This is a genomic window from Clostridium intestinale (genome assembly GCF_035905475.1).
Taxonomy (GTDB): Bacteria; Bacillota; Clostridia; order Clostridiales; family Clostridiaceae; genus Clostridium_T; species Clostridium_T intestinale.
On record NZ_CP121166.1, the window covers coordinates 634,387 to 689,748 of the forward strand.

At 30.2% G+C, this 55,362-nt stretch carries 73 protein-coding genes and 1 pseudogene (2 of these 74 cut by a window edge); 64 read left to right on the top strand and 10 right to left on the bottom strand.

What is annotated here, in order from left to right; translation table 11 throughout:
- Positions 1–373 carry the beginning of an acyltransferase family protein gene (locus tag P8F83_RS03110; RefSeq protein ID WP_326513411.1) on the bottom strand. 1,610 nt of this gene lie to the left of the window's left edge, so only the first 373 of its 1,983 coding nucleotides appear in the window; the start codon lies at positions 371–373; its stop codon lies beyond the left edge, outside the window.
- 183 nt (positions 374–556) lie between these two features.
- Between P8F83_RS03110 and P8F83_RS03115 the strand changes: the two genes are divergently transcribed.
- The 8 genes from P8F83_RS03115 (at position 557) to fmt (ending at position 6,847) form a co-directional block, all read left to right on the top strand.
- Positions 557–1,273: an ABC transporter ATP-binding protein gene (locus P8F83_RS03115; protein ID WP_326513412.1), complete on the top strand. Its 717-nt coding sequence runs from the start codon at positions 557–559 to the stop codon at positions 1,271–1,273.
- Positions 1,274–1,282: 9 nt separating this feature from the next.
- Positions 1,283–2,065: a hypothetical protein gene (locus tag P8F83_RS03120; RefSeq protein ID WP_326513413.1), complete on the top strand. Its 783-nt coding sequence runs from the start codon at positions 1,283–1,285 to the stop codon at positions 2,063–2,065.
- 62 nt (positions 2,066–2,127) lie between these two features.
- The gene (locus P8F83_RS03125; protein ID WP_326513414.1) at positions 2,128–2,808 is read left to right on the top strand and encodes a response regulator transcription factor; all 681 of its coding nucleotides are present in this window, start codon (positions 2,128–2,130) and stop codon (positions 2,806–2,808) included.
- Between the two features lie 2 nt (positions 2,809–2,810).
- The gene (locus P8F83_RS03130) at positions 2,811–4,259 is read left to right on the top strand and encodes a HAMP domain-containing sensor histidine kinase (protein WP_326513415.1); all 1,449 of its coding nucleotides are present in this window, start codon (positions 2,811–2,813) and stop codon (positions 4,257–4,259) included.
- A 38-nt stretch (positions 4,260–4,297) separates the two neighbouring features.
- Entirely contained in the window at positions 4,298–4,666 is a 369-nt protein-coding gene (gene lpdD / locus P8F83_RS03135; protein WP_326513416.1) for a prenylated flavin chaperone LpdD, read from the top strand.
- Between the two features lie 11 nt (positions 4,667–4,677).
- Entirely contained in the window at positions 4,678–5,253 is a 576-nt protein-coding gene (locus P8F83_RS03140; protein ID WP_326513417.1) for a UbiX family flavin prenyltransferase, read from the top strand.
- On the top strand, positions 5,238–5,666 hold the full coding sequence (locus tag P8F83_RS03145; protein ID WP_326513418.1) for a pyridoxamine 5'-phosphate oxidase family protein: 429 nt from the start codon (positions 5,238–5,240) through the stop codon (positions 5,664–5,666). The genes P8F83_RS03140 and P8F83_RS03145 overlap by 16 nt, the downstream gene beginning before the upstream one ends.
- Before the next feature lie 227 nt (positions 5,667–5,893).
- Positions 5,894–6,847 carry a methionyl-tRNA formyltransferase gene (gene fmt, locus P8F83_RS03150; protein WP_326513419.1) on the top strand — a complete coding sequence of 318 codons (954 nt, stop codon included), beginning with the start codon at positions 5,894–5,896 and terminating at the stop codon, positions 6,845–6,847.
- A gap of 177 nt (positions 6,848–7,024) precedes the next feature.
- Here the strand turns inward: fmt and P8F83_RS03155 are convergent, their stop codons facing one another.
- Positions 7,025–7,891 carry a LysR family transcriptional regulator gene (locus tag P8F83_RS03155; protein WP_326513420.1) on the bottom strand — a complete coding sequence of 289 codons (867 nt, stop codon included), beginning with the start codon at positions 7,889–7,891 and terminating at the stop codon, positions 7,025–7,027.
- Positions 7,892–8,093: 202 nt separating this feature from the next.
- Between P8F83_RS03155 and P8F83_RS03160 the strand changes: the two genes are divergently transcribed.
- From P8F83_RS03160 to P8F83_RS03170, 3 genes are read left to right on the top strand one after another with little or no spacing between them, the layout of a single operon-like run.
- On the top strand, positions 8,094–9,839 hold the full coding sequence (locus P8F83_RS03160; RefSeq protein WP_326513421.1) for an ABC transporter ATP-binding protein: 1,746 nt from the start codon (positions 8,094–8,096) through the stop codon (positions 9,837–9,839).
- Between the two features lie 4 nt (positions 9,840–9,843).
- Complete coding sequence (locus tag P8F83_RS03165) at positions 9,844–11,607, top strand: ABC transporter ATP-binding protein (protein WP_326513422.1); 1,764 nt, start codon at positions 9,844–9,846, stop codon at positions 11,605–11,607.
- Positions 11,608–11,633: 26 nt separating this feature from the next.
- On the top strand, positions 11,634–12,443 hold the full coding sequence (locus tag P8F83_RS03170) for an undecaprenyl-diphosphate phosphatase (protein WP_326513423.1): 810 nt from the start codon (positions 11,634–11,636) through the stop codon (positions 12,441–12,443).
- 65 nt (positions 12,444–12,508) lie between these two features.
- Here P8F83_RS03170 and P8F83_RS03175 read toward each other — a convergent pair whose 3' ends face one another.
- Together P8F83_RS03175 and P8F83_RS03180 are read right to left on the bottom strand one after the other, a co-directional pair.
- Positions 12,509–12,997, bottom strand: coding sequence for a NisI/SpaI family lantibiotic immunity lipoprotein (locus tag P8F83_RS03175; protein WP_326513424.1), 489 nt, complete (start codon positions 12,995–12,997; stop codon positions 12,509–12,511).
- A gap of 116 nt (positions 12,998–13,113) precedes the next feature.
- Entirely contained in the window at positions 13,114–13,842 is a 729-nt protein-coding gene (locus P8F83_RS03180; RefSeq protein ID WP_326513425.1) for a hypothetical protein, read from the bottom strand.
- 185 nt (positions 13,843–14,027) lie between these two features.
- On the opposite strand from P8F83_RS03180, the gene P8F83_RS03185 reads away from it, so the two are divergent.
- From P8F83_RS03185 to P8F83_RS03295, 23 genes are all read left to right on the top strand, one after another.
- Positions 14,028–14,801 (top strand): alpha/beta fold hydrolase, encoded by a 774-nt coding sequence (locus tag P8F83_RS03185; protein WP_326513426.1) that lies wholly within the window; start codon positions 14,028–14,030, stop codon positions 14,799–14,801.
- A 1-nt stretch (position 14,802) separates the two neighbouring features.
- Complete coding sequence (locus tag P8F83_RS03190; RefSeq protein WP_326513427.1) at positions 14,803–15,270, top strand: pyridoxamine 5'-phosphate oxidase family protein; 468 nt, start codon at positions 14,803–14,805, stop codon at positions 15,268–15,270.
- Between the two features lie 17 nt (positions 15,271–15,287).
- Complete coding sequence (locus tag P8F83_RS03195) at positions 15,288–15,764, top strand: GNAT family N-acetyltransferase (RefSeq protein ID WP_326513428.1); 477 nt, start codon at positions 15,288–15,290, stop codon at positions 15,762–15,764.
- A 67-nt stretch (positions 15,765–15,831) separates the two neighbouring features.
- Positions 15,832–16,302, top strand: a complete 471-nt coding sequence (locus tag P8F83_RS03200) for a DUF2691 family protein (protein ID WP_326513429.1) — start codon at positions 15,832–15,834, stop codon at positions 16,300–16,302.
- 42 nt (positions 16,303–16,344) lie between these two features.
- Complete coding sequence (locus P8F83_RS03205; protein ID WP_326513430.1) at positions 16,345–16,932, top strand: GNAT family N-acetyltransferase; 588 nt, start codon at positions 16,345–16,347, stop codon at positions 16,930–16,932.
- Positions 16,933–17,003: 71 nt separating this feature from the next.
- Positions 17,004–17,264 (top strand): hypothetical protein, encoded by a 261-nt coding sequence (locus P8F83_RS03210; protein WP_326513431.1) that lies wholly within the window; start codon positions 17,004–17,006, stop codon positions 17,262–17,264.
- A gap of 19 nt (positions 17,265–17,283) precedes the next feature.
- On the top strand, positions 17,284–17,538 hold the full coding sequence (locus P8F83_RS03215) for a hypothetical protein (RefSeq protein ID WP_326513432.1): 255 nt from the start codon (positions 17,284–17,286) through the stop codon (positions 17,536–17,538).
- Positions 17,539–17,558: 20 nt separating this feature from the next.
- Positions 17,559–18,362 carry a hypothetical protein gene (locus P8F83_RS03220; RefSeq protein ID WP_326513433.1) on the top strand — a complete coding sequence of 268 codons (804 nt, stop codon included), beginning with the start codon at positions 17,559–17,561 and terminating at the stop codon, positions 18,360–18,362.
- Between the two features lie 57 nt (positions 18,363–18,419).
- On the top strand, positions 18,420–18,818 hold the full coding sequence (locus P8F83_RS03225) for a cytidine/deoxycytidylate deaminase family protein (protein WP_326513434.1): 399 nt from the start codon (positions 18,420–18,422) through the stop codon (positions 18,816–18,818).
- Positions 18,819–18,823: 5 nt separating this feature from the next.
- On the top strand, positions 18,824–19,390 hold the full coding sequence (locus P8F83_RS03230; protein ID WP_326513435.1) for a GrpB family protein: 567 nt from the start codon (positions 18,824–18,826) through the stop codon (positions 19,388–19,390).
- 20 nt (positions 19,391–19,410) lie between these two features.
- Positions 19,411–20,019 (top strand): histidine phosphatase family protein, encoded by a 609-nt coding sequence (locus P8F83_RS03235; protein ID WP_326513436.1) that lies wholly within the window; start codon positions 19,411–19,413, stop codon positions 20,017–20,019.
- Between the two features lie 238 nt (positions 20,020–20,257).
- Positions 20,258–20,740, top strand: a complete 483-nt coding sequence (locus P8F83_RS03240; RefSeq protein WP_326513437.1) for a GNAT family N-acetyltransferase — start codon at positions 20,258–20,260, stop codon at positions 20,738–20,740.
- A 229-nt stretch (positions 20,741–20,969) separates the two neighbouring features.
- Positions 20,970–21,329, top strand: coding sequence for a helix-turn-helix domain-containing protein (locus tag P8F83_RS03245; RefSeq protein WP_326513438.1), 360 nt, complete (start codon positions 20,970–20,972; stop codon positions 21,327–21,329).
- 46 nt (positions 21,330–21,375) lie between these two features.
- Complete coding sequence (locus P8F83_RS03250; RefSeq protein ID WP_326513439.1) at positions 21,376–22,629, top strand: erythromycin esterase family protein; 1,254 nt, start codon at positions 21,376–21,378, stop codon at positions 22,627–22,629.
- 84 nt (positions 22,630–22,713) lie between these two features.
- Positions 22,714–23,676: a helix-turn-helix transcriptional regulator gene (locus P8F83_RS03255; protein WP_326513440.1), complete on the top strand. Its 963-nt coding sequence runs from the start codon at positions 22,714–22,716 to the stop codon at positions 23,674–23,676.
- A gap of 100 nt (positions 23,677–23,776) precedes the next feature.
- Positions 23,777–24,403 (top strand): type 1 glutamine amidotransferase family protein, encoded by a 627-nt coding sequence (locus P8F83_RS03260; RefSeq protein WP_326513441.1) that lies wholly within the window; start codon positions 23,777–23,779, stop codon positions 24,401–24,403.
- 168 nt (positions 24,404–24,571) lie between these two features.
- Entirely contained in the window at positions 24,572–25,192 is a 621-nt protein-coding gene (locus tag P8F83_RS03265) for a hypothetical protein (protein WP_326513442.1), read from the top strand.
- A gap of 172 nt (positions 25,193–25,364) precedes the next feature.
- Positions 25,365–25,868 carry a GNAT family N-acetyltransferase gene (locus P8F83_RS03270; protein ID WP_326513443.1) on the top strand — a complete coding sequence of 168 codons (504 nt, stop codon included), beginning with the start codon at positions 25,365–25,367 and terminating at the stop codon, positions 25,866–25,868.
- 235 nt (positions 25,869–26,103) lie between these two features.
- Positions 26,104–26,448 carry an ArsR/SmtB family transcription factor gene (locus P8F83_RS03275; protein WP_315107958.1) on the top strand — a complete coding sequence of 115 codons (345 nt, stop codon included), beginning with the start codon at positions 26,104–26,106 and terminating at the stop codon, positions 26,446–26,448.
- A 63-nt stretch (positions 26,449–26,511) separates the two neighbouring features.
- Positions 26,512–27,375 carry an aldo/keto reductase gene (locus tag P8F83_RS03280; protein WP_326513444.1) on the top strand — a complete coding sequence of 288 codons (864 nt, stop codon included), beginning with the start codon at positions 26,512–26,514 and terminating at the stop codon, positions 27,373–27,375.
- 110 nt (positions 27,376–27,485) lie between these two features.
- Entirely contained in the window at positions 27,486–28,349 is an 864-nt protein-coding gene (locus tag P8F83_RS03285; RefSeq protein ID WP_326513445.1) for a MerR family transcriptional regulator, read from the top strand.
- 160 nt (positions 28,350–28,509) lie between these two features.
- Complete coding sequence (locus P8F83_RS03290) at positions 28,510–28,851, top strand: PadR family transcriptional regulator (protein WP_326513446.1); 342 nt, start codon at positions 28,510–28,512, stop codon at positions 28,849–28,851.
- Position 28,852: 1 nt separating this feature from the next.
- Entirely contained in the window at positions 28,853–29,866 is a 1,014-nt protein-coding gene (locus tag P8F83_RS03295) for a hypothetical protein (RefSeq protein ID WP_326513447.1), read from the top strand.
- A 54-nt stretch (positions 29,867–29,920) separates the two neighbouring features.
- Here the strand turns inward: P8F83_RS03295 and P8F83_RS03300 are convergent, their stop codons facing one another.
- Entirely contained in the window at positions 29,921–30,487 is a 567-nt protein-coding gene (locus tag P8F83_RS03300; protein WP_326513448.1) for a TetR/AcrR family transcriptional regulator, read from the bottom strand.
- Positions 30,488–30,628: 141 nt separating this feature from the next.
- Here P8F83_RS03300 and P8F83_RS03305 point away from each other — a divergent pair, with 141 nt between their 5' ends.
- The 5 genes and pseudogenes from P8F83_RS03305 to P8F83_RS03325 all read left to right on the top strand — a co-directional run bounded on the left by P8F83_RS03305 (position 30,629) and on the right by P8F83_RS03325 (position 34,379).
- Positions 30,629–32,029, top strand: coding sequence for an aldehyde dehydrogenase (locus P8F83_RS03305; RefSeq protein WP_326513449.1), 1,401 nt, complete (start codon positions 30,629–30,631; stop codon positions 32,027–32,029).
- 69 nt (positions 32,030–32,098) lie between these two features.
- A complete protein-coding gene (locus tag P8F83_RS03310; protein WP_326513450.1) occupies positions 32,099–32,668 on the top strand; it encodes a GNAT family N-acetyltransferase in 570 nt (189 codons plus the stop codon).
- A gap of 80 nt (positions 32,669–32,748) precedes the next feature.
- Positions 32,749–33,210: a spore coat protein gene (locus tag P8F83_RS03315; protein WP_073017179.1), complete on the top strand. Its 462-nt coding sequence runs from the start codon at positions 32,749–32,751 to the stop codon at positions 33,208–33,210.
- A gap of 155 nt (positions 33,211–33,365) precedes the next feature.
- Positions 33,366–33,917: pseudogene (locus P8F83_RS03320) on the top strand (GNAT family N-acetyltransferase); the annotation flags it as partial.
- Positions 33,918–33,974: 57 nt separating this feature from the next.
- Positions 33,975–34,379, top strand: a complete 405-nt coding sequence (locus P8F83_RS03325; RefSeq protein ID WP_326514815.1) for a GNAT family N-acetyltransferase — start codon at positions 33,975–33,977, stop codon at positions 34,377–34,379.
- A gap of 295 nt (positions 34,380–34,674) precedes the next feature.
- Here P8F83_RS03325 and P8F83_RS03330 read toward each other — a convergent pair whose 3' ends face one another.
- The gene (locus tag P8F83_RS03330; RefSeq protein WP_326513451.1) at positions 34,675–35,901 is read right to left on the bottom strand and encodes an MFS transporter; all 1,227 of its coding nucleotides are present in this window, start codon (positions 35,899–35,901) and stop codon (positions 34,675–34,677) included.
- A gap of 88 nt (positions 35,902–35,989) precedes the next feature.
- Positions 35,990–36,136 (bottom strand): hypothetical protein, encoded by a 147-nt coding sequence (locus P8F83_RS03335; protein WP_315107976.1) that lies wholly within the window; start codon positions 36,134–36,136, stop codon positions 35,990–35,992.
- A gap of 126 nt (positions 36,137–36,262) precedes the next feature.
- Between P8F83_RS03335 and P8F83_RS03340 the strand changes: the two genes are divergently transcribed.
- From P8F83_RS03340 to P8F83_RS03425, 18 genes are all read left to right on the top strand, one after another.
- On the top strand, positions 36,263–36,502 hold the full coding sequence (locus P8F83_RS03340; RefSeq protein ID WP_326513452.1) for a PF20097 family protein: 240 nt from the start codon (positions 36,263–36,265) through the stop codon (positions 36,500–36,502).
- A 15-nt stretch (positions 36,503–36,517) separates the two neighbouring features.
- Positions 36,518–36,865, top strand: coding sequence for a VOC family protein (locus tag P8F83_RS03345; protein WP_326513453.1), 348 nt, complete (start codon positions 36,518–36,520; stop codon positions 36,863–36,865).
- Between the two features lie 6 nt (positions 36,866–36,871).
- On the top strand, positions 36,872–37,534 hold the full coding sequence (locus P8F83_RS03350; RefSeq protein WP_326513454.1) for a 4Fe-4S double cluster binding domain-containing protein: 663 nt from the start codon (positions 36,872–36,874) through the stop codon (positions 37,532–37,534).
- Between the two features lie 16 nt (positions 37,535–37,550).
- Positions 37,551–38,036, top strand: a complete 486-nt coding sequence (locus P8F83_RS03355) for a GNAT family N-acetyltransferase (RefSeq protein WP_326513455.1) — start codon at positions 37,551–37,553, stop codon at positions 38,034–38,036.
- A 71-nt stretch (positions 38,037–38,107) separates the two neighbouring features.
- Positions 38,108–38,638 (top strand): NUDIX hydrolase, encoded by a 531-nt coding sequence (locus tag P8F83_RS03360; protein ID WP_326513456.1) that lies wholly within the window; start codon positions 38,108–38,110, stop codon positions 38,636–38,638.
- Positions 38,639–38,650: 12 nt separating this feature from the next.
- On the top strand, positions 38,651–39,040 hold the full coding sequence (locus P8F83_RS03365; protein WP_326513457.1) for a hypothetical protein: 390 nt from the start codon (positions 38,651–38,653) through the stop codon (positions 39,038–39,040).
- A gap of 20 nt (positions 39,041–39,060) precedes the next feature.
- On the top strand, positions 39,061–39,228 hold the full coding sequence (locus P8F83_RS03370; RefSeq protein ID WP_326513458.1) for a hypothetical protein: 168 nt from the start codon (positions 39,061–39,063) through the stop codon (positions 39,226–39,228).
- A gap of 46 nt (positions 39,229–39,274) precedes the next feature.
- Entirely contained in the window at positions 39,275–39,838 is a 564-nt protein-coding gene (locus P8F83_RS03375) for a GNAT family N-acetyltransferase (RefSeq protein WP_326513459.1), read from the top strand.
- Between the two features lie 30 nt (positions 39,839–39,868).
- Positions 39,869–40,321, top strand: a complete 453-nt coding sequence (locus P8F83_RS03380; protein ID WP_326513460.1) for an HIT family protein — start codon at positions 39,869–39,871, stop codon at positions 40,319–40,321.
- Positions 40,322–40,370: 49 nt separating this feature from the next.
- Positions 40,371–40,928 (top strand): NUDIX hydrolase, encoded by a 558-nt coding sequence (locus P8F83_RS03385; RefSeq protein WP_326513461.1) that lies wholly within the window; start codon positions 40,371–40,373, stop codon positions 40,926–40,928.
- A 79-nt stretch (positions 40,929–41,007) separates the two neighbouring features.
- A complete protein-coding gene (dapF, locus tag P8F83_RS03390; RefSeq protein WP_326513462.1) occupies positions 41,008–41,868 on the top strand; it encodes a diaminopimelate epimerase in 861 nt (286 codons plus the stop codon).
- 140 nt (positions 41,869–42,008) lie between these two features.
- Positions 42,009–42,581 carry a Uma2 family endonuclease gene (locus P8F83_RS03395; RefSeq protein WP_326513463.1) on the top strand — a complete coding sequence of 191 codons (573 nt, stop codon included), beginning with the start codon at positions 42,009–42,011 and terminating at the stop codon, positions 42,579–42,581.
- Between the two features lie 177 nt (positions 42,582–42,758).
- On the top strand, positions 42,759–44,186 hold the full coding sequence (locus tag P8F83_RS03400) for an HAD-IB family phosphatase (protein ID WP_326513464.1): 1,428 nt from the start codon (positions 42,759–42,761) through the stop codon (positions 44,184–44,186).
- 184 nt (positions 44,187–44,370) lie between these two features.
- On the top strand, positions 44,371–44,994 hold the full coding sequence (locus P8F83_RS03405; RefSeq protein ID WP_326513465.1) for a class I SAM-dependent methyltransferase: 624 nt from the start codon (positions 44,371–44,373) through the stop codon (positions 44,992–44,994).
- Between the two features lie 71 nt (positions 44,995–45,065).
- Complete coding sequence (locus tag P8F83_RS03410) at positions 45,066–45,629, top strand: ribonuclease FAU-1 family protein (RefSeq protein ID WP_326513466.1); 564 nt, start codon at positions 45,066–45,068, stop codon at positions 45,627–45,629.
- A complete protein-coding gene (locus P8F83_RS03415) occupies positions 45,616–45,939 on the top strand; it encodes a hypothetical protein (protein ID WP_326513467.1) in 324 nt (107 codons plus the stop codon). The genes P8F83_RS03410 and P8F83_RS03415 overlap by 14 nt, the downstream gene beginning before the upstream one ends.
- A 193-nt stretch (positions 45,940–46,132) precedes the next feature.
- Positions 46,133–46,621 carry an RNA polymerase sigma factor gene (locus tag P8F83_RS03420; RefSeq protein WP_326513468.1) on the top strand — a complete coding sequence of 163 codons (489 nt, stop codon included), beginning with the start codon at positions 46,133–46,135 and terminating at the stop codon, positions 46,619–46,621.
- The gene (locus P8F83_RS03425; protein ID WP_326513469.1) at positions 46,618–46,968 is read left to right on the top strand and encodes a zf-HC2 domain-containing protein; all 351 of its coding nucleotides are present in this window, start codon (positions 46,618–46,620) and stop codon (positions 46,966–46,968) included. The genes P8F83_RS03420 and P8F83_RS03425 overlap by 4 nt, the downstream gene beginning before the upstream one ends.
- 141 nt (positions 46,969–47,109) lie before the next feature.
- Here P8F83_RS03425 and P8F83_RS03430 read toward each other — a convergent pair whose 3' ends face one another.
- Positions 47,110–48,132, bottom strand: a complete 1,023-nt coding sequence (locus P8F83_RS03430; protein WP_326511720.1) for an IS6 family transposase — start codon at positions 48,130–48,132, stop codon at positions 47,110–47,112.
- A gap of 253 nt (positions 48,133–48,385) precedes the next feature.
- On the opposite strand from P8F83_RS03430, the gene P8F83_RS03435 reads away from it, so the two are divergent.
- The 4 genes from P8F83_RS03435 (at position 48,386) to P8F83_RS03450 (ending at position 51,281) form a co-directional block, all read left to right on the top strand.
- Positions 48,386–48,880 carry a GNAT family N-acetyltransferase gene (locus P8F83_RS03435; protein WP_326513470.1) on the top strand — a complete coding sequence of 165 codons (495 nt, stop codon included), beginning with the start codon at positions 48,386–48,388 and terminating at the stop codon, positions 48,878–48,880.
- Between the two features lie 16 nt (positions 48,881–48,896).
- Positions 48,897–49,334 carry a GNAT family N-acetyltransferase gene (locus P8F83_RS03440; RefSeq protein WP_326513471.1) on the top strand — a complete coding sequence of 146 codons (438 nt, stop codon included), beginning with the start codon at positions 48,897–48,899 and terminating at the stop codon, positions 49,332–49,334.
- A gap of 93 nt (positions 49,335–49,427) precedes the next feature.
- Positions 49,428–49,910: a MarR family transcriptional regulator gene (locus P8F83_RS03445; protein ID WP_326513472.1), complete on the top strand. Its 483-nt coding sequence runs from the start codon at positions 49,428–49,430 to the stop codon at positions 49,908–49,910.
- Between the two features lie 135 nt (positions 49,911–50,045).
- Positions 50,046–51,281: an MFS transporter gene (locus P8F83_RS03450; RefSeq protein WP_326513473.1), complete on the top strand. Its 1,236-nt coding sequence runs from the start codon at positions 50,046–50,048 to the stop codon at positions 51,279–51,281.
- Between the two features lie 55 nt (positions 51,282–51,336).
- Here the strand turns inward: P8F83_RS03450 and P8F83_RS03455 are convergent, their stop codons facing one another.
- Entirely contained in the window at positions 51,337–51,504 is a 168-nt protein-coding gene (locus tag P8F83_RS03455) for a hypothetical protein (RefSeq protein ID WP_326513474.1), read from the bottom strand.
- 74 nt (positions 51,505–51,578) lie between these two features.
- Entirely contained in the window at positions 51,579–52,319 is a 741-nt protein-coding gene (locus P8F83_RS03460; protein WP_326513475.1) for an alpha/beta fold hydrolase, read from the bottom strand.
- 226 nt (positions 52,320–52,545) lie between these two features.
- On the opposite strand from P8F83_RS03460, the gene P8F83_RS03465 reads away from it, so the two are divergent.
- The 3 genes from P8F83_RS03465 to P8F83_RS03475 form a co-directional block, all read left to right on the top strand.
- Complete coding sequence (locus P8F83_RS03465; RefSeq protein WP_326513476.1) at positions 52,546–52,890, top strand: winged helix-turn-helix transcriptional regulator; 345 nt, start codon at positions 52,546–52,548, stop codon at positions 52,888–52,890.
- A 1-nt stretch (position 52,891) separates the two neighbouring features.
- Positions 52,892–53,371 (top strand): AAA family ATPase, encoded by a 480-nt coding sequence (locus tag P8F83_RS03470; RefSeq protein ID WP_326513477.1) that lies wholly within the window; start codon positions 52,892–52,894, stop codon positions 53,369–53,371.
- A gap of 68 nt (positions 53,372–53,439) precedes the next feature.
- A protein-coding gene (locus tag P8F83_RS03475; protein WP_326513478.1) for an HPr family phosphocarrier protein crosses the window boundary here: on the top strand, positions 53,440–55,362 show its 5' portion. Its footprint extends 126 nt past the window's final position; the window shows 1,923 of its 2,049 coding nt (coding positions 1–1,923); its start codon is at positions 53,440–53,442; its stop codon lies off the right edge, out of view.

Genomic DNA, 55,362 nt, shown 5'->3' on the forward strand with positions numbered 1-55,362 from the left:
CAGGAAAAAACCAAAGACTTGGAGACACCCCATTAAATAAAAGATTTTTAACTAACTCCAAAATGTTTGAGTTTCTGCTTTTTATAAAACTAAATAAAATCACTGTATAAACAACTGTAGAAATTAAATAATACTTTAATATTCTTATAATGTACGCTTTTAAATATCCTTCATTATTAAACCTCTCATAAAAGAAGTAACCAGAAGCTATGAAGAAAAATGGAACAGCTATTCTTGCAATTCCTAAACTTAAAACCTTTCCTGGAACATCTCCAAAGGAATATAAGGCTGAGGTGTGAATTGATATAACTAAAATTGCACAAACAAACCTCAGTACATCTACTTGATAATATCTTTCTTTAACATTTTCCATAAAATTAACTCCCCCTTCTACTATATATACTGTTACAAATAGAAAAATCTATCAATTTTAAACCTCTAAATAATACATTTTTTAAATTGAAATGTCATTTTAAGGTTAGGTTAAGGTTATTCATGTTTCTGAGAAAGATTTAGAAATTATTATAAGAGTATGAAATGAGAAAGGTGGATGACCATGAAAAATGAAGATGTTATTTTAGAAGTTAAACATTTAAAAAAAGGGTACAAGGAAACAGAAGTATTAAAAGACATCAGTTTTGAGATGAAAAAAGGAAGTATAATGGGCCTTCTTGGAAGAAATGGAGCAGGTAAAACAACATTACTCAAATGCATCTTGGGACTAAATGCTCTATATGAGGGTGAGATATTATTTATGAACCATCAAATTAACCATGAAGATGAGGCAGTAAAAAAGAAAATAGGTTCTTTAGTTGATGTAACATTTTTTGGAGACTTAACTGCCTATGATAATTTAAAACTTTCCATGATGATAACTAAGGATTTTTCTATGAAAAACATCAAAAGTAAGATAGAAGAACTTTTAGCTCTTGTTGATTTATCTAAAGATAAAAACAAGAAGGTTAAGAACTTTTCCTTTGGAATGAAGCAAAGACTTGCATTAGCTCAGGCTTTTATAGCTGAACCAGAACTTTTGATTTTAGATGAACCTTTTGTTGGACTAGATCCTGCTGGAATATGTGATATGAAGGATTTTCTGAAAAACATCATAAAAGAAAAGAAAACATCGATTATCTTTTCAAGTCATCAGTTAGATGAGGTTGAAGATTTAGCAGAGGATATCATAGTTTTAAAAGATGGATATATAAACTATGATGACAGCTATGAAAACATCAAAAACAACAATATATCATTATTAGATTTAATAAGGTAGGTGGAAGTTATGAGAATATTTGAAGTATATAAAATGGAAATGTATAAGATGTTTAAGAGAAAAAACAGTTTGATTTTAGTTATTCCTTCTTTGTTAGCTCTTCTTATAACACTTGGCTATAAAAATGGGGCAGTTAAGATAACAAGTGAAGAAGCTTTAGTAACTGCATATTCATGTTTAGACTTTTTTGGAGTGATTTGGAGTTTCTTATCTGGCCTTGGTATTATAGGAATCCTTATTATCTTGTTATCATCATTTCAGTTTTCAGGAGAGGTTCATGAAGGACAGATTAAGATGATGGCTTTAAGAGTTGGAAAAAGAGAAAAAATCATTTTTGGAAAACTACTTTCAATGATTACTATGATAGTTATATCAATAGGTTTGCTTTTCATAGTTTCAACAGCTGGTTATTATATGTTTATATCAAGTTCTGACTTAGGCACAGGAACTTTTCTTGGGACAATGTCAGAAAAAGCTTTGATATTTTCTCTTTTAAGCACAGTTATAACATCTATATTTTTAGTTACTATAACCTATGTAATAGGAGTGAATATGAGCATGTTTATGACTTTTATCATTACCTTAGTAGTTATGTATGTAGGTAAATATCTTTCTGGATTAGAAAATTTAAAGTTCATGAAATACACTTCATTTTTCAGTGAAAGGCTTGATTTCTTGTTTAATGACTTTACTAATACCTTATTTATTAAAGGATTTTTAGGTTCATTTTTGCTGATAGCTTGTGTAGTCTTTTTAGGAATAATGAGATTTAAAAAAGTTGATATAAGATGATTTAATAGCTGTACAATGATATCATATTAATAGGTTAGATTTGACAAGAGGTGATAAATTTGATGTACAGTGTATTACTTGCAGATGATGAAAAAGAGATAATGGACTTCTTAAGTTTATATCTAGAAAAGGATGGCTTTAAGGTTTATACATCTAAAGATGGACATGAGGCATGGGAAACTCTTGAAAAAGAAAAGATAGATTTAGCAATCATTGATATAATGATGCCTCGCATAAATGGATATGAGTTAATCAAGAAAATAAGAAATAAAAGCAATATGCCTATAATGATATTATCAGCTAAAGGAGAAAGTTCAGATAAAGTGTTGGGCCTTGGAATAGGTGCAGATGATTATATAACTAAGCCTTTTGACCCTCTAGAAGTAGTAGCTAGAGTGCAAGCTAATATAAGAAGATATTATAATTTAGGCTCTGGAGAAACTAATAGAAATTTAAATGTCAGAGATTTAACTCTTGATACTTCACAGTGTCTTTTATTAAAAAAAGGTAGGAAGATTGAACTAACTTCTATAGAGTTTAAAATACTAAAACTATTTATGGAAAGCCCAGGCAGAGTTTTCACTAAAAAGCAGATATATGAAGCTGCTTGGGAGGATTCCTACATTGTAGATGATAACAACATCATGGTTTATATAAGCAAAATAAGAGAAAAACTTGGAGAAAGAGAGGGAGAAGCATATATTAAAACTATAAGAGGTTTGGGGTATAAGATGCTTCCTTAAGTATGAAAAAGAAAACCATAAGTCAGTTTGTAATTAAAAAATACTTTATATTCTCCTTTAGGCTCTTATTAGGAGTTTTGATATTATATGCTCTTATAAGTCTAATTAGTAAAAACTCTATAGATAATCTTTTAAATGGAATTAGTGCAGAAAAGTTAGTGAAAGTAGACTATGAAAATATTGATACCAGTTCATTAGAAAACTTAGATGGATGGATAGAAATATTAGATGATAATAATGATGTGATATACAGAAAAGGAAAGGTGCAAGAAGAGGTACATCACTACGCTCAAGGAGAGTTATTAAAATTATCATCCATAAACAGGATAACAGAAAATCAGCCCTACAAAATAGCTGGGGTAATTGAAATAGGTATTAAAAAAGATAAACAGGAATATTATGCTTCTGCAGCTGTATTTGAAAAGGTTGGAAAAGATTATACTTGTCTTGTTAAAATTCCAGTTGAAAAGCTAAGAATAAAGTATACAATCATGAACCCAGGAGGGGAAACAAAATATGATATACTAAAATTAACTTTGCTATTTCTCTTTGGGGTAGCTGTTGTGTTTTTGATGGGCCTAATTAGTTACAGCAAAAGCATACAAAAACATGTAGCAAAACCTAACAAGGACCTAGTTGATGGGCTTGAGAAAATAACATCAGGAGACTATTCAAATAGATTAACCCTTAATGGTGAATATGAGTATAAAGAAATTGAAGAAGCCTTTAATTTCATGGTTTATGAATTAGAAAAAGTAAAGAAAGAAAGAGAAAACCTTGAAAAAGAAAGACAACAACTATTTAGCAGCATAGCTCATGATCTAAGAACCCCTATAACAACAATTAAAGGTTATACTAGGGCTCTTCTTGATAATTTGATAGACAGTCATGAAAAACAAGAGGAATATCTAAACACTATTTTTAGAAAAGCTGATAACATGAGTGAACTTATAGATTTACTTATGGTTTATACTAAGATGTCCAATGAAGAATATAAGTTAAACTTAGAAAAAGTAGACTTTAAAGAATTTATATTGGAAATAGCTGCTGAATATTTTAATGAGTTTGAGAAAAGTAAAATGTACCTTGATATAATAACAGATGAAAATGATATAACATGTGTAATTGATAAGCTTGAAATGAGAAGAGTTTTAGTAAACTTATTAATAAATGTTATAAAGCATAACAAGGAAGGTACATCAGTTAAGATAGTTATAAAACAAGAAAATAAGAAAACTATTTTTGAGGTTCATGATAATGGTGGGCCCATCAAACATGAAATAATTGATAAGATATTTGATCCCTTTGTATCTGGTGATGAATCAAGAACAAGTAAAAATGGAAATGGGCTTGGACTTAGTATATGTAAGAAGATAGTAGAGAAACATGGAGGGGCCATCAAGTTAATTATGATAGATGATAATTGGAAGTGTTTTAAGGTTGAGATTTAAATGTAACAAAGTGAACTAGGAAAGGATGAACTTATTATATGAAAGAATTAAACATTGAAAAAGGAAGGGTAAAACTAAATCTAAAAGCCGTAGAAATAGGAGAAGATTTATGTATAATCATATCAGGTGGTGATAGACCCCACATTGGTTGTGTAACCTTAAGTGTACCAAGAAAAAGTTTAGAAGATGAAAATGTAATAAGTTCAACAACTTCAGTGCTTAATATGACAGGTCATAAGGATGATGAAGCTGCAAGATATGTGGCTCATGAACTTTGTTCAAAACTTAATAAAAACATAGTTATAACCTGTGGAATTCACATTGATAACATTACAAAAGAAGAGATACATGTTACTATAGATTTATTGAAAGAACTAACAAAACAATTGATAAAAATGATTCAGTAAGGATGAAAAGTATGGATAAAAAAAAGAAAAGATTAGTAGTAGGAATGAGTGGAGCAAGTGGCGCAATACTTGGCATAGAACTTTTAAAGATTTTAAAAGAAAATCCAGAATGGGAAACCCATCTTGTTATATCAAGAGGAGCAGAAGAAACCATATTACAAGAAACTACATATAAGTTAGAAGAAGTAGGGGTACTTGCAGACAAGGTATATTCAAATAAAGATATTGGAGCAAGCATAGCAAGCGGGACTTTTAAAACAGAAGGAATGATAGTTATTCCATGCAGTATGAAAACTGTTGCTGGAATTGCATCGGGCTATTCAGATAACCTTTTACTTAGAGCTGCTGATGTAGTTATTAAAGAAAAGAGAAAACTTATATTAGCAGCTAGAGAAACTCCACTTAGCACAATACATCTAAGAAACATGCTCACATTGTCAGAACTTGGTGCCCACATAATACCACCAATGGTTAGTTATTATAATAAACCAGCTAACATAGAAGATCTGAACAAACATATTGTGTCTAAGATTTTAGATAAATTTGATATTGAGGTTGAGGGGTTTAGGAGATGGGGAGAAGAATAGTGGTAGAAAGAGAAATGTATGAAAAAGCAGTTAACTTGTTAAACAAAAGTAATACACTTGCATTATCAATGGTAGACGAAGATGGTTATCCTAAAATTTACCCAATGGAGAAGGTAGTTTCAGTAAACTTAGATAAGGTTATTTTTATTACTAAGAAAGACTCCAATAAAGTAAAACTACTAAATATAAGTAATAAATGTTGTATAGAAGTTCATACAGAAGATGATATGGTTTTACTTAAGGGAAATATGGAGATTCATGAAAGTGAGTATATAAAGAAAAAAAGTCTACCTAATGATTATATAAAAAGATTGGAACGTAGTGGAAGTGAAAGGTATTGTGTGTTAATTTTTAAAACTTTTCAGGTTGATTTATATATAGACGGGGATAGGTGTACTTCTGTTATAGAATAGACACAAAACGTTAGTAATGAGAAGTCTGATGAAATCAAGAGTAAATAGCTATACTCAAGGTATTAAAGAGAATATGTACTGGATACCTATCAATAATTTAAGTGATTATAGTGAATACCCTACGTTTTTAAAGAGAAATTAAATAATCTTAAAAATGAGATAGAACATATAGTTACATACGAATAACTACATAATATATTTTGTAGTATCAAAGGGAGGTATCAATAATGAAAATAGTTTTTATGGGAACTCCTGATTTTGCAGTTCCTTCATTGAAGAAGATGATAGAAAAATATAATGTAAGTGCAATTGTAACACAACCTGATAAACCAAGTGGAAGAGGAAAAAAGGTAGCAATTTCACCAATTAAAGAGGTGGGACTATCGAATGGAATTCCAATTTTTCAGCCAGAAAAAATAAGAACAGACTCTGTAATCATTGATAAATTAAAAGAAATAAAACCTGATTTTATTATTGTTGTAGCATATGGTCAAATCATAACTCAGCAGATACTTGATATACCAAGACTTGGATGTATTAACCTACATGCATCTCTCCTCCCAATGTATAGGGGGTCATCACCAATAAATTGGAGTTTGATAAATGGGGAAATAAGAACTGGAAATACAACTATACTAATGGATACCGGTATAGATACGGGAGATATGCTTGTGAGAAGTGAGGTTGACATATCTGAATCTATGACAGCAGGAGAATTGTACGAATTATTGAAAATAAATGGTGCTGAACTGTTAGGGGAAACAATTAATGGAATCATCACAGGTAAAATTTGTGGGATAAAACAACAGCGTGATGGAGGCTCTTATGTACAGATGTTAAACAAGCAAATGGCAAAGATTAATTGGAATGACAGTAGTATTAACATACATAATTTAATAAGGGGATTGAGTTCTTGGCCATATAAAAATATAAACTCATGGCCAACTGCCTATACTTATTATAAAGATATTCCAATTAAAATATTTAAATCTAAATCAGTAGAGTCAAGTATTACTAAACCACCTGGTTATATCATAGATGCAAATAATGAAGGAATTACAGTCTCCACCAATAACGGTATTCTGATTATAGAAATATTACAGCTTCCAGGAGGGAAACCTCTTGAGGTAAAAGAATTTTTAAAAGGAAATAAAATAGAAAAAGGAATTGTATTATCATAATCATAATTAATTATGATTATTGATTCGTAATTTTCTCATATTAAGAATTATAGGTGGGTAATCCCACCTATTTTTTTGCTATATTTAATCCTACATTAAAACTTTCACCAAGAATATAAACTTCATATATACAATTTATATGAAAATACAATTAGAAATACAATTATCATATATCAATCACTCCTGAAATAATTCAATAAACCTTTCTGCAAGTGGAGATAAGGAGGAGTTTTTTAGCCAAGTAACTGCAATTCTTGTATGCATTTTATCGTGAAGTATATCTTTAACTATAAGTTCTGAACAATCCATAGTTAAAAGAGCTGATCTTGGAACTATTCCTATGCCAAACCCTTCTTTAGCCCAATTTAGTGTAGTTCTTGCGTCATCATTTTTGCAGCAGATAAAGGGTTTTATTTCAAAATCTTTAAAAACATCATAAATAAGTTCCTCAAATCTCCTATAGATTATTAGAGGCTTGTCTTTAAGTTCTTCAATAGTTATAACATTTTGAGCTTCTCCACATATAAATTTCTCCTTCATAACAGCAACCATAGGCTCCAATGAAGCATAACGGCACTCTAGCATGTTATGTTTAAAGGGAGTTCTTATTATTCCAAGCTCAATGATACGCTTTTCTAGCATTTCTATAACAGAAAAAGTATTTCCCTCATAAATTTCAAAGCGGACATCGGGATAATGTTCAGTAAATTCAAGCATATTAAAATTAGGGATTATACCTCCAGAGGAAGATATAGCACCTATAGATAATACACCAGATAACCCTTTTCCACAGTTTTCAACCTCACGTTTAGTTATGGCAGCAATATCAAGTAACTGTTCTGCACGTTTGTAAAGAAGTCTACCAGCATCAGTTAATTCTATGTTTCTAGGACCACGTTTTACTAAAGTTACACCTAGTTCTTGCTCTAAAAGATTTAACTGATAACTTAGTGGAGGCTGAGCTATATGTAGTTTTTTTGCAGCGGCTGTAATCTGTCTTTCTTCAGCAATAGTTAAAAAATATTTTAGTTGTTTTAAATCCATATAATCACCCTAAATTAAGTATACCATATTATTTTTGTATGGTTCATAGCTAAAATAAGTATTTTTTATATATATGAAAAAACTGTATACTATATTTTAGTAGATAAAAATTAAATTTGATTATCCTTAAAAATTAGAATAGAACACTAGCTTTTTTGTAAAAATCTATTTATACATGTTTAATATTATTAGGAGTGGTGAGATGAGGAAATTATTAATTCATTTAAAAGATTATAAAAAAGAATCTATATTAGCACCTTTATTTAAGATGTTAGAAGCTGCTTTTGAATTGTTTATTCCGATTGTAATGAAATCAATCATAGATGTTGGGATTAAAAATGGAGATAAGATGTATATCTTTAAGATGTGCACTATTATGATAGCTCTTGGAATAATAGGTTTGGTTTGTTCAATTACAGCACAATATTATTCAGCCAAAGCTGCAGTTGGTTTTTCAACAATTTTAAGACAAAGATTGTTTGATCATATTCAAGATTTAGGTTTTTCAGAGATGGATAAGTTAGGTACATCAACAATGATTACTAGAATGACAAGTGATATAAACCAGATTCAAGCTGGGGTAAATATGGTACTAAGGTTATTTATGCGTTCACCATTTATAGTTATAGGTGCAATGATAATGGCCTTTACAATTGATGTTCAATCAGCACTAATATTTCTTATATCAATACCTGTTCTTTCAATAATTGTTTTTGGAGTGATGTTTGTAAGTATACCTCTTTATAAAAAGGTTCAGATAGCTCTTGATACTGTATTAAAAAATACAAGAGAAAATCTTATTGGAGCTCGTGTAATACGTGCTTTTCATAAAGAAGAGGAAGAAATAGAAACTTTTAAGAAAAATAATGAGATTTTAAAGAAGTTACAGCTTTTTGTAGGTAGAATTCTTGCCTTCATGAATCCAGTAACCTACATCATTGTAAATGCAGCTATTGTAGGGATTTTATATATAGGAGCGATAAGAGTTAACAGCGGTGCATTAACAACAGGAGCAGTTATAGCACTTGTAAGTTATATGTCTCAAATATTGATTGAGCTTATAAAATTAGCAAATTTAATCATTTCAGTAACTAAAGCCTTTGCATGTGGAAACCGCGTACAGTCAATTTTTGAAATTCATCCTCTGATTAATAAGGAAGATAACAAGGTAATTAATGTAGAAGAAAAAAATACTAAGAGTGCATTTATTGAGTTTAGAAATGTTGCATTAAAATATCATAATGAAGGAGAAAATGCCTTATCTGAAGTTAACCTTAAAGTTGAAAAGGGAGAAACCATTGGAATTATAGGTGGAACTGGTTCAGGTAAATCTTCTTTCGTAAGCTTACTTCCAAGATTTTATGATGCTACTGAAGGGGAACTTCTTATAGATGGAGTAGATGTCAAAGACTATAACATAGAAGACTTAAGAAGAAAAATAGGAATAGTAATGCAAAGAGCTATACTATTTAAAGGTACTATAAAAGAGAATCTTTATTGGGGGAAGAAGAATGCCTCTAGTGAAGATATAGAAGAAGCTTTAGAAATTTCGCAATCAAAAGAGTTTGTATTGAAAAAAGATAAGGGAATAGATAGCTTTATTGAACAAGGTGGAAAAAACTTATCTGGTGGACAAAAGCAAAGACTTACAATAGCTAGAGCATTAGTTAGAAAACCAGAGATTTTAATATTAGATGATAGTGCATCTGCTTTAGATTTTGCAACAGATGCAAAGTTAAGAGCTGCTATAAGAAAGATGAAAAGTAAACCTACAGTGTTTATTGTATCTCAAAGAACTTCTGCCATTGAACATGCAAACAAGATAGTTGTGTTAGATGAAGGAAAAGTTGCAGGAATTGGAACACATCAAGAATTACTAGAAACTTGCCAAGTATATCAAGAAATATATTATTCACAGTATTCTAAAGCAGAAAGTGGAAGAGGGTGAAAAAATGAGTAAGGTAAAACAACTGAAACATCAAAAAGAAACAATGGCGAAGGTATTAATCTATGTTAAGAAATACTGGACATATATAACTTTATCAATAATACTTGCAGCAGCATCAGTAGCCTCAACACTTTATATATTAACCTTAATTGGTGATGGGATTGATTGTATAGTCGGTGTAAATAAAGTTGATACTTACGGACTTATAAAAGTACTTAAAAGCATAGGCTTATATACTGCAATAACGGCTTCATCACAATGGGGTATGAATATATGTAACAATAAAGTTGTTTATAATGTTATAAATGACATAAGAAAAGATGCCTTTGAAAAGATTGAGAGATTGCCTTTAAAGTATATAGACAGCAAGTCTTATGGGGAAATTGTAAGCAGAGTTATAGCTGATGTTGATCAATTTGCTGATGGGCTTTTGATGGGCTTCACTCAGCTTTTTACAGGGGTAATCACTATTTTAGGAACTCTTTTCTTTATGTTTAGAGAAAATGTATCAATAGCCTTTATAGTTGTATGTTTAACTCCAGTCTCTATATTTGTTGCTAGTTATATTGCTAAAAAGACCTATAGCATGTTTAAACTTCAATCAGAAATAAGAGGAGAACAGACTGCTTTTGTTGATGAAATGATAGGAAATCAAAAGGTAGTTCAAGCTTTTAGTTATGAAGAAGAAGCTGCGAAAAACTTTGGAGAAATAAACTCTAGATTAGAAAAGGCATCTTTACATGCTATATTTTACTCATCAATAACCAACCCAGCTACAAGATTTGTAAATGGGTTGGTATATACTGGAGTTGGAATATTTGGAGCAATTTCTGTTATAAATGGGAACTTAACAGTTGGGGTTTTAACTAGCTTTTTAAATTATGCAAATCAATATACAAAACCTTTTAATGAGATATCAGGAGTTGTAACTGAACTTCAAAATGCATTAGCTTGTGCTAAACGTGTATTTGAACTTATAGAAGAAAAAGCAGAAGTTCCTGATGCACCTAATGCAATAGAATTAGGAGAAGTAAAGGGTAATGTTATTTTAAATGATGTTGATTTTTCATATACACAAGATAAAAAATTCATTGAAGATTTAAACATCAAAGTAAAGTCAGGACAAAGAATTGCGATAGTAGGCCCAACAGGATGTGGAAAAACAACTATAATAAATTTGCTAATGCGCTTTTATGAAATAGATAAAGGAAGTATAATGGTAGATGGGTATGATATTCGTGAAATAAGTAGAAAGAGTTTAAGATCTAATTATGGAATGGTTCTTCAAGAAACTTGGCTCAAGTCTGGAAAAATAAGAGAAAACTTAACTATGGGAAAACCAGATGCAACTGAGGAAGAAATAATAAATGCTGCAAAACTTGCTCATGTTCATGGTGTTATCAAAAGAATGCCTCATGGATATGATACTGTAATATCAGATGATGGCGAAAGTTTATCTCAAGGAGAAAAGCAACTACTGTGTATAGCAAGAGTAATGCTTTGTCTACCACCAATATTGATTTTAGATGAAGCCACATCTTCAATAGATACAAGAACAGAAGTCAAGATTCAAAAAGCCTTTGCAACAATGATGAAAGATAGAACTAGTTTCGTAATAGCTCATAGATTGTCTACTATAAAAGATGCGGATATAATACTTGTTATGAAGGATGGAAAACTAATAGAACAAGGAAGTCATGAAAAACTACTTGAAGAAAAAGGATTTTACTACAACCTTTATAACAGCCAGTTTGTTAAACAGGCATAAAATATATTATTATACGGAGGAGTTTCATGGAATTTTTAAAAGCACTGATATTAGGGATAATACAGGGGATTACAGAATGGCTGCCTATTAGCAGTACTGGACACATGATTTTGGTAGATGAAATATTAAAATTAAACGTAAGTTCAAACTTTATGGATTTATTTTTAGTAATAATTCAGTTTGGATCAATATTAGCGGTTATAGTTATTTATTTTAAAGATCTAGTTCCTTTTGAAGTAAAGGGTGGCTTTAAATTAGATATGGAAAAAATAAATATGTGGGTTAAAATCGTCATAGCATCAATCCCAGCAGGAATAGTTGGTGTACTATGGTCAGATGAATTAAATTCTCTTTTCTTTAACAGTAAAGTTGTAGCAATAATGCTTATATTAGTGGGAGTTGCATTTTTAGTAATAGAAAAATGGAACAAGAACAAAAGGCCTAAAGTTAATTCAATTGCAGATATAACATATAAATCTGCTTTTATAATAGGAGTTTTTCAACTGGTAGCAGCAGTTTTCCCAGGAACCTCAAGATCAGGTTCAACTATAATAGGGGCTCTTTTACTTGGAATTGCAAGACCAGTTGCAGCACAATTTACTTTCTTTTTAGCAGTTCCAATAATGGCTGGAGCAAGCCTTTTAAAACTAATCAAGTTTGAAGGAAGTTTTACTAGCACAGAACTTGGAATACTAATAGTAGGAATGGTAAGTGCATTTGTAGTTTCTATAGTATGTATTAAATTCTTAATGAGCTACATTAGAAAACATAACTTCAATGTATTTGGATGGTATAGAATTGCCTTAGGAATATTAGTTTTACTATTATTAAGATAAAATTTGTTAAACAAATGAATTGATTTAATTAACATAAAGAAGGTAGTCTATAATGACTACCTTCTTTATGTTTGCATACTTAAACATCCATAAAAGAAATTTTTAAAGGATTTTATAGAATGGTACTTATTTACTTCAGTTAGTGGTATTGCTTTATGAAAACCATCGTTTACTTTAACAATAAGTTCTTGATTATCAGAATTGCTTTCATAAATATTGAAATACTGAATGACATATGCTGTTTCATCAGGTGAATTATCAATAAAGTTGTTTGTGGATTTAAGTTCTCTTAACTCTAATAGGGAATATTGATCATTTAACAAGGCAACTTTTTGAATATAACCAACCCAATTTCCAAGCATGTCTTTACTAATAAGATCTTCTAAAATTATATAATCTTTAGATTTATAGGAGAATATTCGAGCATCTTTTTCATTAATAATGCAATATTCACGGTTGCTTCTTCTAAAGAACATCTGATTTTCTAAAAAAGAACATTCTGATATGCTTAAAGATATAATTAATAATAAAAATATAGAAAAAAATCTTTTCATTTTAAATTCTCCTATTCACAAAATAGTTAACAACTATAATGCTAACATTCAAATTTAAAGAAATCATAAGGAAAATACAATAGTATACCAAAATTTTAGTATGTAAATTAAGTATATTATTTTTGGTTAAATGTATCTATCAATCTTAGAGAACGCTGTGCTTCAGCTTTAATTATATGATTTTCATTGCTAGCTATAATTTGGTTTAATACATCAATACTAGCCTTTGTTCTAAAAGAAGAGAGACAACATACACACTTCCAAACTATCAAGTTATTATCTGAATACTTGTCTAAGGTGTCAGTGATTGATTTGAAAAAATCATCATTAACGTGGTCAGGGTTATAGAATAATAAAAAGCCAATAGCATCAATAACTTCTGAAATTCTAACCTCATCATTACTATCTAACACATCAAATAATACAGGTGAAATTCCAAAGTTCATTTTTCCTAAACTTCTTGCAATAATATCCCTTGGTAAGGGGTAACTCTTTTTTTGAGAGACCTTTTCTGGTAAACATAGGTGCTGATTTTTTCCTATACAGCCTAAATAAGCAACCATCTGCTCTGCAGTTTTAATATCGCCTTTTTCAAGAGCATTACAAATTTCAATTTTTGTATAAAGAGACTTTTCGATACAAAGTCTATCTAATAACATTTTAACAAAATCTAAATCCTCAGTATGAGGTCTACTCGATAACAAGCTTATAGCAATTGATCTTTCAACAGAAACTTGAGAGTTTATTAGTAGAAGTAGCTCACTATTAGTTAAGTGCTGAAATTTAAGAATATCTTCTTTTAAAATAAAACCTCTTTTACGTAAATCTTCATTACTGCTTTTCATAATCAATCTCCCTCGAATAACGTCAATAACTATTAATAAATTAAATACATTATATACCAAATAGTTTATAAAACAAAATTTAAGAAGTTTAAGTATTGAAAGAATAAATCAAAAACTACATAAAATTGGAAGGTGATGATATAATATACATATGTGTATCAGTAAAGATTTAAGGGGATGTAATAATGAAAGAATTTATTTTAAAAGATAAAAAAACACGTATGAGATATCATGATTTCCCAGGAAAAGAAATGCCTATACTATTTATACATGGACTAGGATGCGCAGGTTCTTTTGATTATCCGGAGGTTGCAGCTCAAGAGGAATTAGCAGGACATAGAAAAATAATCGTTGATTTACTTGGATCAGGATTTAGTGATAAACCAGATGATTTTGAATATAGTGTAAAAGCCCATGCAGAATACCTAAGTGATTTTGTTGAGTTTTTAGGTTTAGAAAGGCTTATTATATTTGCTCATAGTCTTGGAGGTGCTGTTGGAATCACATTAGCTAACTTGTGTAAAGACAAGGTACATAGATTAATTTTATCTGAAGCGAATTTAGATAAAGGTGGCGGATTTACAAGTAAAGCTATAGCTGAGTATGAGATGAATGACTTTATTAAGGAAGGATTTCAAGAAATTATAGCTAGAAGTAAAAAACATTCAAGTGAAATATGGACAGGAAGTTTTTCAGTATGTTTACCTAAAGCTATGTACTTAATATCTAAATCTGCTATCGAGGGAGATACACCTTCATGGAGAGCGCTATTATACTCATTAAATTGTCCAAGAACTTTTATATTTGGTGAAGAGTCTTTACCAGATCCAGATATGCAGGTTTTAGCTGAAGAAGGAATACATATAGAAGTTGTTAAAAATGCTGGACATTCAATGGCTTGGGAGAATCCTAAAGGCTTGGCTGAAGCTATAAGAAATGGAATCTATAGGAGAGAATAAAATGGATAATTATTTTAATGAAGCCATCTCTGTTATGAAGGAGCTGTATGGAAAAGATGTAGCTATGTCTCTTGCTACAGTAAATGGAGATAAGGCAAATGTCAGGGTTATAAATGCTTATTATAAAGATAAAGTTTTTTATATTACAAGCTATGGGTTAAGCAACAAAATGAAAGAGATATCTAAAAATAAAAATGTTGCTTTAAACCATAATTTGTTTGTAGCTCATGGTACAGGAGAAAATATAGGGAATCCATTAGATAAAGGAAATGAGAAACTAAGAGAGGAACTAAAAAAGGTCTTTTTTGTTTTCTATGATAAACATGTAAATGAGAAGGATAAAAACACATGTATCTTAAAGGTTACTTTAAGTGATGCTCTTGTCTTTGCTAATGATTATAAGTACTTCATTGATTTTGAAAATGAGACATCAACAAGAGAGAAGTGTGTAGTTGATATAATATTTTGATGTATGGGGAGAGTATTATGGAATATGATGTAAGAAGATTAGAGTCTTGTGAACTAGAGGATGCTTTTAAATTGGCTTTAAGGACCTTTATGGAATTTGAAGCGCCTGATTATGGATTGGAAGGTGTAAATGCATTTAAAAAAGATGTAATTGAAAATGAAGAGTTTAAAAACGCTTGTAGAAACGGTAATAATCGTATGTGGGGAGCTTTTGATAATGATAAGCTTATTGGAATTTTTATTATGAGAGGAGTTTCGCATATATCTATGGTTTTTACGGATAAAGAGTACCATAGGAAGGGTGTAGCAGCTAGTATATTTAAGCAGCTAGTTAAAGATGTAAAAAAGCAAAACCCAGAGGTTAAAGAGTTAACTGTTAATTCATCACCATATGGCAAGCCATTCTATTATAATATGGGATTTACAGCAACAGATGATGAGCAAACAATAAATGGAATTCGTTTTACTCCTATGGTGTTTAATTTATCAAAATAGATTTTAAATATAATGGGAAGTCAAAAATAAAGATTATAAAAGTTTATTTGAGAAATGAGGAAATCAAATGAAAGATGTTGGAGTAATATTTGAAATTCCAAATGAGTACGGAAAATATTTATCAGAGATATTAGAACCGTTACCAGTAAGTTTGTATGATTGGGTAATAGATAATGATGAAATACACCTAGTAGACAATGATGAATTTTCAAATAAATTTCTATTTAATGAAAATGGTATGATATCAGGAGAAAAACTATATGAAACATCTAAAACTAATACTTACTATATGGTGTTTGTAACCTTAAAAGGATTTTTTAAAGATGGACACATTAAGGATATATCAAATTATGAAGAGTTTTTAAAAAGTGATTGTCAAATCATACTTGGAGTATATGATTGTTCTCAGGTTATGTTTTGGTGTAAAGATTCAAATTTAATATCTAATATGTATGTTTATGCGCAGTCAAAAGGATATGAAAATGTTGGATATATAAATGAAAAAGAGGTGAATGAAGGGAAATATAGTATTGAGTAGTAATTGTTGGAGCAAGAATTAATATAGAATGGAGAAAAAGAGATGATAAATTATATAGAACAAATATCTGATAACAATCTTTCGGATTTTTTTAGTTTATTTAGTAATGACAAATGCGAGAATTGTCAATGTACTTTCTATTTTTCAGCAGATAATATAGATAAGTGGATGAATATGAATGTTGAAGAAGCTAAAGAGTTAAGAAGAAATATTACTAGCAAATGTAATGATGGTTATATTTACTACATTGATAATAAACCAGTTGCATGGTGCCAATGTTTATCACCAAAGGATTCTCCTTATTTGAAAAAGCTGATAGATATTAAAAATGATAAAGACACAAGAGTTATATCATGCTTTTTTATTAAAAAGGAGAATAGAGGAAAAGGAATGATAAAGGACTTATTAAAAAAAGTCATAATACAATGCAAAAAAGAAGGCGTTAAGCTGATATATGGTATACCTGTTTACGATGGATTTCTTAAGAGTATTGATGAAAATTTGATAAATGAAAAGCTGCATACAGGATATAAAAAACTGTTTGATCAATTTAAATTTCATTGTATAGGAAACAATAGTAGATATTATTTCATGGAACTTAATTTAGATAAATCCATTGATATTAATTAAGAAAAAGTAGATATTATTTTTAAATACAATTTCTAAGCATACACATAAGAAATAATAGATGAGGTGTTAAGATGATTGGACAAATTATACGAGTGGTTTCTTATATAATATTAATAATCATTAATATTAGGTTATTTAGAGAGAAGAAAAAAATACATAACGTTATATTTGCCATTTTCTTCATGATTGAAGGGGCAAGAAGAGTTTTTCTGAACCAATATTTATCTGAAACCCTACAAGCAGGTGCAGAAGCTTTTCAACTAACATTGTTGATGGTAGCTTCATTTCTGTTTTTAAGAGATAGAAAGTTAGAAGATAAAGTTAAAGGGTGATTAATAAAGGGGAGTAGTTATGAGAAAAGTATGGAATAACAGAGTAGTTCAAGCTGTAGTGTTTGTGTTAATAGCAGCAACTATTGGAATAATTTATAGCAAAATTAGTTCACTACAATTTGTACTTGAAAATGCAGGTATAATCGAGAGTTCAGTAGCTGAAAGTTTAATTAGTGATGCAAAACTTATAAAGGTTCTAGTCTTGATAATTGGTGGAATAGCAATAGGGTTATATTGCAATTTCACTTATTCAATAAATAGGAACAAACTATAAATTTAACTTGGAGAGTATTTATGAAAAGAAATATTGGATTAATAAAAATTTGGTCATTATTCATAGGGTTTGTTGCACTATTTTTAGTTAATTTCGGTTTAAAAACAAATATTGGATATACATCAATGATGTGGTTAATATTAGATTTTTGTGTACTTATACTATCTATCATAATTTTAATTAAAAATAAATTCCCTAGGAAAAATCAAGTATTAATTTCATTAGTATTTGGATTTTTAATGTTTGTAGCTTATCAAGGTATATCATTTTCATCCATTAAAGGGTTTTTGATTACTTTTTTAACATCTTTAGCTTTGTTCAGTATATTTAACTTATATGAAAAAAACTCTTTAAAACTGCTAAAGGCTAATGATATAAAATCTATATTGATAACTATTGTGATTGGAATTATAGTCGGTGTTGTATTGGGAGGTATTAATCTTTTTATTAGTGGTAAAACTCTTAATTTTAATATTAAGCTTTCGTATTTCTTAGTAGCATTAAGTCCAGGTGTATATGAAGAAATTGCTTTAAGGGCATTTATATATTCATTATGCCTATATATGCTTAAAGGTGAAATCAACACAAGGTTTCAATGGTTTACTTGTTATTTTATGATGACAATTCCTCATGTGATGATTCATACACCCGAGCAGTTTGTTAATCAAGGTGTAATTTCAGGAATCATGGCAATGATTATCTTAACAATTTTGTTTGGATTGCCATTTGCTTTTTTACAAAGAAAAAGAGATATAAGTTCAGCAATGATTGGACATGGGCTTGTTGATGTCATAAGATTTTGCTTTTTAGGATTGCCTTATTAGAATGATTTTATAAACGATTATTTAGCTAGAAATATTTTGACTAAGGAGGAAAAGAAAGTGGGAAATTTAGAAGAAAAAGATTTAGAACTTATTAAAAGAGCCTCAGAGGCAATAAAAAAGAATTATGATAATATAAAGTTTAATCATACAGTAGGTGCAGCTGTTAGATGTAAAAATGGGAATATATACACAGGAGTAAATATCTATTCAATGCATGGGGCCTGTGCAGAGCTAATAGCTATAGGAGCAGCTATAACTAATGGAGAAAGAGAATTTGAATCTATAGTTGCCCTTAGAGGAGAAAATGGTGATGAGATTTTACCTCCATGTGGTAATTGCAGACAAGTTCTTATAGATTATATGCTAAGTTGCAAGGTTATTGTTAGTGATAAAAGTGGACTTAGAAAAGTAGCTGTAACTGAGTTGGTACCATTTGCTTATAATGTGCCAGAGTAGCAAATATGAGTAAAAAATTGTCAGAAATGAGTCTTGAAGAATTGTGGCAGCTATTCCCCATATTTTTAGTAGAACATCAAAACTCTTGGGCGGAGTTTTATGAGGAAGAATTAACTTTTCTTCAAAGTATAATACCCAATAATCTAGTTGAAAAGATTAATCATATTGGAAGTACATCTATAAAAACAATATGGGCGAAACCAATTATTGATATTCTTGTTGAGGTATCACAAGATTGCAATATAAGAGATCTAAAAGAAATACTTATTAATAATGGTTATCTATGTATGTCTGAGGAAGAAAAAAGAATCTCCTTAAATAAAGGTTATACTGATAAGGGATTTCAAGAAAAAGTGTACCATCTACATTTAAGATATTTAGGAGATAATGATGAATTGTATTTTAGAGATTATCTTAATGAAAATCCTGATATAGCAAAGAAATATGAGAAATTGAAGCTTGAGTTATGGAAAAAATTTAAGCATACCCGTGATGATTATACAAATAGTAAAACAGAATTTATTAAGCTTTATACAAATAAGGCTAAAGAAAAGTATAAAAACAGATATTGATAGGGGTGGGGTTATATAAAGTGAAGGTATTTATATCAAGACATGGGGATAAAGAGTTAGGGGAATATTACAATGAAATTTTAAAACATCAGGATGAGCCATTGACTGAAAAGGGAAAGAAAATGGCAAAAAGATTGATAGATTTTTTTGAGCATTTAGAAATAAAAAGAATTATAGTAAGCGAATATATTAGAACAAGCCAAACAGCAAAATATTTAGCAGAGCATAAAGGGATAGCTATTGAAAAAGATAAACGGCTTAATGAAATTGATAATGGTCTAATAGAGTCAATGGATAAAAAAGAAATAATAGAGAGATATCCTGAATTCTGGAGAGATTTCAGTTCTCATAATATGGATGTTAGATTTCCAGATGGTGAAACTGGTGAAGAGGTTATGATAAGGCAGAAAAGTTTATTAGATGAAATTATAAAAAGAGGTGAAGATATTTTTCTTGTATCTCATGAAGGTTACATCAGACTTTTAATATGCCATTTACTCAACGTTCCAGTTTATAAAAGACATGTATTTCAGGTAGATATGTGTGGAATAATGGAAATAGAGTATAATGAAGTCTCTAAGGAATGGAAAATAATCCGTTTTAACTACACTTTAGACATGCCATATTAATAAATAATAAGGAAAATAAGTGAAATTAAGTGATTTTATTAGGTTCATCAAAGGTACATCAGGTTTATAAAGAAATATAATAGGCCCATCAAAAGGTATATCAAAATAAAGAGGTTCATGAAGTATAAGTATAGGACTATGAGTAAATAAGAGAGGCCTATGATGTAACATGATAAAAAAAGAGGTTCATGAAAACTAAGAAAAGAACAAGATACATAAGGTGAAAGGAAGTTTGGGGATGTCAATAGAAATTAAGTTGGGTTATGATAATAGTAAAGAAATTGCGGAGTTATTTTTAGAATATACAGAAATGGTTGTATTTAATGATCCAAGTTTTGAAAAATACTTACAAGTTCAAAATTTTGATTATGAACTTAAACATCTATCTAGCAAATATGGATTACCAGAAGGAAGGTTGTATATAGCCATATTTGAGAATGAAGTAGCTGGATGTATTGCTTTAAAAAAGATAGATAATGAAAAATGTGAGATGAAGAGATTATATGTTAAACCTAAATTTCGTGGTAAAAAGATTGCAAATAAGTTAGTAGAGAAGATTATTGAAGATTCTAAAGAAATAGGATATAAGATTATGCTCTTAGATACTTTTCCTTTTTTAGAAGGTGCAATAAAGTTATATAAGAAATTTGGGTTTTATGAGATAGAATCATATAATAACAGTCCGATGGATGATTGTATTTATATGAGATTAGATTTGTGATTTTAAAATATGTTTAATGGGATACCGTATTATTCAAAAGAATTTACGGTGTTTTTCTTATTCTACATTCCAGATAAATTTAATGATTAAGTAAATAGGCCCATAAAATGTATATAAAAAAAGTGCTATTTTTATGTGTGCAACCGAAGCGCAACCGAAAATATCGTAATGGGTGATGGTGGCAACCACAGGATATTGATAAAATAAACCCAAGAAAGGAGTGGTTAGTATGAAACTTGATTTTTTAGGAGGAGCCATTTTGGGTGGCATACTTCTTATTGGGCTGGCAGTATTAATAACTTTTATCAGTGTAGGTATATTTATTATAAAAGCATTAATTAAATATATCAAAGCAGGAGATGTTAGAAAAGAAAAGTCAAGCATCAAAAAATCTCTTGGTCAAGTTTTAAAACAGCATCGAGAGGAATGTAATATGACCCAAGAGTTTGTTGCAGAGGCAATCGGTGTAAGTAGACAAGCGGTATCTAAATGGGAGAATGGAACATCTGATCCAAGTACATCTAATTTAATTACACTTGCAAAATTATTCAAAATCTCTGCTGAAGAACTATTACACGAGGTGCAATAAACAGGATATAGAAAAATTAATATTAAACATGAAAGGAAATATAGTTATGAAAAAAAGAACAAAACGCTCTAAGATAAGGTCTATAATATTTGGACTACTAGGAGTAATTGTTTTGGTAGCACTTATATTTATGCGTTTCGGTGGCTTTAGTACAGGAAAAAATATAAATCCAGAAGAATTTGCAAAATATGCACAATCAGTTGATAATATCAAAATACCAGAAAATTCAAAAATAATAGCCTTAGGAGAGGCTACACACGGGAATGTAGAATTTCAACAGCTTAAGCTTGATGTATTCAGAAAAATGGTAGAAGATTATGGCGTAAGAGCATTTGCGATTGAGGGAGACTATGGTGGTAGTGAGAAAGTAAATAGCTATATACATGGAGGTGAAGGTACAGCTCAAGAAGCAGTATCAGCTATTGGTTTTGCTATATATCGCACTGAGGAGATGGCTGAACTTATTTCGTATATGCGACAATATAATGACAATGCTGCAGAAGGTGAGGATTTGCGTTTTTACGGTTTTGATATGCAAAGATATGCACACAGCTTTCAATTTTTAATGGAAGCTTGCAAGGAATTTAGTGTAGACACAAAGAACATGGAAAAACTTATGGAGGGTGAAGAATGGAGTAGTGAGTATGACTACCCTGCACGAATGGAAATAATAACTCAGGTTAAATCAGAACTTGAAGGCAAAAAAAATTCTTCAGAGGCAGTACACTTTGCAGATATGTTATTACAATACTGTGAGTTCCAATTGGAATCCAACACAGATGCTGGAACATTAAGAGATAAATTTATGGCTGACAATGTTAAGTGGATATTACAACAAGAGCAACAAATTGGATGCCAGCGTATCTTTATTTCAGGTCATAACGGTCATGTGGCTAAATGGGGTAGCTTTAATTCAATGGGCAAGCTGCTCTCAAATGAAACAGACAATGGTTACTATGTAATAGGTACAGATTTTTATAGAACTCGTTGTAATATGCCAACACGTTCTCCTAAAAAGCGTACTAATCAAGTGTTTTATTCTCATGATCCATTAGCTAAAACAGCAAAGATGGCTGGTCTTGATGTTTGTTGGTTGGACTTTTCACATGTTCCTGAAAATTCCGAGCTATCTCAGTTAATTTCACAATACACCTATATGGGTACTCTTGGAGAAAGCTATTCTTGGTTTATGCGTATTCTTCCTCCAAGTTACAGAATGTTTCAACCTCCTGCTGAACTTTATGATAGTATGATATTTGTAGCAGATGCAAAACCAACTAAAATAATCACAGGAAAATGAGTCACAGTTGATTTGATAATAAGAAATGTTATAAGTTTTTAAAAACAATAAAATTTAATGGTTAAACAGATTAGGGGGAACATTATGCCTAAAAATGATAATATGCTAGCAATTTTATGGATGCTTAATTCAGGTACAAAAATAACTGCAAAGCAAATATCTGAAAGGTTAGAAATAAACATACGATCAGTTTATCGTTATATTGATGCACTATGTGTTAGTGGAGTGCCAATAATATCGGAACCTGGTCATAACGGCGGATATAGTTTGCTTAATGATTTTATCCAAGCACCTCTGTTTTTTGATATTGAAGAGAAAAAATCACTTTTGCATGCTGCTGTTTTTGCAATGGAATCAGGATATCCTTTTACAGAATCACTTAATAATGCAACATCAAAGTTAAAGATGTTTTCGAATCAAAAACAAGAAAAAGTTCTAAGTCGTCATTTAGTTGGGTTTGAAGTAGTAAGTCGTATTTGTGATCCAGCTGTAAAACCTATATTAATGGAACTTGAGAAAGCTGTTGCTAATGAATGCTCTATGGAAATTGAATACCATACAGGATATGAAGGGCATCTTAAAAATAGGGTTATTGACCCCTATGGGTTACTTTACTGGAACAATAAATGGTACGTTGTTGCATTTTGTCATCTTAGAAATGAAATTCGTAACTTTAGAGTAGATAGAATAATGAATATTTTAAACACTAAAAATACATTTAAGCGACCTGAAGCTTTTTCTGCGCGTGAGTTTTTTACAGAAAGCTTATTATCGGATATAGAAATTAAAGCAGGTCTTTGCACTTTAGTGATTGAGGGCAAGACAGAAGCATTAAATGACCTAAGTTCACATTGGTTTTTAGGATATCATCTGATAAAACAAACTGAATGCAGGTTGATTTTTTTGATGGATGAATACTCAATCCATAACTATGTTCCTCATATTATACTTCCATATGGTAAAGCAATAAAGGTGATTGAACCTGATAGTTTTAAAGCTGCTATGGCATCAATTCTTAAAGATTTGCTAGACTACTATCTCCACTGACTAAGTTTGTCAGTAAAGATAATATATAATTTCTTTAGATGGAGATTGAAGCCATCCTCTGATAAATAGTACTAAGAGAATGAAAGTGGAGGAATAGAAAATGAAAAACAAAGTATATCTTTATGTATTTGATACAATGGCAGACTGGGAAGTGGGTTATTTAAGTGCTGAAATTAATTCGGGAAGATACTATAAAAAGGGAGTAACGCCTTTAAAAATAGTAACTGTAGGAATTAACAAAAACCCTATTACTACAATGGGCGGTTTAGAAATATTGCCAGAAATTGAATTTAAGGATTGTAATATTGAAGAGACAGTTGCTTTAATTTTACCTGGTGGTAATACATGGACGGAAGCAATTCATATTCCCATCATAAAAATAGCTGAGGAATGTTTAGAGAAAGGTATTGTTGTAGGGGCAATTTGTGGTGCAACAATTGGACTTGCTATGAAAGGAGTATTGAATAAGAGAACTCATACAAGCAATGACTTAGGATATCTTAAAATGGTCTGTCCAGGCTATTTAGGAGAAGAATATTATAAGCAAGAATGTGCAGTAACTGATGGAAGTTTGATTACCGCCTCTGGAATAGCTCCTCTTGAATTTACTTTGCATATATTGAAAATTCTAGAGGTGTTTTCACCACAAACCTTAGATTCTTGGTACAATCTTTATAAAACTCACGATTCAAAATATTTCTTTGAGTTGATGAGCTCTATTCAATAGTTGGAAAATTAGTAATTAGGTGTAAAAAAGTACAACTTATCTTGAAATTAAGTTTTAAGTAGTTAATTATAATAGCTGAATATGGTATAATTACCATTAACTAAATTACAATTAATAAAATATAATCATTTGATGTGTTTTTTATTTGAGATGGGGATGAGAAGTTAAATGAATAGAAAAAGTATAGCTTATGCAGGTATTAGTTTATGTTCAGTATTTATTTTAGTTACATTCATGTTGATTGTGACAAGTTCAAAAATTTGGTTAACTGCTTTTGAAATTATTACAATGATCTCTGGGATATTTATGTTACTATTAATATTATTTTTACCATCAAGTGAAAATGAAGTAACAAAACCATACAGAATAGTATCGGTAGTTTTTGTAACTGGAAATATGATACTTACAAATGTTACTCATTTTGTAAACCTTGCAGTAACTGAGAAGCTGATAAGATCAGGAATGAATATACCAGACTATTTTCAAATTGGTAAGTGGCCTTCAATAGAAATGGCTATCGATTATTTAGCATGGGGAATGTTTATGGGGTTAGCATTTTTGGCATCATTTATGTTTATACCCAAGGAGAAAGGTTATAAAAAACTAAAGTATACATTACTTATATGTGGAATTCTATGTGTATCAGGATTTCTTGGAGCAATGATTAATGAGAACTTGTGGTATTTAGCCCCAATGGGATACGGAGTTGGAACCATAGTTATTTGTATTGAGTTACTAGTAATTGAAAAAATAAGCAAAGATAGTATCATGAGTATAAAATCAAGTTAATTTAATTAGTCATTTTCTTATAGTTAATCAACTATAAAAATGAATAATAACATCAAACACCACATCATTCAGAAATGAATTTTGGGGTGTTTTTTAGTTCATAATGAAAAATTGGTGCTCTGAAAACTGGATAAAGTGGCATTGGATAAATATGATATAATTGTAAATTATCATGAAGATTAATTTTGCAATAGGGGTGATTAAAGTGAATATAAAAAGAGCGAATTTAGAGGACATTCAGATAGTGAAATATATAGTGCATGCTACAATAAAAGAAGTATATCCACATTATTATCCAAGTGGAGTAGTAAATTTTTTTCTGAACCATCATTCTGAGAATAATATTCAAAAAGCCATTGAAACAGAAATTGTTCTATTACTTAATATAGATGGAACAATCGTAGGTACTGGAAGTGTTCATAAGAATGAAATAAATAGAGTATTTGTATTACCTAAGTTCCAAGGTTTAGGTTATGGCACTAAACTTTTAGAAGAGTTAGAAGATATAATAGAAAAAGATTATTCTAAGATTATTTTAGATTCTTCATTACCAGCTTATAATCTATATCATAAACATGGATATTTACCAGTTAAATATGAAAAAATCATAACATCAAATAAAGATGTACTTTGTTTTCATACTATGGAAAAACTATCAAAAGGTACATCAAAGTAAAGAGGGTCATGAAGTATAAATACAGGCCCATGAATAAATAAGAGAGGCCCATGATACAACATGAGAAATAAGAGGTTCATGAAAATTATAAGGTGCTAAAAATAGTCAACATTAGTTCTTCGTCTCGATTTACTTTCTCAATGTTGTTAAGGTAATTAGTATTTGCTATTATGGATTAAAAGATTAAACCATTATAAGAAAATCTAATAAATTTAAATACTTAAAGGAGATAAAGATGGATAAATTAGTAGATTTAGATCAATTAGAAAATGAGTTTAAAAAATGCAGAGCTACACTAGCTGCCATTGGAGATGAAACAAGACAATTGATTATTTTATGTTTAATGAAAGGTACATTTCCAGGAATGAGAGTTGGAGAAATAACTGAGAATGTAAAATTATCACGTCCAGCTGTTTCTCATCATTTGAAAGTTTTAAAAGATGCAAAAATTGTGAGTGTAGTAAAACAAGGAACAATGAATTTCTATCATATAAATCCTACTACAAGCGATTTAAATCTACTAAAAAAACTATTTTCACAGATTGAAGCTTCTATGTTCGAGTGTTACAAATCTGAATAAAGGAGCTGAAAATAGGTAAAAATTTCATGATTTATTTATTAAAAGGAGAGTAGAGAGAGAATTATGATTAATAACGAAATAGAAGCAGTAAATGGAGTCAAAATTCCACAAGTTGGTTTTGGAGTATATAAATTATCAGAAGGTAATCATCTCGAAAGCGTAGTTGAAGAGGCAATAAATGTTGGATATAGGCATTTTGATACTGCAAAAATTTATGGAAATGAAGAAGGTTTAGGTTCTACTGTTCAAAAAAGTAAAATAGCGCGTGAAGAATTTTTTATTACTTCAAAGGTATGGAATACAGAGCTTGGTTATAACGCCACAAAAAAGGCTTTTGAACAGACTTGTGAAAAACTTAAAGTAGAATACCTAGATATGTACCTTATTCATTTTGCTGCGCCAAATTACATTGAAGCTTGGAGAGCTATGGAAGAGTTATATTTGGAAAATAAAATAAAAGTAATTGGCGTAGCAAATTTTGAGATACAACATCTTGAACGATTAATTAAAAATTCAAGGATTACTCCAATGATTAATCAAATAGAGACCCATCCAGAGTTTCAACAAGATGAGTTACACAAATATCTAGTTGATAATAATATTCTGCATGAGGCTTGGGCCCCATTAGGACAAGGAAATAAAGCATTATTAGAAAATAATATTATTAAAAATATTGCAGATAACCATAATAAAACTATAGCTCAGGTCATTTTGAAATGGCATATACAACGAGGTGTTATAATTATTCCTAAATCTTCAAATCCTAAAAGGATTAAAGAAAATTTTCAGTTATTTGATTTTGAATTAACTAGTAAAGAAATGGATATGATTAAGCAATTAAATACAGGGAAAAGATATTCACATAGTCCTACTGGGTATATGATTAATCCACTTTATAATAAACTAATGAAGGTATTTATTAAATGATTTACTAAGATATAGAATCATTCAAAATTAATATATATTTTATGTTTTTAATAAACACCCTTGACTATCCCCTTAGGTGTTAGGTTAAAGTTAAACCAGAGGTGATGAGAATGTTAATAAAAGAAGTATCAAAAGAAACTGGATTAACGAAAAAAGCTATAGAATATTACTCTGAACATGGACTAGTAGATCCAAAAGTTTTAGAAAATGGATATAGAAATTTTTTAGGTGAAGATGTTGAGAAGCTTAGAAAAATTTCTCTATACAGAAAGCTCGGATTAAATATAGCTGATATAAAAGCCGTTCTAGAAAATCAAAATCTATTAAAGGATATCGTTTATAGAAGATCATTAGAATTAGATAGGCAGCAGGAGAAACAAGAGGTATTAAAAAAATTAAGTGATGGAAGTAAACTTGAAGATGTTGAGAGAGAAATAAACTCCATCACAGCAAAAGCAACTATTTTAGAAAAATTGTTAGATATGTTTCCAAGTTATTATGGAAGATTTTTTAGTATGAACTTTTCTTATTATCTTAATGGCACAATAGAAACAGAAGAGCAAAAGAAAGCCTTTGAGGAAATAATAGAGTTTTTAGATAACAGTCCTAGTTTAGAATTTCCAAAAGATCTAAAAGATTATTTAGATGAATATACAAGCTATCTTAGTTTAAAAGATATAACAAAAATTATAAAAGCAAAAGAAGAAAATATAATAAACTATGAAGCGTTTATGGAAAATAATAAGGATATGTTAAATCAATATATTGAGTATAAAAAGACAGATGAATTTAAAAATTCACCGGAAAATAAACTTGCAGAGCTCACTAAAGAGTTTTGTAAGACAAGTGGTTATTATGATAAGTTTATCCCTGCAATGAGAAGATTAAGTTCAGAATACAACAAATATCAAGAAAGATTATCTGAAGTTAATGAAAAGTTTATTAAGGACTATCCAGAAATAAAAAATTGGTAGTTGAAGGTGCATGAGTTCCGAGATGTTGGAGTTGGAACTTAGGCACTTTTTTTATATTAATTTTGTTTATATTATGCTTAGCTCAATATAAAAATAAAATTAATATTAATGAATTGACAATAGTGTACGACATACAGTATAATAAATTTGAGGTGATTACATGGATTCAATAGATGAACTTATGGCTTCACTACTTGTTGAACTTAGAAGAGGGACATTAGTTCTTTCAGTACTTAGTCAGCTTAATAGTCCAGAGTATGGTTATTCTCTTGTTCAGAAGCTTGAGAAAAAAAACTCTCCAATAGATTCAGGGACATTATATCCACTACTTAGAAGACTAGAAAAACAAAAACTTTTAACTAGTGAATGGGATACAACTGAAAGTCGTCCAAGAAAGTTTTATGTTTTAAGTAATGAAGGAAAAGAAGTATATAAGCGTTTAAAAAATGAATGGAAAATTATTTCTAGTCAATTAGAGATATTGTTGAAAGAGGGGGACTAAAATGAATTTGATTGATCGTTATGTTTATGCCGTAACTGAGAATTTGAAGGAAGATATAAAAGAAGATGTAAGCAGGGAACTTCGCACAAATATAGAGGATATGCTACCAGATGATCCAACAGAAAATGATGTGAGAGAAGTTCTTGAAAAGTTAGGAAATCCTAAGAAGCTTGCAAGTGAATATAGTGATAGTAAGAGGCATTTGATAGGACCAGAACTTTATGATAACTATATCTATGTTCTTAAACTTGTTACGGGAATTGTTGCTGCAGTGGTTGTATGTGCTTCACTTTTAGAAAAGATATTTTCACTTTCACCTGATGCTGGTTTCTTAGGAACTGGAATTGGAATTTTTGCAGGTGTAATTTCAGCAGGTATTGAAGGTGCTATTCAAGGAGCGTTATGGGTTACAATTGTATTTGTTATTCTAGAGAGAACAGGAACAACAAATGTAAACTATGGAAAAGGAACTGGGTTTAAGAATAAATGGTCAGTAAATGATTTGCCGGAGATTCCTGTAGGAGGTAAAGGGAAAATTTCACGTGGTGAAACTGTATTTTCGATGATATTCACAGTTATATTTACTGCTTTAATATACACCAATGCCCATCTTATAGGGATTTATATTACTTCAGAAGGTAGACTTATTCTTTCTGAATCATTGTTTAATGATGAGCGTTTAAAGTTCTATATGCCTATGTTTTTAGTAGTTGCATTATTTCAGTTTGGTGTTTACGTTTGGAAATTTGTTGCTGGAAGATGGAATACCCCTCTTGCAATAGTAAATACAATATTTAATGTTGCCTCTTGTATATTGATGTATGTAATGGTAAAGGACGCTACTCTCATTAATGAAGGCTTTATAAACAAATTAACTAGTTCTATTGAAGTTGCAAGTTCTAATATCACTATAGCCTGGGAAAAAGGTATAAACATCTTTATAGCAATCTTTGTTCTGATTGCTTTATGGGACAGTATAAGTGGATTTTTAAAATCTAAGAATTTGTTAAAATAAATAAGAAAACAGCAGTTTCATTTAATTATGGAGCTGCTGTTTTTATAATTTAATTCAGTTTTTTATAATTTCATAAATGGAAGGGTTTATAGAACCAATCACAAGATCAGCAAGTTCTTCTGGAGTTTCTTTAAAACCATTTTCCATCCAATGAGTTTTTACCTGAACAAGTCCACCAAATAGGAAATACTTTATATATCCTATTTCAGTAGTAGATTTTCCATGTAAGTTCATGATGGATTTATCAAAATAATCGCTCATAAAAGGATAATAAAAGTCCATAATATTGTAGTTTAGTTTACACTTAGTAACTAGCAGCAAAAAATCCTTGGTTTTATGCCAATAATCAAAATAAGTTATGAAGATATTACGTATATTTTTTTCAGCCATTTTATCTATTTCATCGAAACAGTCTTTATATAATTTACTGACATATTCATATAGTACATTTTCTTTTGATTCAAAGTTTCTATAAAAGGTTTGGCGTGTTAAGTCAGCTTTGTTTATTATTTCAGTAATTGTGATTTTATCAAAATCTTTTTCCTTCATTAAAACTAATAGGGATTCAGTAATCCAAGATTTAGATTTTAGAGCAGTTATGTTTGTTGTTTCCTTCTTCATAAACTGTTACATTCCTCTCATTTTGTATAACTTAAGTTTAAGATATTGACCAGAGAATAATAGTAGTATATTATATTCTCAAATAAGTTACAAGTGTAACATTTTTGATGTTTATTATGGGTTGTATGAAGGGAGAGTATTATGAGTATAAATGAATTAAGTGCTAAAGATGTAGAGGTTATTTTGGAAGAACAGAAGAGGTATTTCCATACTCAAGCTACAAAAGATTTAGATTTTAGAATAAATCAGTTAAGGCTATTAAAAAAGGCAATAAAAGAATATGAACTACAAATACTAGAGGCTTTAAATATAGATCTTGGAAAACATAAAAATGAAGGTTACATGACTGAGGTTGGATTTGTTTATCACAGTATAGATTTAACAATAAAAAATATCAAAAAATGGGCTAAACCAGAAAGAAGAAAAACGCCTTTTTATTTAATGCCAGGAAGAAGTTATATAATAAGTGAGCCTTATGGTTCAGTATTAATAATAGGACCCTATAACTATCCATTTCAACTACTTGTTGAACCTTTGATAGGTGCATTATCAGCTGGTAATACAGCAGTTTTAAAACCATCTGAAATGACCCCAAATGTTTCGAGAGTAGTAAAAGAACTTATAAAAACTACCTTTAATAAAAAGTACGTAGAATGTGTAGAAGGTGGAATAGAGACAAACACTTCGCTTATAAATGGGAAATTTGATTATATATTCTTTACTGGAAGTGTTCCTGTAGGAAAAATTGTTATGGAAGCAGCAGCCAAAAATCTTACTCCAGTTACTTTAGAGCTTGGAGGAAAAAGCCCAGTTATTGTAGATGAAAGTGCTAATATAAAAGAAGCAGCAAGAAGAATCATATGGGGAAAAACAACTAATGCAGGACAGACTTGTATAGCTCCTGATTATGTATTAGTTCACGAAACCGTAAAAAATAAGCTTATTGATGAAATGAAAACTGCTATTAGAAGTTTTTATGGAGATGATATAGAGAATAATGATTCCTTTGGTAAAATCATAAATGAGAGACACTTTAATCGCATAAAAAACATGATTGATAGGGATAAAGAGGGTATTGTATTTGGTGGGAATTACAATGAAAAAGAAAGATATATTGAACCAACCTTAATAGAAATATCATCCTTAGATGCAGCAAGTATGCAGGAAGAAATATTTGGACCAGTTCTTCCTATTATGACTTATGGAGATTTAAATGATGCAATAAAGCAAATATTAAATGCCCCTAAACCTTTAGCCCTATATCTTTTCACAACCAATAAGGCTGCTATAAATAAGGTTTTAAGCGAGATCAGCTCTGGAAATGCCTGTATTAATGATACAATTATGCATACAGCTAATCCTTATCTTCCTTTTGGTGGGGTTGGTAATGCTGGAATAGGTGCGTATCATGGAAAAGATAGTTTCATTACATTTTCACATAGAAAAGGTGTACTAAAGAAACCATCAGGATTTGGGACATCTCTTATGTATCCATCATATACTGAAAAACAGTTGAACCTAGTTAAGAAGATTTTTAAATAACGGATAAAGATGGTACAATAATTGTATCGATTTTAAATATCAGAATAAATCAGAACAGGGGGTATAATAATGAAACATTTAGGAACGGTAGAATTAGAAACAGAAAGATTGATATTAAGAAGGATTAAGAGTTCAGATGCAAAGCCTATGTTTGATAACTGGGCAAGTGATGATGAAGTTACAAAGTACTTAACTTGGCCTACTCATAGTTCAGTTGATGTATCTAAAGATGTAATATCAGAATGGATTCAGAATTATTCAGATAATAAGTTTTATCAGTGGGTAATTGCTTTGAAAGATAATGTTGATGAACCTATAGGAAGTATCAGTGTTGTTCACATGGATGATGATGTTGACATGATGCATATTGGGTACTGCATAGGTAGAAAGTGGTGGCATCAAGGTGTGACATCAGAAGCTTTTAAAGAAGTTATCAGATTTCTTATTGAAGAAGTTGGAGCTAAACGTATTGAAGCACGTCATGATTCTAATAATGCAAACTCAGGAAAAGTAATGCTTAAATGTGGTTTGCAATATGAAGGTACATTAAGAAACTCTGATAGAAACAATCAAGGGATATGTAATTCTGTTATGTATGGACTTTTAGCTGAAGATTATTATAAGGAAAAAAGCAACTAGGGGGAAGTGCCATCTATCTAGTAAAACTTTATGTATGGAAAAAGAAAAGTTGCACAAAATAAAACAGGAGGTGTTTTATTATGCAAATAACTTTAAGCCAAAAAGAAAGACTGTTACTAGAAGACCTAAAGAGCCATGAGGAAATCTGTATCCTGAAATATTCAAACTATGCGAATCAAGCACAGGATACTCAATTAAAGCAGCTTTGCAAAAATAATGAGCAAATTGAGAGAACTCACTTAGATACCATTAATCAACTTTTAAATGGTACTGTTCCTCAAATGAATCAACAGCAAAATCAAAATTCTACTCAAACTCCAGAAGTAGCAAAGCAAACTCAAAGCAATATATCTGATAAAGATATATGTTCAGATTTATTAATGGCTGAAAAATATGTATCAGGAACCTATGATACAGCAATATTTGAATTTAAAGATACAGAGGTTCGTGATGTACTAAACCATATACAAAAAGAAGAACAAAAACACGGTGAATCTATATTTAAGTATATGGAAAGCAAAGGTATGTACAACGTTCAATAAAATTAGATATCATTAAAAGCACAAGAAAGTTTAGATTAGAAGTCTAAACTTTCTTGTGCTTTTATATAAAGAAGAATTATACTCCTTCATGAAAGAAATGGTATAATATACATATTGTTGAATGATAAAGAGATTATCTTATTGGGGGATTGATAATGAAACATCTAGGAACAGTACAATTAGAAACAGAAAGATTAATATTAAGAAGATTTAATATATCAGATACACAAGCTATATTTGATAACTGGGCTAAGGATGATGAAGTAACAAAATATCTTATGTGGCCTGCACATACTTCAATTGAAGTCACTAAAAGTCTTCAAGAAAGACGAATGGAACATTACATAAATGACAAGTTCTATCAGTGGGCAATCATATTAAAAGAAAATGGAGATGAGCCAATAGGAATCATCAGCATGGTTGATATGAAAGAGGACATTGATATGATGCAAATAGGCTATACTATAGGGCGAAAATGGTGGAATCAAGGAATAACTTCAGAAGCATTTAAAGAAGTTATTAGATTTCTTATTGAAGAAGTTGGAGTTAAGCGCATTGAATCACGTCATGATCCGAGAAATCCAAACTCAGGAAAAGTAATGCTTAAATGTGGATTGCAATATGAAGGTACCTTGCGTAAGGCTGATAGAAATAACCAAGGAATTTGTGACACTTGTATGTATGGACTTTTAGCTGAGGATTATTATAAGGGGTTAATGAAGATTATAAAGAAAGATCCAAACCACAGTGATTCTATATTATTAATGGAGGAATTATCTAAAACTTTAGCAAAAATAACAGGTGATAGTGGTAAAAATTCCTTTGATCCTAAAGATGTTTGTGTACCACGCTCATTATTTGTTGTTGCATATGACCATGAAGAAAAGGCAATAGGTTGTGGTGCATTTAGACCAATCAATGAAGAAGTAGCTGAAGTTAAAAGGATGTTTTCAAAAGAGAAATCGAAAGGTGTTGGAGGAGAAATTTTATCTTATTTAGAAAAAGAAGCCTATAACATGGGTTATTCAAAGCTTTGGCTTGAAACTAGAATAATAAATGAAAGAGCTGTAGAATTTTATAAAAAAAGAGGGTACCATAAAATATCTAATTATGGAAAGTATGTAGGAAATGAAAAAGCAATTTGTTTTGAGAAGATACTGAAAAATTAGTGATTTTATTTCTATTATGTTTAATAAGAAGGTAAGCACTTCTAATCTGTAGTAGCGTCTTCTCAAGCTACATCAAAGTCATTTTGATTGATAGTTATGTTTAATAAGAAGTTAACTTCTTAAATAGAAAAGTATTTAAGTAGAAAAATAGAAAAGTACGCAATTTTTTAAATATTATTTTACTAAGATGTTATGAGTATGGTTAAAAAGGAAAATTTAGCAGAAAAAGAAATAGTGGATATAAGAAACGAGCTGTCGCACTAGCTCTTTAGTGCGACAGCCTCCTTTTTAATATCTAAATATCTAACATATTAATTATGTTTTTTACACTTAACAAACAAGAGGTATATAAAAATAAAAGAAAAAAGATTATATAATCAACAAGTATTATTAAATTGATTTTAACTATTTCAGCTAACAAACCGGCAATAACCATACCAGCAGGTATTAATGCTGAGGATAAAGTTCTCTGAAAGGCAAAGGCCTTTGATCTCATATTATCAGGTACGGTAACTTGTATACTAGATTGAGTTAATGAATTATTTACTGCAAGACAAAATCCATTTATAAAAAACAATATAGAAATCAAATAGAAATTAGTAGTCAGAGAATAAAAAATCATTGTAATAGATATTATTATTCCGCTTAAAATAAAAAAGTTGAATCTTTTTTCTGTTTTTATATCAATTGCAGATAAAAGTGAAAATCCTAAAAACATTCCAGCACCATTAATAGCCATGGCAACTCCATATAAACCTAATCCTAGATTGCTGTTTTCTTTAAATAAGGGCAAAGTTAAAGTCATGGACATAGATGCAACAAAGTTACAAAAGCAAGTTAAAATATATATGTACCTTAATCCTTTTGATTTACTGATAAAAAGCAAACCTTCTTTTAAATCTTGAAAAAAGTTAACCTTTTTTGATTCGATTTCTATTTTAGGTACTATCATAAACATCTCAGAAACTGCTGATATTAAAAAACTAGATCCATTTAACAAAAAGGATATAGGAGCTCCAACAATTTGTACCAAGAAACCACCAAAAGCATTTCCCATCATGTCATCGCTTGTACTAATTAATGAAACCACTGAATTAGCTTTTAGTAGTTTAGATTTTGGAACAATATCAGGCAAAATAGAATTGATGGTGGGATTAAAAAAACATCCACAAATCCCTACAATAATGCCAGTTGAAACTACCATCCAAAGTTGTAAAAGGTCTAACTTAGCCAATATACCTGTAAAAAGTAAAGTCATGGCACAAATCATGTCACAAGAAATTAAGATGATTTTCCTATTATGCCTATCAATAAAGGTTCCAGCAAAAGGTGATATCACTATCCTAGGTACAACTGAAATCGCCATAAATAATCCCATAATGGCAGTTGAACCTGTTTTGCTAAGAATCCAAACTCTAAGAGCTATGTCATAGATATTATCTCCAAAAATTGAAAACAACTGTCCTTGTAATAATAATATAAAGTTCTGATTCCATAAAGGTTCCTTGTTTATAGTTTTCATTGTTATTTCCCCCTAGTACTTTGTAATTAAGTTAGTGCATTAAAAAGCTTCATAAAAAAATAGCAGTCTCCATTTCTTTATGAAGCTGCTATTGTTTATTTCTTTCTTTTTCATATATGTAGATATCAAGAGCTTTTATTCCTCTATGAGCAAGTTTTATAAATAAGATAAATGAGTAAATTCCCAGAGCCAATATCGGTATGTAGAATAAAAGTAATATAAGTCCACGTGCCATAAAGCCACCTCCTATAAATTTCATAAAATAATTATATCATATAACTTGGTACATATGTTAATGTTTATGTAATAATATGATTTAAATGGTATAATATTCATATCAGCAAGTGTAGGAGATGGTTACATGGTACAATGTCCATATTGTAAAAATGACATGAAAAAAGGTTTTGTAGAGGGTGATGGAAGAAACGATATAATATGGGTGGAAGAAAATAAAAAGAGAAATTTTCTTGACAATATGCTTGGGAAAAAGTGTGTAATATTAGCAAAAAGGGAATTCTGGGTAAGAAGCAGTGTTGAGGCTTACTACTGTGAAGAGTGTAAGAAAGTAATAATTGATGTACCTGATAATGAAGAGGATTAAGATTTGGAGGGAAATATGAAATTAGGTGAGGTTGGATTATTAACAAATGATGTTATAAGATTGGCAAACTTCTATAAGAAGTTGTTAGGTATTGATAATAATAGTAATGATAGTGTACATCAAACAATTATTTCTGAGGAAACTATGTTAACAATATATAATGATGGATCTATAAAAAATAATTGTAATCAAAATATTTGTATTGCTTTTTCTGTTGATAATATTGATGATGAATATAAAAAAGTAATTGAACTTGGAGTGGAGATTATAGAAAAACCTAAAATACGTCCATGGGGGGCAAGGAACATGAGCTTTTATGATCCAGATAAAAATATAATATATTTACGTAGTATAGTTGAGTGAATTGATTTGGATAACTTTTATAAAGAATTAGTTGAACTTTTTGAAGAGAATTCTGATATAATGTGGGGAATTTCAAATATTGATTTCAGTGGATATAAGAAGGTTTATAAATGTTCATTAGTTATGGCAATACCACATAAAGAAATCATAGAAATAAGCAATTATAAGGAAGAAAAGTTTGAAAAGTTGATAGACGAAGCTAGAAACAGGATTAATGTAATTTTAGAAGACATAAAAGAAATATTAGAAAAATATAAAATTAAATACTATGTACCACCAGTTGCTCAATCAAGTGAAGAAACACTTGTTGCACCATTTTCATTTAAGTTTGCAGCTATTAATGCTGGACTTGGATGGATAGGGAAAAATGGAGTTTTGATAACAGAAAAGTATGGTCCAAGAGTAAGACTTTCCTCAATACTTATAGATTATGATCTTCCTGTTGGTACGCTTATAACTAAAAGCAAATGTCCAGAGGAATGTAATTTATGTGTAGATATTTGTCCATACAAAGCTTTGATTGGACATACTTGGAACATTAATTCCAAACGTGATGAATTGATTAATTATAAGTTGTGCAATGAAAAAAGAAGCTTTTATTTAAAAACACATAATAGAAAAAATTCCTGTGGATTATGTATGGTTGTATGTCCTGTTGGGACAAAATAAGAATGGAGTAAATATTATGAGAATACAAACAAAGCGAATAAAGATAAGAGACTTTGAAAGGAAGGATGCAGATAATCTTTATAGAATCGTTAGAGAAAAAGATATTCTTAGATTTATGCCTGATTGGGCAGAAAATGGAGCTTCGCCTAAAGAGTATTTTGAATATATTGATTGGCATCAAACTCAAAAGGATTCAACGGATATTTATGAAAATAAAAGATATGTAATAGCATTACCTGATACTGATGAAATGATTGGAATGGTAGGCATGGGACTCGAAGATACATTAAATGAGATTGAGATCGCTTATTTTATGAGTGAAAAATATAAAAACAAAGGATATACAAAAGAAGCTGTAGAAGTTTTAGTAGAATGGTGCTTCAAGGTATCAGATGTAAACTACCTTATTGTGACTATTGATTGTGCCAATATCCCTTCATGTAATCTTGCCGAGAAGTGTGGGTTTGAACTATTTGAGAAAAAGAACACCGATAGGACATAGGCAACCGAATATGGAAAGTGATAGCTATTTTTATTATAGAAAATACAGAACTTTATAGGCAGGTGAATAAAGTGCTTTTTAATTATACATTAGGAATCAAAGAGGAATATGAAAAGACAAAAACAAATTATAGGAAAGCTGTAAGAGCAGTTATTTTAAAAGATGATAATATTCTCCTGGTACATACAAACAAAGGGGATTTTAAATTTCCAGGTGGAGGAATGAACAAAGAAGAAAGTCAAGAGCAAACATTAATAAGAGAAGTTAAAGAAGAAACTGGATATATAGTAGGAGCTGTAAAAGAAAAAATAGGAGTTTTTATAGAAAGAAGTTTAGATAGATATAGAAAAGACTTTGTTTTTGAAATGATTTCTACTTATTATTTATGTGAATTAACTGATGGCATAGCTGATCAAGAATTGGACGACTATGAAATTGAACTAGGATTTAAACCTATTTGGGTAAATCTTAATGAGGCAATTCATGTAAATGAGGAAATAATTAAAAATGATAGTTTAGATATAAATAAATGGATATATAGAGAAACCAAGGCTTTGAAGGCTGTTAGGGAAAACTATGATAGTTTGATTAAAGGTAAATAAGGTGGAGGCAAGATGTTAGATAAAAATTATATAATTAAGATGCTTAATGATTTAAATTTGCCACCAAGTGAGTATTGGATAACTTCAGGTTCAGCATTAGTAATGCATGGAGTAAAACAATATACAAAGGATATTGATTTAGGATGTACAAATAGTTTATGGGATTTCTTTTTACAAAATGGACATATGTTTAGGGTTGGAAAAGACAATTCTAAAATTATGCAAATAAATGAGTATGTAGAAGTAATAAAAGAATACCATGTTGAAGAAATAGAATTTGTTGAAGGATTGCCTACAGGTAGCTTAAAGAGTATCAAAAAGCAAAAAGAGAGGCTAGGAAGAGAAAAAGATATTATAGATATTCGACTAATAGACGAATATATTAAAAAAATAGATGCTTGATATAAAATTGGGGGGATTACATGTTTATTGGAGGATGGTCTGTTTTATTTGGAATATTTATTTTTTCGTTTTTATATTCAATTTATAAGATTGTCAATAAAGAAAAAGGTAGTATTCTTTGGATTATAATAACATCAGTGGTTGCAATGTTTTTATTTAACGTTGTTTATGTTATTAATGGGTTATGACCCAATGAATATTTGATATATTATTAATTTTTATAAGGAGAAAACCATGGATAAAACAAAATTATTTTCAGAGTTTCCACTTATTAAAACAAGTGAAATAACTCTAAGAAAGATAGAAAAAACTGATTTAGATGAACTTTATTTAATATATAGTAATGGGAATTTATTTAAATATAGGCCTGGTTCCACAAAAAAGAATAAAGCTACAGTTGAAAATATGATTACACATTTTGAAAGAGATTTTGGTAAAAAGAAAACCATATTTCTTGGAATTTGTAGTAATGAAAATCCGGAGAGAATCATTGGAGTTGGGGAGATATTTGATTTTGATGACAAGGTAAATATGGTTACTGTTGGATATACTTTAAATGAGGAATACTGGGGAAAAGGTTTTGCAACTAAGGCAGTGGAGGCAATGAAGGATTATTTAATAAATGTAATTGGAATAAATAGAGTACAAGCTTTTGTTATGCCCGAGAATATTAAGTCTAAAAATGTATTAGAAAGAAGTGGATTCACAAAAGAGGGTACTATAAGACAAGGAGAAGTTTGGACAGGTAAAGGAGTAGTTGATTTAGATTTATATTCATTTTTAAAGTCTGATTTGTAAAATAGATTTTTATTTAATGGAGGGATAGATATGGGATGTTTAATTTGTGAGAGAATTGAAATGATAAAACAAAAGAGTAATCCATATTTTGTAATGGAACTTGAAACTGGATATGTGGTTATAGGAGATCATCAGCATTTTAAAGGATATACATTATTTTTATGTAAGCAACATGTTAGTGAATTACATGACTTGCCTAAAGATTTTAGAGTTAAGTATCTCGAAGAAATGAGCATTGTTGCAGAAGCGGCATATAATGCATTTAAACCTGAAAAGATGAATTATGAATTGCTTGGAAATGGAGATTCTCATGTCCATTGGCATCTATTTCCTAGGGTTACAGGAGATACACCTAAAAAGGGACCTGTATGGTGGCTGCCAAGAGAAGAGATGTATGATGACTCAAAGCGTATAAAGGGCAATGACCTTAGTAATATGGTAGAAAAGCTAGAGAAAGAACTTAAGAATTTAATGGCAAAATAAAGCTTGCTTTAATATAATGGTATTCTCAATAATTTAAGGGAGAAAGTACATGGAAAACTTTAAATGGGAGATATTAAAATCTGAACATATTGTTAAGGATAGATGGGTTTCTCTACGTGCAGATACATGTAAAATGCCAAGCGGAAAGATAGTTGAGCCCTATTATGTGTTTGAATATCCAGCTTGGGTAAATGTTGTTGCAATAAGTAAAGAAAAAGAAGTTGTACTAGTTAAGCAATATAGACATGGAGCTCAAAAAACTCTTTTAGAATTGCCATCAGGAGGGGTTGAGGTAACAGATAAGGCACCGGTTGATGCTATTAAAAGAGAATTAATGGAGGAAACAGGATATACAGCTAAGGAATTTATTCACACTTGTACTATTTCTGCTAATCCCTCAAACCATAATAATCTTACTTACTGCTTTCTAGCTTTAGATGCTGAATTAATCTCAGAGACTGATTTAGATGAAACAGAGCAAATAGAAGTTGTTTTAAAACCTTTAGATGAGGTAATCTCTGATCTTAAGGAAAATAAGTTTTTGCAAGCTTTAAATGTTACAGCTTTATTTCATGCATTGATGCATATTAATATGATAAAATTTTAATATAAATACTTAACACCGTATTATTTAAGAAAATTTTACGGTGTTTTATTATAGAAATGTAGATTGGGGAGAACTTGATATGAACAATTTTGTAAAAACACATGGATTAGGAAATGAATACATAGTTTTAGATGAAGAAAGTATAAGTTTTAAGTTAACTGAAAAAGCCATACAAAGAATATGCAACGTGAATTTTGGAATAGGATCAGATGGGGTTTTACTTAAAGTGAAGTCAGATAAAGCAGACTTTGGGTTAAAGATTTTTAATCCTGACGGTTCAGAAGCAGAAAAAAGTGGAAATGGGTTAAGAATATTTTGCAAATATGTTTATGATTATGGATTTAATAGTAATAAAGAATTCACAGTTGAGACAAAAGGCGGAATAGTTAGAGCTAATATAGTTGAAGAAACTTCAAGTAAAAAGGCAAAGATGATATCAGTTGATATGGGTAAGGCAAACTTTAACTCTAAAGAAATTCCAACAAGTTTTATTACGGAAGAAGTAGTAGGAGAAAAGTTACAAGCAGATGATAAGGAATATGAAGTAAACTGTGTATCTATGGGAAATCCTCATTGTGTAATCATTAAAGATAAGTTAGAGATAAATGAAATAAAAACCTATGGTAAGCTTATAGAAAATCATGAGATGTTTCCTAATAGAACTAATGTCCAGTTTGCAAAAGTTTTATCAAGAAATGAAGCTGAAATTCTTATATGGGAAAGAGGAGCAGGTTTTACCTTAGCATCTGGAAGTTCTTCCTGTGCAGTTGCTAGTGTTTTAAAAAAGAAAAATCTAGTTGATAATGAAATAAAGATAAAAATGTTGGGGGGAGAGCTTATTATTGAAATAGATGATGAGTGGAATGTAAGAATGACAGGCGAAGTTAGGCAAATAGCAGAAGGTATTTTAAGTGATGAACTTATTGAGGACTTTAGTTAGGTTTTTAATAAAAATTATTGGAAATACTAAGAATAAAAATTACCATTAGTATAATAAATTATCTATTATTATGCTACAATAATATTATTAAGAAAGTATATGCACTTTGCTTATAATTCTAATAAAATGGAGGTGTTAATTTGTTAGTAAATCATGATAAAACCTATACATATAAAGACTATTTAAATTATGATGAAGACGATAAGTTTGAAATAATAGATGGTCAAATATATAATATGAGTCCTGCACCAAGTAGAGTACATCAAGAAATAATATCAGCCTTAGTAGTTGATATAGGAAATTATATAAAATCTAATAAAGGACAGTGTAAGGTTTATCCTGCTCCATTTGATGTTGTATTAAAAGATGAAGAAGAAGATACAATAAATAGTAAAAATATAGTTCAACCTGATATATCTGTTATCTGCGATAGAAGCAAACTTACAGATAAAGGATGTACAGGATCACCAGATATGATTGTCGAGGTTATATCTCCATTTAATCCTAGTAATGATTACGTAAGGAAACTAAATTTATATGAGAAGTATAAGGTTAAAGAATATTGGATTATAAATCCCATGAGAAAAAATATATTGGTCTATACTTTAACGGATAATGGATATGATGCACCTCTTACTTATACGTTTCAGGATAAGATTAAAGTTAATATTTATGAAGACCTTGAAATAGATTTTAAATCTATAGAAATATAATTTTAAATTTGAATTAAACACTCTATTATTCAGGAATGGATTATAGGGTGTTTTTTCTATACTAACTGTAATTATATTTTAAAAGACTAAAGTAACCACATGGATTAAATGGTATAATATCCATATTATATATGAATATTAGAAATATAAATTATTATTTTGTGATGGGGTGATGAAATGGATTTAAGATTAAAGTTTAATGAAGACCCATTAAACTATGACAAGTATAGACCAACTTATAGTGAAGAATTATTTAAGGATATTATTGATTATGGGGAATTAAATAATTCTAAAAGTTCACTTGAAATTGGGATAGGAACAGGACAAGCGACTTTACCAATTTTAGAGGCAGGCTGTAGTGTTAGGGCCATTGAACTTGGAGAGGATTTAGCTAAATATGTTAAAGAAAAATTTTCTTCCTTTAGGAATTTCGAAGTTCAAAATATAGGTTTTGAGGACTTTATTAGTGATAAAAATCAATATGATCTTGTATACTCTGCAACAGCATTTCATTGGATACCAGAGGATATCGGATTTAAGAAAGTTTATGATTTACTAAAGCCTGGTGGAACAATAGCTTTGTTTTGGAATCACCCATTTGTAAATCGTGATGATGATAAAATACATAGAGAAATCAGAAAAGTGTATAAAAAGTTTAAACCATCAGATAAGGAACTTACTGAATTTAATGAAGATTCTTGCAAAAAATATACACAAATATTAGAGAAGTACGGATTCACAAATATAAAAAGTAAGATTTACAGAAAAACAAGAAAATTAAAAGCTAGTGAGTACATATCTCTTCTAGAAACTTATTCAGATCATAGACAGTGTGCTGAGGATTTAAAAAACAATTTATATAATGGAATAGCAGAGGCTATAAATAAGTTTGGAGGCGAAATTAATATTTATGACACTATGGACTTGTACTTAGGGAAAAAGCCTTTAAGTGATTATGAAATTAAAAAACATAAACTTGTTTGTTTTGATTTAGATGATACATTGATTAGAGAAATACATTCTGTAATGTTGCCTTGCATTTTAAACGGCATGGAAAAAGAACATTCCTTAATACAGGAGAAAGAAGAAGAAGGCAAAATTGATTATATAGAGGCAGATTATCTTAGAGCAAAATTACTTTTGGGATTACAGGAAAGTAAAATTAAACATTCATTTCTAGAGATTGTAAAGCCACTAAAAAATATTAGAAGTGTAATTGAATTATTACATAGCCAAGGTATTAAGTGCATTGTAATTACTGTAGGGCCAAAACAAGTAGCTAAAGTTGCATGTGATATTTGGGGCTTTGATGGCTATTATGGAAGTGAGTATGAAGTCAGAGATGGGATATTCACTGGAGAGATTATAAATTATATTAAATCAGAAAATAAGATTGAGTATTTAAAGGATTTTTGCAAAAGAAATAATATAAATCCTGAAGAATGTATTGCAGTTGGTGATGGATCAACAGATATTCCCATGTTTAATTTTTGCAGTAAATCTATTGCTATAAATGCATCTAAGAAGGTTAAAGAATATGCAAGTTATGCAGTTGATACTGATGATTTGATGGATATTATGAAATATATTAGGCGTGAATGTTAATAAAATTCATCAAAGAGAAAGTTAAATGGACTTATTATATTAAAAGAATTATCTAGAATTGGGTTCATGATGTATATCAAGAGGCCCATCAAAACATAAAAACTAAAAGAAGTATTGGATATATAGGAACTGATATCGAAAAAAAGTCCATCAGAATATGAGTTATATAAAAGAGGTGTGATATATGAAAAGTTCTAATAAAGGAATTCAGTATGACAAGATGATTCAAGAGAAATCAGATGATGAACTTGGATTATTTGATAAATATCAAGAAACTTTTGTAAAGATAAGAGAGAAGATCTTAAGTTATGAAGTGAAAACTATAGTTGATTTTGGATGTGGGACAGGTAATCTATGTGGTCCATTAAGTGAAAAGATAAATGTTATTGGTATAGATAAAAATATTGAAATGATTGAAGTCGGTAAAAGGAAATATCCTAACATGAGCTTTGCTAAAAGCAGTATTTTTGATGCACCTATCATAAATCAAAGGGCTGATATCGCAGTATCTTCATATGTGTTACATGGATTTAATGAAAAAGAACAACAACAAGTTCTTTCTAATATGTTATCAATTAGTGATAATAATAGAGTTATCTTGATAGATTTCATGTTTGAAAATATGCACCTTAAAAAAGAGCGAAAAGAAAGCTTTCTCAGAAATGATAGAGATGATTTGTGGGAGTTTATAGAAAGTAAGAACTTTTTTATAGTTGAAGATTTAAGAAAATACATAGAACAGATGGGCCTAATGATTTCTTTTGAACATGTAGGAAATTTTACATGGATTGCTGAGATTAAGAAATAAAAATATGTGTTATATGAGTTTCTAGACGGGCCCATGAAAAATATGATATTCATATGGTTGGTGAAAACAAGATGAAGAAAAAGAGACTTATTTATGATGAATGGACAGGAATAACATCAAAGAGATATACACAATTAAATATTGATAATGAAGTTTTTAAAGGTATTGCTGCTATGTTGTACATAGATAAAGTATCAAAACCTTATATATGGAATTTTAATGGTGAAGAAATCATAGTGTGTGATAGTGGGATGAAGTGGCTTCAAATGCTATCAGATGATGGTGCATATATTATTACATCTATGATAAATATGAAAAATGAGATTGAGTTGTGGTATATAGATATAATTGCAAGTCATGGAATTGATGAGGATAACGTTGTTTATTTTTATGATTTGTACTTAGATTTGATCGTATATCCTAATGGAATTATTAAAGTTGATGATATGGATGAACTTGTTGATGCCTTTGAACAAAATATAATAACAAAAGAGTTATATGAGCGTGCATTAAAAACAAGTGAGAAATTACAAAATGGAATTTTAAAAGACATACATCAATTAAAAAAGTTGTCCTTAAGTTGCATAAATGAACTTGAGAAAAAGATTAAGAGGTTTTATAATGAGAAAATATAAAAAGATATTGGCATTTGTTATATTGCTTATTGCAATAGGGCTTGTCACATATAATATTGATTCAAAGAGGATATCAAGAGAGGAAAAGCCTATATTTGTTGTACCAATACTTGTAGCAAAAGATGGAGGAAGTACCGTATATAGAGGTCTAGGATATAAGGCTATTAGATGGAATACGATCAGTATAAGACAAGTTGATGGTAATGAAGTTCAAGGATTTATGACTGGATATGAAATAAGTACCATGTTTAACTCTCAAGATATTAATGATGGGCCTAAGAAAGATTTGAAATTTGTAATAAATGAATAAAAGTTATTTTCATCGATGGTTTTGAAATGAAAGTATATGAAGAGGATCACCATGAATTAAGATAGTAGTAACCTAAATGGGTGCTGCTATTTTTTGCTTTGTAGGTTAAATTAATAATATAATAAAAATTTTTATAAAATGAGTGTAATATTTTATGGCTTAATGTGACTTATTATATGAAAGGGGGATTTCAGTGAATAGTATAGAAAATTTGTATTTAGAATATAAACAAGATGTATTTAACTATTTATTAAGTCTCACTCACGATCCTGCACTTTCAGAGGATTTACTTTCAGAAACATTTGTTAAAGCCATATATTCAATCGGGGGATTTAGGGGGAATTCGTCAATTAAAACTTGGTTATTTGGTATTGCACGGAATTTGTGGTTACAAAATTTAAGAAAATATAGAGTAACTGTGGAGTATAGTGATCTTTTGGAGGTATATGTTACGGATAATATTTTTGAAAATTTTTATACAAAGCAGATATATGAAAGAGTAGATGAGCTACTGAAAACTAAGGATATACAAGTGCAAAAGATTGTAAAGATGCGTGTTGAAGGTATTAGTTATTCTGAGATATCAGATAGAATAGGTATTTCAGAAAATTCAGCAAGAGTAATAGACTTTAGAACTAAAAAATGGCTTAAGGATATGTTAAAAAAGGAGGGTTTAACTTGAAGATTTCTTGTGATGTTGTAGCTGATTTAGTACCTCTTGTGATGGATGGAGTTGCAAGTGAAGATACTGCTTATTTAGTTACAGAGCACCTAAAAAATTGTGAAAAATGCAGAAGTGAATATGAAAACAATATTGTATTACATAAAATAGAACCTGATGATAAAAAAGTGGTGTCTTCAATTAAGAAAAAGTTGTTTTTTATATCATCAGCCTTGTTATTAGTTGGAGGAGCTATTGGACTTTCATTAAATAAAAATTCATCATTTAATTTTATTCCTATTATAATTAGCGTGATTGCCATCCTTTTGGTAGGTACATTGATATTTAAATTTAATCGATTCTGTTAGGTTGTTATGAAAAAATAGCTTAACATTTCGTAGAATTACTCGTTCTTTGAAAATTATATAAGTTTGAATAAATTTTTGTATGGCAAATAAGCCTACAAAAAGTTAGATTTTTGCAGGTTAATCAAAGATATTAAGTTGAGATTAAGCAGCGACAAACCAAGATTTACGATCAATGCTATTGCTAGCGAAGCCTGCAACTTCAGCAGGTGTGAGATTATTTAATGAACCATGAGGCCTAATGAAATTATAGTGAAAGACAAATAAGTATATTAAGTTATTTGCTTTCTCAAAAGAGTTAAACCCTTTTTTAGCTTTATACCAAGCTTTAAATGTTTTGTTAAAAGACTCAATTAAATTGTTTGATATGTCGCTAGACATAGGAGCAACAGGCACATGCTTGTTTTCGCCCAATAGCTTCGCTACAGCTTGGTTATATGAAGGTAGTCTATCAGTTATAAAGTTTGATGGCATTCCAAATTGTTTAGCTTGGTTTACTAGTGTAAATGCTGAATCCTCACTACGTGATTTGGTTAGATGAAAAGCTAAAATAAATCTCGTTTCAGAGTCAATAGCTAACCATAAATAATAGCGTTCACCATTTATAAAGACCACTGTTTCGTCAGCATGCCAATCGTCAGATTGGAGATCTAGCTGCTCTTTAAACTTATCAGCTTTTTGTTTGAAAAAAGGTGCAAACTTTTGAGTCCAACTAGCTATTGTGACATGAGAAACCTTTATATTTGAAGTTACGAAAAGGAACTGTGAAATAGTTCTTGTTGATGAGTTGTTTAAAAAATATAAAGTTAATGCAGTCAGAATAGTATGGAGTGGAAAACGCATACCTTTCATAGAAAGGGAACCGGTTAGGTTTTCACTGGAGGCATCATCTATATTTAGGTTATGGTGATGAACAATGATATGATTGCACTTCTTATTACCACATTTATAGCGATTATAGTGTTTATAGATGTGATGCAAGAAAGTTGCTTTACCACACTTTGGACATCTTGGATATTTAGATGTTACCCGCTTTCTGACGGAGTCAGGTGCGAATTGTCGCTTACACTTTTTACATTGATATTTTTGATTAGCCTGCTTATCTAAACCAAACTTATATAGTTGGTCAGAGTTACAACGAGGACATTTTACTTTTGTTTTGTTCATTGCGCTTCTCCTTTCAAGGGGGACATTTAGTTCTAGTCAAACTTATTGTATTTCCTAGGATTGAGAAGAGCAATGTTCATATAACTTAACAGAACGATTTAATCTAAAAGGAGATGATAATATGAAGAAATTTTTTGTTGGAAGAGCCATTGGTACTGCTATAGTTTTTGGAATAATAGGAATTTATTTGTTAGTTAAGTATTTAATACAGCTTTTTTAGTGTTATAATTATCTTTATCAAGGAGTGATAATAATGATTATAAGAGAAATTAAAGGTGCAGATGGGGAAGCCTTTTGGGAAATGCAATCTAACCTAGATAAAGAGACTAAGTATATGCTTTTTGAGCCAGATGAAAGACCTAAAAATCTAAACTTAATTAATAATCTTATTCAAAACTCATTGGAAGGGAAGAACTTATTATTAGTTGCTGAGGATGGAGACGAAATAGTTGGGTTTATATCTGCTCAGAGGGGGACTCTTAACAGAGTTAAACACACAGCTTATATAGTTGTTGGAATAAGGAGAGAGTTCCAAGGGCAAGGTATTGGAAAAGAATTTTTCAAAAGGTTAGACTTATGGGCAAAAGATAAAGGAATAACTAGGCTTGAGCTTACAGTAATGTGTCCTAATACCGTAGCAAAAAACTTATATGAGAAAAATGGTTTTGTAGTTGAGGGTATTAAAAAGAATTCAATGATTGTTGATGGGGAATATGTAGACGAGTTTTATATGGCAAAATTGTTATAAGTGAAGGGGGAGCTAAATGATTACTATAGAAAGAATTACTAGAAATGATGTTGAGGAGCTTTCAAAATTATATGAGGAACTTTTAGATAAAAAAAGTAATCTAGAAAGTTTTTATAAGACTTTTGAGAAGATTAATTCATATGAAAGTTATATTTTAGTTGGAGCTAAGGATGAAAATAATAAAATAGTTGGTACAGTCATGGGAATAATTTGTTATGAGTTAAACAGTGATTGCAGGCCCTTCATGGTTATAGAAAATATTGTAGTTAGCAGTGAATGCAAGGGACAAGGTGTTGGAAGAAAGTTAATGACTTTTATTGAAGATGAAGCAAGAAAAAGAAATTGCAGTTTAACCACGCTTGTATCTGGAGATAAAAGAAAAGGAGCTCATAAATTCTATGAGACAATGGGTTATGGAAAAGAACTAGTTAAGGGATTTAGAAAGTATTTGTAAGTTAAATATTTCCTATTAAAGTTGCACCTTATTGAAATAGAAATGAAAATCTAATATAATATGTTTAATATATAGCATGTAGGAGGATATGTCATGGATAAAGAAGAACAGGTTCTAATGGGTCTAAGGAATTTAGTTAACAAAATGTCTTGGATTAATAAACCTAAGATGGAAAAACGTCTTGAGGGTTATAAATCTTCGGAAGTTCATTGTATTGAATACCTTGGGAAAAATACTGATTCTAATGTGACAAGACTTGCAGAATCTTTCTATATGACTACAGGTGCTATAAGTAAATTAACTAAAAAACTTATAAAAAAAGGTGTTATCGAAAGTTATAAGAAGCCTGATAATAAGAAAGAAATCTATTTTAGACTAACTAAAGAGGGCCAAAGGGTTTTTAATATCCATGAGGAACTACATAAAGAGTTTCAAGAGAGAGATAAAAGTATATTTGATCAGATGTCTAAGGAACAATATGATAGTATGATTAGTTTTATGGAGAGTTATAGCAAACATTTAGATGAAGAAATGAAAAAGATAGATGAAGATAGTGAAGTAGAAAAATTTGAATAATGGAAATGTAGCAGCCAAACTTTATTTAAGGTAGGCTGTTTTTTTATTGGAGGTTTTTTGTTGACAAGGAAGGAAAAAGTTGATAATATAAAATTACTTCCCAGGAAGAAATAATTGATATTGAAAGGAGAACTAATGTTTAACTTTAAATCACAAAATAAACAATACATAGAACAAAGTGTAGATAAAAATGCTTTAATATTTGGACTTATATCTGTATTTCTTTGCGGAATAGGTTTTGGTATCATATCACCAGTTGTTCCGTTTTTGGTACAACCTTATATAGCTAATCCTGAATATCAAGCTATAGTTGTTACTCTGTTAACCTCAGTTTATGCAGCTTGTGTATTTTTTGCTGCTCCTGGTCTTGGGGCCTTGAGTGATAAATATGGACGCCGTCCAGTGCTCTTAGTATGTCTATTTGGTTCCTCAATAGGATACTTAGTTTTTGGACTTGGAGGAGCTTTATGGATATTATTTGTAGGACGAATAATAGATGGTATAACAGGAGGAACAATAAGTACTATATTTGCATATTTTGCAGATATAATTCCTCCAAAGGATAGAACTAAATACTTTGGATGGGTGAGTGCAGTTGTAGGTGTAGGAGGTGTTGTTGGACCAACTTTAGGAGGGTTACTTGCCAAGTTTGGTTATGCGGTGCCAATGTATTTTGGAGCAATAATAACTTTATTGAATGTTATTTATGGATACTTTTTTATGCCTGAAAGTCTTGATAAAAATAATAGACTTAAAGATATTCGCTTTGTAAGATTAAATCCATTTACTCAACTTACAAGTATACTTTCTATGAAAAGTTTAAAAAGACTGCTTATCTCAGCATTTTTACTTTGGATACCAAATGGATCTTTGCAGGCAGTTTTTTCACAGTTTACAATGGATACCTTTAGCTGGAAGCCGGCAGTAATAGGACTTATGTTTTCAATTATGGGACTTCAAGACATAATTTCTCAAGGCTTTATAATGCCGAAGCTTTTTAGGAAACTTGATGATAAACAGATAGCTATTCTTGGTATGGCTTCGGAGATTATAGGTTATGGTCTTATTGCAATGTCAGCTCTACTATCATTTTATCCACTTCTTATTGTTGGAATGTTTATCTTTGCTTTTGGGGATTCAGTCTTTGGACCATCATTTAATGGTATGTTATCTAAATCAGTAGATTCTAGTGAGCAAGGAAGGATTCAAGGAGGTAGTCAATCTATTCAAGCTTTAGCTAGAATGATTGGACCTATAATTGGAGGTCAACTTTATGTATCAATTGGTCATGCCTCACCAGCCTTTATGGGTATGGTTCTTATAGCCATAGCAATACCAGTTTTATATAAGAGAACTGCTGTAAATATATAAATTAGATGGTTTCAGAACTTGTACTAAAGTTTTGAAACCATCTAATTATATTTACTTAAAAATTTCTATCACGAGTCTTTTCTTCTATGTAAAGGTCTAAAGCTTTAATTCCCCTGTGAGCAAGTTTTATAAACAAAATAAAACAATATATAGATATTCCAAACATACCTATAAGTATAAAAATATTGATAAAGCTAAACATTATAAATCCTGGATTGCCCATTAAATATCCCCCTTTTTTATAGTTATTATATATTATATGATGGATAGGAAATTTATTCAAATATTTTACAAAGCTTAATTTAGCTTATCTAATATTCCTTTAATATACTTTGTAGCTTTACCTAATTCTTCATCTAAAATCATGTGTCCACTATATTTGAAATTAATAATCTCTAATTGATTTACATTTTCTTTGTATTTTAGGATATCATCATCAGTTAGATTTGATGGAATATTAGAATCTAAATCTACACCTCTAAATAACCATACAGGGCAATTTATATCATTTAAATCATGGTAGAATTCTTTGTAGGTTGATTCATTCTCTATGCCGTTTAGTGTTTGGTTACTAATAAAATTATCTAATTTAATTCCATTATAGACCATGTTACTCCAGAACTTAGCTGCACCTTTTTCTAACTTAGAATGAATAGCAGGGTAATCAATTATAATAATACCTTTAGCCAGCTCTATATTTAATGATAAAAATCCAAGCATATAGGATACGCCTTTAGAAAACCCTAAAAACAAAGGTTTATTTATAGGTTCTTTTTGAAGGACACATTTTATATCAGATACATGATGCTTCCAATCAAAACCCGATTTTGGTGTACTGCTACCACCTCGACCACGATAGCTAAGAACAATACAATGTATTCCTGTAAGCCTTGATATTAAAGGGAGTGCTCTAATAGCGGGTTCCCATATTCCCATAGATATAACCAAAGTAGGTTTATCATTAACTTGATTACTCACATAATATTCAATTTTATTTCCATTATTAAGTACAAATTTTTTCACTAAATCTTCTTTCATAATTCATCCTTTCATCGTAAAACCATAGATTTACAGTTAATTTTGTAAAAACATAGATATAAAGTAATAGGAAAATTGTGTATAATAAATATACACCTTATTGCTGTAGAAGTCTGAAGGACTTCATTAAATCTAATAATATAGGGCGATGATATTATTAACAAGTACGCACTTTTAAGTAATGTAGTTACCAAATGTATACTTAGAAATTATATAGGAGTAAAAAATGATATTTAAAGGAATTGAATATAATTGTTCTATGGAATTGACGCTTGATATTATAGGAGGAAAGTGGAAGCCTATTATTATTTGGCATCTTGGGAAAGAAACTATGAGATTTAATGAGCTTAAACGAAAGCTTCCAAACATCACTCATAAGATGTTATCTCAACAGCTTAAAGCCCTAGAGGAAAATAATTTAATAGTTCGAAAAGTTTATACCGAAGTGCCGCCTAAGGTAGAATATTCTTTAACTGATCAAGGGAAAAGTTTATTGCCCATATTGATTACTTTATGTGAATGGGCAACGAATCATGTTGCTTCAATACAGGTTGAGGAAAGTGAGAATTGATATGAAAATATATATAATAGGCTCAGTAGCCAGCGGAAAGACAACTTTAGCAAAGAAACTTTCAAAAGAGTTAGAGGTTTCTTGGTACGAATTAGATAACATTGTACATATGAAAACAGATGATGGAGAAGTTAGAAGAACTCCAGAACAAATAGATGAAGAATTTAATAGAATTTTAGATACTGAAAAGTGGATAATTGAAGGGGTCGCTAGAAGATATTTTGATAAAGGTTTTAAGGAAGCGGACAAGATCATATTAGTTGATACACCTCCATTAAAGAGAAAGTACAGGATATTAAAAAGATGGGTCTATCAAAACATGAAGTTAGAAGAATGTCAGTACAAGCCAACCATCAAAATGCTCTTTTCCATGTACGGTTGGAGTAATGATTTCGAGAAATCTAAAGAAGATCTGATGGACAGACTTCATGGACATGAAGATAAGCTTATGATAGTACGTGATGGAAATGTTGATATTTGATAGAACAACTGAAATGAAACAAGTTAATATAAGTTCAATTTACATTTTACAGAAAGGAGCTAAAAAACTTGATAGCCTACAAAGAAATAGAAGTAAAACATGAAAAAGGACTTCATGCAAGAGTCTTAGCCATGGTAGTTTACAAAGTCAGTGAACTACAAAAGAAATATAAGGTAGAGATTTTTATAAAGTATAAGGGAAAAAAGAAGGTATCAGCGGCAAGCCTTATGCCACTTGTTTTACTTAAGGTAAAGCAAAATGAAAAGATAATTGTAGAAGCACAAGGGGAGGCCCCACAAGAGGCCCTAGATAAGATATGTAGTTTTTTAGAAAGTGATTTTGATTTAGAGGACAAGAGTACAATAAATCAGGTGGATACCATTATAAATAACAATACAATGACTTTAGAGCAAGTGTTCAGCAACATTCCTAATGGAATTATTGCAACAGATGAGAACGACATAATAACTATATTTAATGAGGAGGCAGAAAGGATACTTAATTTATCTTCAGGAGAAGTAATTGGCAAAGATGTAGATAAGGTTATATATCAAAGTAAGCTTAAGGAGATAAACAAATCTGGAAAATCAGAGCTTATGGTAAGGGAAGTTATAAATGACAGGATACTTCTTATAAATAGAACGCCAATAATGATAGATAAGATATCAAAAGGTGCATTAGCTGTCTTTAGTGATATATCAAATTTAGAAAAAGTAAAAAATGAATTAAAAACAGTTAAAGAACTTAAAGAAAGATTGCAGCTTATATTAGAAACTGTACAAGATGGAATATGTGTTATGAGTTCAGATGGGGTCATCACCTATGTGAATAGGGCCTATCTAAGAATTTTAAGCGAAAAAGAGGAAAACATACTTAATAAAAACATCAGAGATATCTCTCCAGATGGAGTAAGGAGAAGGGTTTTAGAGACAGGGAAAAGTGTAGTAGGTGCATTAAGTTATAAAGAAAATGATGTCACTATTGTTTGTAATGTTAATCCAATAATAGTTGATGGTGAGATAACAGGTGTTGTTTCTGTAATCAAAAACATCACAGAAGTTAAGCAGTTATCAGAGAAGTTAAAGAAGGCATCTGCAAAGGCTGAGTATTTAGAAGAAGAGTTATTTAGAACTAAGAAACCAGACTTAGCTTTTTCAAAATATATAGGTTACAGTGGAAAGGTACTAGATGCATTAGCTACAGCTTCAAAGGCTGCAAAGACTAACACTACAGTTTTGATAAGAGGTGAAAGTGGAACTGGTAAGGAACTTATTGCAGAAGGAATTCATTATGGAAGTAAAAATTCTAAAGGGCCTTTTGTAAGGGTCAACTGTGCTGCAATTCCTCAGAATTTATTAGAAAGTGAACTTTTTGGACATGAAAAAGGGTCCTTCACTGGTGCCATCAAAAGAAAGCTTGGAAAGTTTGAACTAGCCCAAAATGGAACCATATTTTTAGATGAAATTGGGGAAATGGATAAGAGCATGCAGGCAAAGATTCTAAGAGTAATTCAAGAAAAAGAGTTCCAAAGAGTTGGAGGAGAAGAAACCATCAAGGTTAATGTAAGAATAATAGGTGCAACACATAGAAACCTAGAAGAGATGGTAAGGACAATGGAATTTAGAGAAGATTTATACTATAGACTTAATGTTATACCTATCTTTTTACCTCCACTTAGAGAAAGAAGACAAGACATAGCACCATTACTTGAGCATTTTATAAATAAGATAAGTAAGAACATAGGCAAAAGTATAAGTTTAGTCAAAAATGATGCTATGGAGGCCCTACTTAATTATTCTTGGCCAGGAAATGTAAGAGAGTTAGAGAATCTAGTTGAAAGATTAGTTGCTTTAAATGAAAATCAGGTGATAGACCTTGATGATTTACCTTCCTACATGAGACAAGAGAGGCCCATGAAACATGAAAAGGCCCATGTAACATCAATAATTGAAGATGATATACTTCCTTTAAAAGAATATGAAAAAATCATA

What these genes read in the sequence shown, in the direction of transcription:
- P8F83_RS03115 (WP_326513412.1), top strand. Translation starts at nt 557, where the DNA reads ATGAAAAATGAAGATGTTATTTTAGAAGTTAAACATTTAAAAAAAGGG.
- P8F83_RS03120 (WP_326513413.1), top strand. Translation starts at nt 1,283, where the DNA reads ATGAGAATATTTGAAGTATATAAAATGGAAATGTATAAGATGTTTAAG.
- P8F83_RS03125 (WP_326513414.1), top strand. Translation starts at nt 2,128, where the DNA reads ATGTACAGTGTATTACTTGCAGATGATGAAAAAGAGATAATGGACTTC.
- P8F83_RS03130 (WP_326513415.1), top strand. Translation starts at nt 2,811, where the DNA reads ATGAAAAAGAAAACCATAAGTCAGTTTGTAATTAAAAAATACTTTATA.
- lpdD (WP_326513416.1), top strand. Translation starts at nt 4,298, where the DNA reads ATGAAAGAATTAAACATTGAAAAAGGAAGGGTAAAACTAAATCTAAAA.
- P8F83_RS03140 (WP_326513417.1), top strand. Translation starts at nt 4,678, where the DNA reads ATGGATAAAAAAAAGAAAAGATTAGTAGTAGGAATGAGTGGAGCAAGT.
- P8F83_RS03145 (WP_326513418.1), top strand. Translation starts at nt 5,238, where the DNA reads ATGGGGAGAAGAATAGTGGTAGAAAGAGAAATGTATGAAAAAGCAGTT.
- fmt (WP_326513419.1), top strand. Translation starts at nt 5,894, where the DNA reads ATGAAAATAGTTTTTATGGGAACTCCTGATTTTGCAGTTCCTTCATTG.
- P8F83_RS03155 (WP_326513420.1), bottom strand. Translation starts at nt 7,891, where the DNA reads ATGGATTTAAAACAACTAAAATATTTTTTAACTATTGCTGAAGAAAGA.
- P8F83_RS03160 (WP_326513421.1), top strand. Translation starts at nt 8,094, where the DNA reads ATGAGGAAATTATTAATTCATTTAAAAGATTATAAAAAAGAATCTATA.
- P8F83_RS03165 (WP_326513422.1), top strand. Translation starts at nt 9,844, where the DNA reads ATGAGTAAGGTAAAACAACTGAAACATCAAAAAGAAACAATGGCGAAG.
- P8F83_RS03170 (WP_326513423.1), top strand. Translation starts at nt 11,634, where the DNA reads ATGGAATTTTTAAAAGCACTGATATTAGGGATAATACAGGGGATTACA.
- P8F83_RS03175 (WP_326513424.1), bottom strand. Translation starts at nt 12,997, where the DNA reads ATGAAAAGATTTTTTTCTATATTTTTATTATTAATTATATCTTTAAGC.
- P8F83_RS03180 (WP_326513425.1), bottom strand. Translation starts at nt 13,842, where the DNA reads ATGAAAAGCAGTAATGAAGATTTACGTAAAAGAGGTTTTATTTTAAAA.
- P8F83_RS03185 (WP_326513426.1), top strand. Translation starts at nt 14,028, where the DNA reads ATGAAAGAATTTATTTTAAAAGATAAAAAAACACGTATGAGATATCAT.
- P8F83_RS03190 (WP_326513427.1), top strand. Translation starts at nt 14,803, where the DNA reads ATGGATAATTATTTTAATGAAGCCATCTCTGTTATGAAGGAGCTGTAT.
- P8F83_RS03195 (WP_326513428.1), top strand. Translation starts at nt 15,288, where the DNA reads ATGGAATATGATGTAAGAAGATTAGAGTCTTGTGAACTAGAGGATGCT.
- P8F83_RS03200 (WP_326513429.1), top strand. Translation starts at nt 15,832, where the DNA reads ATGAAAGATGTTGGAGTAATATTTGAAATTCCAAATGAGTACGGAAAA.
- P8F83_RS03205 (WP_326513430.1), top strand. Translation starts at nt 16,345, where the DNA reads ATGATAAATTATATAGAACAAATATCTGATAACAATCTTTCGGATTTT.
- P8F83_RS03210 (WP_326513431.1), top strand. Translation starts at nt 17,004, where the DNA reads ATGATTGGACAAATTATACGAGTGGTTTCTTATATAATATTAATAATC.
- P8F83_RS03215 (WP_326513432.1), top strand. Translation starts at nt 17,284, where the DNA reads ATGAGAAAAGTATGGAATAACAGAGTAGTTCAAGCTGTAGTGTTTGTG.
- P8F83_RS03220 (WP_326513433.1), top strand. Translation starts at nt 17,559, where the DNA reads ATGAAAAGAAATATTGGATTAATAAAAATTTGGTCATTATTCATAGGG.
- P8F83_RS03230 (WP_326513435.1), top strand. Translation starts at nt 18,824, where the DNA reads ATGAGTAAAAAATTGTCAGAAATGAGTCTTGAAGAATTGTGGCAGCTA.
- P8F83_RS03240 (WP_326513437.1), top strand. Translation starts at nt 20,258, where the DNA reads ATGTCAATAGAAATTAAGTTGGGTTATGATAATAGTAAAGAAATTGCG.
- P8F83_RS03245 (WP_326513438.1), top strand. Translation starts at nt 20,970, where the DNA reads ATGAAACTTGATTTTTTAGGAGGAGCCATTTTGGGTGGCATACTTCTT.
- P8F83_RS03250 (WP_326513439.1), top strand. Translation starts at nt 21,376, where the DNA reads ATGAAAAAAAGAACAAAACGCTCTAAGATAAGGTCTATAATATTTGGA.
- P8F83_RS03255 (WP_326513440.1), top strand. Translation starts at nt 22,714, where the DNA reads ATGCCTAAAAATGATAATATGCTAGCAATTTTATGGATGCTTAATTCA.
- P8F83_RS03260 (WP_326513441.1), top strand. Translation starts at nt 23,777, where the DNA reads ATGAAAAACAAAGTATATCTTTATGTATTTGATACAATGGCAGACTGG.
- P8F83_RS03265 (WP_326513442.1), top strand. Translation starts at nt 24,572, where the DNA reads ATGAATAGAAAAAGTATAGCTTATGCAGGTATTAGTTTATGTTCAGTA.
- P8F83_RS03270 (WP_326513443.1), top strand. Translation starts at nt 25,365, where the DNA reads ATGAAGATTAATTTTGCAATAGGGGTGATTAAAGTGAATATAAAAAGA.
- P8F83_RS03275 (WP_315107958.1), top strand. Translation starts at nt 26,104, where the DNA reads ATGGATAAATTAGTAGATTTAGATCAATTAGAAAATGAGTTTAAAAAA.
- P8F83_RS03280 (WP_326513444.1), top strand. Translation starts at nt 26,512, where the DNA reads ATGATTAATAACGAAATAGAAGCAGTAAATGGAGTCAAAATTCCACAA.
- P8F83_RS03285 (WP_326513445.1), top strand. Translation starts at nt 27,486, where the DNA reads ATGTTAATAAAAGAAGTATCAAAAGAAACTGGATTAACGAAAAAAGCT.
- P8F83_RS03290 (WP_326513446.1), top strand. Translation starts at nt 28,510, where the DNA reads ATGGATTCAATAGATGAACTTATGGCTTCACTACTTGTTGAACTTAGA.
- P8F83_RS03295 (WP_326513447.1), top strand. Translation starts at nt 28,853, where the DNA reads ATGAATTTGATTGATCGTTATGTTTATGCCGTAACTGAGAATTTGAAG.
- P8F83_RS03300 (WP_326513448.1), bottom strand. Translation starts at nt 30,487, where the DNA reads ATGAAGAAGGAAACAACAAACATAACTGCTCTAAAATCTAAATCTTGG.
- P8F83_RS03305 (WP_326513449.1), top strand. Translation starts at nt 30,629, where the DNA reads ATGAGTATAAATGAATTAAGTGCTAAAGATGTAGAGGTTATTTTGGAA.
- P8F83_RS03310 (WP_326513450.1), top strand. Translation starts at nt 32,099, where the DNA reads ATGAAACATTTAGGAACGGTAGAATTAGAAACAGAAAGATTGATATTA.
- P8F83_RS03315 (WP_073017179.1), top strand. Translation starts at nt 32,749, where the DNA reads ATGCAAATAACTTTAAGCCAAAAAGAAAGACTGTTACTAGAAGACCTA.
- P8F83_RS03325 (WP_326514815.1), top strand. Translation starts at nt 33,975, where the DNA reads ATGGAGGAATTATCTAAAACTTTAGCAAAAATAACAGGTGATAGTGGT.
- P8F83_RS03330 (WP_326513451.1), bottom strand. Translation starts at nt 35,901, where the DNA reads ATGAAAACTATAAACAAGGAACCTTTATGGAATCAGAACTTTATATTA.
- P8F83_RS03335 (WP_315107976.1), bottom strand. Translation starts at nt 36,136, where the DNA reads ATGGCACGTGGACTTATATTACTTTTATTCTACATACCGATATTGGCT.
- P8F83_RS03340 (WP_326513452.1), top strand. Translation starts at nt 36,263, where the DNA reads ATGGTACAATGTCCATATTGTAAAAATGACATGAAAAAAGGTTTTGTA.
- P8F83_RS03345 (WP_326513453.1), top strand. Translation starts at nt 36,518, where the DNA reads ATGAAATTAGGTGAGGTTGGATTATTAACAAATGATGTTATAAGATTG.
- P8F83_RS03355 (WP_326513455.1), top strand. Translation starts at nt 37,551, where the DNA reads ATGAGAATACAAACAAAGCGAATAAAGATAAGAGACTTTGAAAGGAAG.
- P8F83_RS03365 (WP_326513457.1), top strand. Translation starts at nt 38,651, where the DNA reads ATGTTAGATAAAAATTATATAATTAAGATGCTTAATGATTTAAATTTG.
- P8F83_RS03370 (WP_326513458.1), top strand. Translation starts at nt 39,061, where the DNA reads ATGTTTATTGGAGGATGGTCTGTTTTATTTGGAATATTTATTTTTTCG.
- P8F83_RS03375 (WP_326513459.1), top strand. Translation starts at nt 39,275, where the DNA reads ATGGATAAAACAAAATTATTTTCAGAGTTTCCACTTATTAAAACAAGT.
- P8F83_RS03380 (WP_326513460.1), top strand. Translation starts at nt 39,869, where the DNA reads ATGGGATGTTTAATTTGTGAGAGAATTGAAATGATAAAACAAAAGAGT.
- P8F83_RS03385 (WP_326513461.1), top strand. Translation starts at nt 40,371, where the DNA reads ATGGAAAACTTTAAATGGGAGATATTAAAATCTGAACATATTGTTAAG.
- dapF (WP_326513462.1), top strand. Translation starts at nt 41,008, where the DNA reads ATGAACAATTTTGTAAAAACACATGGATTAGGAAATGAATACATAGTT.
- P8F83_RS03400 (WP_326513464.1), top strand. Translation starts at nt 42,759, where the DNA reads ATGGATTTAAGATTAAAGTTTAATGAAGACCCATTAAACTATGACAAG.
- P8F83_RS03405 (WP_326513465.1), top strand. Translation starts at nt 44,371, where the DNA reads ATGAAAAGTTCTAATAAAGGAATTCAGTATGACAAGATGATTCAAGAG.
- P8F83_RS03410 (WP_326513466.1), top strand. Translation starts at nt 45,066, where the DNA reads ATGAAGAAAAAGAGACTTATTTATGATGAATGGACAGGAATAACATCA.
- P8F83_RS03415 (WP_326513467.1), top strand. Translation starts at nt 45,616, where the DNA reads ATGAGAAAATATAAAAAGATATTGGCATTTGTTATATTGCTTATTGCA.
- P8F83_RS03430 (WP_326511720.1), bottom strand. Translation starts at nt 48,132, where the DNA reads ATGAACAAAACAAAAGTAAAATGTCCTCGTTGTAACTCTGACCAACTA.
- P8F83_RS03435 (WP_326513470.1), top strand. Translation starts at nt 48,386, where the DNA reads ATGATTATAAGAGAAATTAAAGGTGCAGATGGGGAAGCCTTTTGGGAA.
- P8F83_RS03440 (WP_326513471.1), top strand. Translation starts at nt 48,897, where the DNA reads ATGATTACTATAGAAAGAATTACTAGAAATGATGTTGAGGAGCTTTCA.
- P8F83_RS03445 (WP_326513472.1), top strand. Translation starts at nt 49,428, where the DNA reads ATGGATAAAGAAGAACAGGTTCTAATGGGTCTAAGGAATTTAGTTAAC.
- P8F83_RS03450 (WP_326513473.1), top strand. Translation starts at nt 50,046, where the DNA reads ATGTTTAACTTTAAATCACAAAATAAACAATACATAGAACAAAGTGTA.
- P8F83_RS03455 (WP_326513474.1), bottom strand. Translation starts at nt 51,504, where the DNA reads ATGGGCAATCCAGGATTTATAATGTTTAGCTTTATCAATATTTTTATA.
- P8F83_RS03460 (WP_326513475.1), bottom strand. Translation starts at nt 52,319, where the DNA reads ATGAAAGAAGATTTAGTGAAAAAATTTGTACTTAATAATGGAAATAAA.
- P8F83_RS03465 (WP_326513476.1), top strand. Translation starts at nt 52,546, where the DNA reads ATGATATTTAAAGGAATTGAATATAATTGTTCTATGGAATTGACGCTT.
- P8F83_RS03470 (WP_326513477.1), top strand. Translation starts at nt 52,892, where the DNA reads ATGAAAATATATATAATAGGCTCAGTAGCCAGCGGAAAGACAACTTTA.